The sequence below is a fragment of the Nocardiopsis alba DSM 43377 genome, assembly GCF_000341225.1.
Classification (GTDB): Bacteria; Actinomycetota; Actinomycetes; order Streptosporangiales; family Streptosporangiaceae; genus Nocardiopsis; species Nocardiopsis alba.
In genome coordinates this window covers 57,672-114,086 of the sequence record NZ_ANAC01000010.1, presented here as the reverse complement: position 1 = coordinate 114,086, position 56,415 = coordinate 57,672, and the positions used below count along the sequence as shown (strand labels likewise).

Genomic DNA, 56,415 nt, shown 5'->3' with positions numbered 1-56,415 from the left:
TTGACGTCGGAGAGCCAGTCGCGGACCTGTTCGGGCTCGGTTCCTCGGAAGGCGATGACGATCATGTCGTCGCCCGCCATGACGTAGGCCTGGGTGTCCTCCAGGACGAAGGGGCGGCTGAGCGGCACCCGGAAGGAGCGCACCCGGTCGAACCCCCAGCCCCGCGCCGTCTCCTCCACCTCGGTCTCGTCCTTGTAGGCCAGCCGCGCGGCGTGGGCCAGGCAGCGGACGTGGGGCAGTCCGTAGCCCGTGGCGGTGTGGTCGAAGGTGATCGCGGTCATGTGACGACTCCCGTGCGGATCGATGTCGTCGCCATCTGTAACATTCTTGTTCCGTTCGAAGAGCCCGGACACGGCCGTCCCGGCCGTCCTTCCGGTTCTTCGGCCGGGAGGGGCCGTCCCCTCGGCCCTGCGGGCGGGTCGCCTTCTCCCGGACCTGGACACCTGGAATTCCAGATCTCTCTCCCGAACCTTTCGTGGAACGGACCGTTTCTCCTCGTCGTCGGGCACACTCGTCGACGACGGTACGGAGACGAAGCCCGCGAGGAGCGACGATGGCGGCGACAAGAGGGGAGGCCGGGCCTCCCGGACTCGACACGATCCCCCGACGGGCCGGACCGGACGACGTTCCCACCCTCATAGAACTGCGCGTGGCGGCGGCGGAGTGGCTGCGTTCCATCGGATCGGACCAGTGGCACGACACCGCCCGCGCCATCGCGGACATCGAGGCGGGGGTCGCCTCCGGCACGACGTGGGTCGTCGATCGAGGAGGGAGGATCGACGCGACCCTCACCCTGGGAGGGCCCGACCTCGACTTCTGGAACGAGGAAGACGACCTCGCCGACGCCCTCTACCTCTACAAGTTCATGGTCCGTGCGGGAGAACGCGGCGGTGGGCTCGGAGACGCCTTCCTGGGATGGGCCTGTGCTCGGATCGCCGCTCAGGGGAGGCACTGGCTCCGCCTGGACTGTTGGCGTACCAACCACGCCCTGCACCGGTACTACCGCGAACGAGGGTTTCGGCACCTTCGCACGGTCCGGTGCCCGGGGCGGGGGAGCGGAGCGTTGTTCCAGCGGCCGGTCCTCCCGAAAGGCGAGGCGGATGTGAGGTCCGCTCGAACCTTCGAAGGGGAGGCATGAACGCGGATCCCCCGCTGTTGCCCACTGTCGACGGTGGACGAAGGGATCGGCGATGACGGACCTGGTCGAACGGAACGAGGCCACGGGAGCGGGGACGCTTCCCGCCTCGACGGACGTGGTGATCATCGGTGCGGGCCAGGCCGGTCTCTCGGCCGCCTGGCATCTACGACGCCTCGGACTGGAACCCGGGACCGACCTCGTCGTCCTGGACCGAGGGCCCGCCACCGGCGGGGCCTGGCAGTTCCGCTGGGAGTCGCTGCGCCTGGACGACGCCCACAAGGTCGACGACCTTCCCGGGATGCGCGAGATGGGTCTGAGCTTCGCGACCGCCGACGTCGAACGCCCGGCCCGGGACGTGGTGCGCGAGTACTACGACCGCTATGAGCGCTTCTTCGACCTGAGGGTGGCGCGGCCGGTCCACGTCACCGGGGTCCATGACGAGGGCGAGGGGCTGTCGGTCACGACCACCGCGGGGGACATCGAGGCCCGGGTGGTGGTGAACGCCTCCGGTACCTGGGCGCGACCGTTCCGGCCTCATATGCCGGGTATCGCCGACTTTCGAGGCCGACAGATCTCCACCCCCGAGTACAGGGAGGCGGCGGAGTTCTCCGGCCGGAGGGTACTGGTGGTGGGAGGCGGTACCTCGGCGGTCGGCTTCCTGCGCGAACTCGAAGGCGTGGCGGCCGAGACGATCTGGGTCACCCGGCGTCCGGTCACCTTCGTGAACGACCCGAAGGGCGGTGTCAAGGCGGTGCGCGCCGCCGACGAGGCGGCCCGGTCGGGGAGACCGCTGCCGAGCATCATCAGCGGAACCGGCCTGCCCGCCACCCCCGCGAACCTGGCCGCCCGCGACCGCGGACTCCTGGTGGCCCGCCCGTTGTTCTCGGTGATCGAACCCGACGGGGTCCGTTGGGAGGACGGCTCGTTCGAACGGGTGGACGCCATCATCTGGGCCACCGGCTTCCGCGCCGAACTGTCCCACCTGGCCCCGTTGCGGTTGCGCGAACCCGGAGGAGGGATGTGGGTGCGCGACGGGCGCTCGGTCCGCGACCCTCGGCTGTTCATGGCCGGATACGGGCCGCAGGCGAGCACGATCGGCGCTAACCGGGCCGGTCGGGCCGTCGCCCGCCAGGTCATGGCCGAGCTGGAGAGGAGCGGCCTCCGGACGCCGGCGGGCCGAGCCGGCTGACCCCCGTCCCGGGCGCCTCCAACGTGTGGTCCGGCCCTCGCGGTGGAACGCGAAAATCGGTGGGCGTTCTCTCGATATGTCACTAACCTTCCGAAGGTTCGACGCCTTCGACGGGAGACCCTCATGAACAGCGCAGTGACCCTCATCCGTTCCGCCGCCCTCTCCGACGCGGCCGAATACGCCTACGCGGCCACCGTCCCGGCCGGGACGCGTCTGATCTTCCCCGCCGGCGCGTGCCCGCTGGAGAAGGACGGAACCACCGCCGCGGTGGGCGACTACGCGGGCCAGGCCGCCGTGTGCGTGGCCAACCTGCGGACGGCGCTCGCCGAGGCCGGTGCCGGCCTCACCGACGTGGTGAGCACCCGGGTGCTCGTCGCCTCCTCCTCCCAGGACGACCTGGTCGCCGCCTGGGAGATGGTCCGCGACGCCTTCGGCGATCACGACGTCCCCAGCACCCTTCTGGGCGTCACCGTTCTGGGTTACGACGATCAGCTGGTGGAGATCGAGGCCGTGGCCGCCGTCCACGATCGATGAATCGCGCCCCGGCCGTCCCACGGGGGCGGCCGGATCCGCCCGGATCGAGGCTGTGGACAACCTGATGAGCCGACCCTCGCCGCCCTAGGATCGGAGGAGGACGGGTTCTCCGAGCAGGGAGGGTGCTGTATGCGGGCCAACATGCTGCCGACCGAGGATTTCGAGCGCGATCCCTCGGCTTTCACCGACCGGGTCACCTCCGATGGGCGCTACGGGCGCGTCGCCGAACCGGGCCGCTACCGTCTGGTCGTCAGCCGGGCCTGCCCATGGGCGCATCGGGTGGTCATGGTCCGGCGCATCATGGGGTTGGAAGAGGCGATCTCCCTGGCGGTCGTCGATCCCCTACAGGAGGTCATCGACGGTGAACCGCACTGGGTCTTCAGCGAGGGCAACGGAGACCGGGACGGCAAGGACCCGGTCCTGGGGATCCACGCTCTGCGCGAGGCCTATCTGGCCCGCGACCCCCACTACACCGGGGGTGTGAGCGTTCCCGCCCTGGTGGACGTGGCCACCGGGGAACTGGTCTCCAACGACTACGACATGCTCAGCGTCGATCTGGCCACCGAATGGGGCGATCTGGACAGGGAGGGCGCGCCCTCCCTCTACCCGGAGCTCCTGCGGGAGGAGATCGACACGGTGAGCGCCTGGATCCACCGCGATCTCAACCACGGGGTCTACCGGGCCGGGTTCGCCCCCGACCAGGAGGTCTACGAGGACGCCGTCTCCAACGTCTTCTCTCGGCTCGACTACCTGGAACGGCGGTTGGCCGGACACCGTTACCTGGTGAGCGATCACATCACCCTGGCGGATCTACGGCTGTGGGCCACCCTGGTCCGGTTCGACGCGGTCTACCACGGCCACTTCAAGTGCAACCGGCGCAAGCTCTCCGAGTATCCGGTGCTGTGGGCCTACGCGCGTGACCTCTACCAGACACCGGGTTTCGGAGACACCACAGATCTGCTCCACATCCGGGAGCACTACTACTACGTGCACACCGGCATCAACCCCTCCCGCATCGTGGCGGTGGGGCCCGATCCGTACGGCTGGGAGGAGCCCCACTACCGTGAGGCGCTGAACGGCGAACCCTTCCGAGGGGACACCCCTCCGGATCCGGTGCCGGAGAACGAACGGGTCACGGACCTGGAGTTCCAGGGCTGAGGGCTCCGGCGGGCGGGCTCAAGGCTTCGAGTCGCCGATGTCGGTGACGGGCCCGGGGCCCCGCCCGGCCGGGTTCCGAGGTCCGGCCGGACGGGGAGGTCTCACCGTGCCGGATGGTGCGCGGCGACCAGGAGTTCGACGTTGCGGTCGGCCTCCGAACCGAGGTTGGCGGCGTCGGCGTACAGGTCGTTGACCGACAGCTCTCGGTACAGCGACGCCAGACCGGCCTGCGAGTAGTCGCCGTGGTCCACCTGATAGGGGCTGTCGGCCTCCAACAGGGTGGTGAACAGTGACATCGTCCCGTCGGCGTTGTCCACGATCTCGATGCAGCGGGCCATCTGCGGGTGGTCGATGTGAGAGGCGGTGTTGATCTCCCAGAAACCGCGTTCGGGGCTGCTGGAGGTGTGCGCACGCACCTTGTTGTAGTGGGTGTGCCCGTTCACCCAGGCCAGCACGTTCGGGTAGCGCTTGAGCATGGTGACGAGGATGTCGCCGATGTAGCGCAGCTCGGCCGGGCGGCGACGGTCCGGGAGCGGGTTGGTCATCGTGTCGCTGGTGTGATGGCTGAACAGGACGAACAGCTCGTCGGTGACCTGCTGGGTCCGGCGCCGTCCGAGCAGGTCGTAGTAGACCGAGCTCGACGCGCGCAGGGTCCGCTCCAGCCAGTCGTACTGGGTCTTGCCGATGGACCCGTTGGCCAGGCCGGCCAGGGTGGTCGTGTCCATGCTGATCCCGGTGACGCCCTCGGCGATGGGGAAGGTGTAGAAGCAGTCGACCCCGTCGGCGTTGGCCTCGGTGAAGCCGTGCCCCACCGGCCCGGGGCCGGTGTTGGCCTCGCTCAGGTGGGCGGCGACGAACCCCTTGGTGTCGAAGGGCATGCGCCGCTCGTCGGGGGTCACGGTGGAGGTGATGGACGAGGCCTTGACCGTTCCGGGCTCCTCCAACCGCTCGACCTCGTCGGGAAGCTCGCCGACCTGGTCGGGTTCGGTCATGGCGGCCGCGGCCTGCTCGGTCACCCGGTCGTCGGCGAACATGATCTTGCGGTCGCCGATGAAGCAGTCCGTGAGGCTTCCGACGGGCAGGGTGCCGGACGGGGTGTTGTCGTGGTTGCCGATGGTGCAGTACCAGGGGACGTCCAGCCCCGGGCTGTGGAACTCGGAGGTGGCCGCGTCCAGGAAACCGGGCAGGTGGGGGAAGAAGCCTCGGGACTTGTACCGGTCGCCGCGCTCGCTGTCGGGATGCCAGTACAGGTCGGAGCCGCAGTTCTGCACGCCCTCGTAGCCGGACGGATCTCCGGTGTTGGGGGTGATCGACCCTCCGTTGAGGATCGCCATGAGCCATTCGAGCTCGATCTGCTCGTGATTGTCGGTGTTGTCGCCCGTGGTCATCATGAAGTCGAAGGGACGTCCGGTGACGGGACCGGCACGCAGGGAGTTGACCCTGGCGACCAGGGCCGAGGCGCCGAGCGGGGCGAGCGTCTCCTGGGGGCGGTGGGCACTGGATCCCAGGATCGGGTGGGTGTACTCGAAGCGCACCGGGCTCTGGGCGTCCATGATGTGCAGGTCGGTGAACTGGACGAAGGCCGCCAAGGGGGTGCGGCGGTCGTCGCGGTCGGAACGGGCCGTCACCAGGTCCTCGCGGACCTCGATGGGCCATCCGGGGCCGGAGGTCAGCAGTCGGTAGCCGTCGCCGACGGGGGTGGCGACCTCGGCGAGGGTGGTGCCCTCGGGGGCGACGACCCGGTCCAGGGTGCGGCGGAGGAGTCGGTCGTGAGTGGCGGCCGAGACGGGAGGGGCGCTCAGCCCCAGGGCCGCCAGGCCCACCGCCGAGCTCAGGAGAAATCCACGCCGGTTGAAGGAGGCCATGCGTGTGGTGTGTCCTTTCGGCCCGATGCGGGCCTTGCGGGGTGCGGGGTGGACCCTATTGAAGGTCACCGGGATCGCCGGGGCAACGGGGGAGAGGGGCATCGGTCCGGGGGCGCGGAGGGAGGGGGCGGGCCCGGGTGGGTACGATGCCGGGTTCGGCTCTTTCCGGGAACGGGGGGCCGCGGCGAGGTCGTCCCGTCGTGCCGTCGGGCCGTCCACCTGCGGGTCGACGCGGGGCCTCGGCTCGTTCTCCGGGCCCTTCCCGAGCCTTCATAAAGATGAAAAGATCTCACGTTTGGCCGGATGCGGCCATCCTCATGCCGTTCTCGGCACCCCGACCGGTAGGGGCGCTCCGGAAGCGTTCACGGCCCGAGGGGGTCACGTGTCGGGTGGGAGAGCCGGTGAACGGGGCCGGACCGTGACGTGGTCGGGCGTTCCCTGGCACACTGTTCCGGCGTTCGAACCCGGAATCGATGGACGGACGCGAAGGAGACGGGGGACAGATGAGAACGAAGACGGATACCGGACCGAACCCGGGGGCGAGAGAGTGAACGGGTACCCGCCACAGGGAGGGTGGGGCGGTCACCCCGGCCCGCGACCCCCACAGCATCCGCAGTACCCGCCACATCCTCAGCAGTCGCAGCAGCAATGGGGTCCGCCCTCGCCGGGGCCGCCGCACGGATACGCGTGGCCGCCCGGCCACGGGCAGCCGTCGTACCACGGGCGGGCGCCGCAGCACGTGGCGGTGGAAGGGCTGCCGCAGGGGTGGGATCGTGTCTCCCCCGAATGGCCTCTGCCGGGAGAGCCGGGCACACAGGCCTTCCACCCCTCAGGGGGAGCCGGTACCTATCTGCGTTACCTGTTGGCGTTCAGCCCGCTCCTGGGGGTGTTCTTCGTCGTCTTCCTGCTCCTCGGCTCGATCCTCTTCGAGACGATCGCCTCCGGGACGGGGATGACCGGCGGGATCGTCGTCGGGGCCATCGCCACCCTCTGCCTCGCGGTCACACCCGTGATCAAGACCAGGAGGATGATCCGCGGCACCACCGTCCTGACCTCCCCGGTCGGGGTGGAGCTGCGCGACCACATCGGGTTCCAGGTCCGGCTGCGCTGGCCGGACATCGTCCAGATCGATCGGACGCTCGACCGGATCTCGGCCGGCAGGGGGGTCGAGGTCGGCGGAAAGAACGTCCAGGTCAAGGACCTGGGGTCACGCGGCCTCATCGGGTGGGGAGAGCGCGTCGTGCCGGATCAGGCCGCCCGGATGCGTCAGGTGTTCGCCGCCCAGCCCCGGCACCCCCGCACCGGGGCCGAGCTGGTCGCGATCTCCTTCCAGTCCGCCGGACCGGACGGATGGGACAACCCCCTCGTGTTGGAGGCCCGCCGTCACCGCCCGGACCTGTTCGGCTAGTTTCGTCCTCGAATGTTCGGGGCGCCCCGGGATCCCTTCCCGGGGCGCCCTTTCGGGGTCTGTGCCGAACACGAACGAGATGAGAAAAGGTGAGAACGGTGACGGGTAAGGCCCGTGAGGATGGTGGAGGGCCGTTCCGGCCCGGGCCCGTGCCCGTGTGGATCGGCGCGGGGCTACTGGTCGGCGCCCTGCTATGGCTCGTGACGATGTCCGTGGTCCGGGGAGGGTGGCTCGAAGCCTCCGGCGGCTCCCTCTGGTGGACGGCCGTCCCCTTGGCGGTCCTGATCCTGAGGGGCGGGATGAGATGGAGACGCCACCACCTCTACCCTCCCTCCGTCCCCGTGTATCTCGTCTGGATGTCCCTGGCCTGCCTGCTCGCTCTCTACCTGGTGTGGAGCGCCTTCCCCGAGGGGCTCTTCAGCGGGACCACTCCGGAAGGGCGAGCGGTCCTCGCCCGGCCGGACGACGCGCACGTGTGGCTGGTGGTCTGCGCCGTGGCCCTGGGGTGTCTTCTCATGCTCGCCGGTGGTCGGCGGTTCGAGCCGAGGCCGGCCCGGAGGTTCCTGCCGATGGTCGGGATCGGGGCCGTGGCGGTCGTCCTCGTCGGGGTGTCGCTCGCCCGGTTCGTCGTCCCCTGGGTGCCGCATCGCGTCGCCGGTGACCTCGGGGAACCCGAGGCGATCCCGGCCACGGTCTCCGGCGTCGGTTGGGAGTGGCGTCCGCCCCGAGGGCAGGAGATCCGCGCCGTCGAGGTCTGGGATCACGGGCCGCTCGTTCTGTTGTCCGACGGGGTGACCGCGTTGGACGGGGCGAGCGGGGCCGAGAGGTGGTCCTATCTGCGCCCCAACGATCCGGTCGATGAAGTGTGGACACGCGATGGTCGTGTGCACGTACGCCACCTGGTGGGCGAGACCGAGGACGGCGAGGACCCGCGTGCCACGGATGTGCTGGACCCGGCCGACGGGAGGGTCGTCGAGGTGCGGGGCGACCTCGTCCCTCCTCCTCGGGAGGGGTCCTACGGGGAATGGGACCTGGAGATCCTCGCGGAGATCTCCGACCTCCCCGAAGACTGCACGGTCACCGGCGTGCTGAACCACGGACCTCTCATCATCGGGACCGTCGGTTGCCCGGACGAGGACGGGGAGCTCTTCGAGAACGCGGTCAGGGCGAACGACCCCTTCGGGTGGGAGGGGACCGGTGTGGACGCCCGGCTCGTGGCGGTCGACCGGGAGGAGGAGATCGAGCTCTGGACCCGCGAGTGGAGCGTCCCGCCCGGTGAGGAGGGTCCCCGGCAGAAGACGGTCCCGGAACCGGGAGAGGGTCACGTGGTCGTGCTGGAACGCGGCCCCGAGGGCAGGACCCTGGTGCTCGACGCGGAGACCGGTGAGGACCTCGTGGTCCTTCCCGAGGAGCACGCCTACAGCGCGGACCTCAGGGGGGTGGTGGCGGCCGACGCGAACGGGGCCGTGATCGCCCGTGAGACGGGAGAGTTGGAGACCACCTTCCACCGGATCGACCCCTCCGGAGAGGTCACGGGCACGGCCGTGGTCGAGGGGGTCTACCTCCACGACATCACCATCGGCGGGTCGTCCATCGCGGTACTGGAGGACGCCCTGGCCTTCGTCGGTGCGCGGGACTACCTGGGCGAGTCCGGTTACACCCTGGTCGCGCCCTTCGGGGAGACCGTGGGTTGGGAGAGCCCGACCATGATGTTCTCGGAAGGCCGCGCGGCCTCGGAGGCGATCGCCGTCCCGGGAGCTCTCGTGGCGGTCGCCCGGGACGGGGGGTCCGAGCGCTTGGAGGGATGGACCCCCTGATCCGGTCCCGGGCGCCGGCGCGGCCTCGCCGATGTTCGTCGGGCCCGGGAAATGCGATAGAGTCTGAGCTGTTGGTCGCGCCGGAGACGGCGGATCGGCGCACGGGACGTAGCGCAGTTTGGCAGCGCACTTGACTGGGGGTCAAGGGGTCGTGGGTTCAAATCCCGCCGTCCCGACAGAGAAGTAGCAGGTTGTAGAGAGGTCCACCATCCGGTGGGCCTCTTTCCGCGTCTCCGGGGGCATCACCCCACGTCACGCAGATTGCGTTCCTCGCGGCCACCTACCTCACGATCGCCGTGTCTGCGTCGACCGCCGCCCTGAGGACGCGTGAGCGCCCCGGCGCCACCCGCTGGAACAGCTCCCACGGCTCATCCGGAACAAGGCCTTCGACCATCGACACACGGCCAGGCCATCGAGCATCCAAATGAGATGAACTCTGAGCAGGTGGAACGAGAAATTTCGCTACAGCACGCGGAACAGTTCCAATGACGACTCTCGTCTCCCGACCCGGTGACGCGCCATCGAACAGGTTCACATCCTGAACGCGGAATCGGGCCTTGGACCCTGCATCGCCGCTTGGCTCTTCAAGGTGCTCCTGTTCGTGTGAGCATCACCGAGTCCTCGCCTGGCAAGGGGGAGATGCAATGGTAGGGGGCTCACGCCTTTTTCGGTGACTACCGGGATTGGATTGTTCGCCAGTAGTCGGACATGAGTTCCTTCGACCATTGCGGTTGGGAGACAGTGCCGCGTGGTGCGAACTCGAGCATGTAGGGCTTGATGTCCAGAACCGGGGTCCGATCGATCGCGTCGAGACCTTCGACCGTGACGCTCAGGTTCTGGACGTCGACGATTCGCACGGTGGTAACGCCGATGCGGTTGGGGCGGTTCTTGCCCCGCTGGGCGAAGATACCGACCTTCGGCCATGACTCGTTCCCCCGAGGGTGCCGGGCTCCGGTCGTGATCTTCTCAGTCGGGACGCGGTCGAACCAGTAGACGATCACCGCGTGGCTGAATGCGTCGAGGCCCTGGAGCGCCTCGGGGGAGAAGGTGTCGCCGTCGAGGTGGATGGTCGTCGCTTCCGCGTCCCAGGCGTCGTCGGTGGCATCCGTCCGTGTGCTGTGCACGAAGCCGATGGGGGTCAAGTGAATCGACATGTCTTGTCCTGCCCTTCTCTTTCGACCTTGTCAGAATATGAGCGCCAGGAGCCCTGACGTGAGTGCGGCGACGAACAAGGTGTTGAAGATCGTGGTGCCGAGTCCCCCTCGAAGACCGAAGGGGACGTCCCGGTCGTTGCAGAGGCCGCGACCGGGGAAGAAGTGCTCCGGCAGGTCCAGCGCCATCGCCCCGATGCGGTGCTCCTCGACCTCGACATGCCCGAAGGCGGGCGCCACATCGACAACGAGCTCTTCGTCCAGGTGATGACCTCATACAGCCCACTGACCGAACGCGAACACGACGTCCTCGAATGCACCCTGAAGGGGCTCACCATCGTCCAGACGAGCGAGACCCTTCACCTGCCGACCGGGGCGGTGCGGGACCACCTCTTCAGCGCCGTCCAGAAGACCGCCACGTAGACGCGTCGGGAAGGTCGCCCGCTACGCGCGCGAGAAGAATTGGATATGACGGGCGTAACTCAGGGCTCGGCAGTCTTATCCCTAGCCACGAGCTCGACTTCGAACCCGTCCGGATCCTCCAGATACGCCACATGCCGATCAGGCCCGGCCGCATGGGGGTGCCGATCGGCGAACATCAGCGTCCACCCCTGGCCGGCCGCCTTGCGTACCAGCGACTCCACCTCGTCGGCGGTGTTCACGTGAAAGGCGAGATGGTTCAACCCGGCGCGCTTGCGGTCATGCTCGCCTCGTACCGCGGGACTCGCCTCAAGCACGATGTAAGTGGCCCCGAGCCTGTAGCTGACACCCCGCCCCCAGCGCTCGTATTCCTCGTAGCCCAGAGCCGGCAGCAGCCATCCGAGGCTGTGCTCGGCGGTGTCGAGTTCGCGTACCCACAGCTCGACATGATGTAAAGCGCCGTGGCTTGCGTTCATCGGATTCCTTCCCCTGTACGCAGTAACCGGTGAACCAAGGGTTCATCTCATTCGTGGGAGCTGTTCCAGCGGGTGGCGCCGGGGCGCTCACGCGTCCTCAGGGCGGCGGTCGACGCAGACACGGCGATCGTGAGGTAGGTGGCCGCGATCGTCTTCGTGTCCACGTCCGGCCGCGCCTGGGCGCAGCTTCCGCCGGTGTTCGGTCTGTCCGGGGCCACCGCGCACCGGTGCTTCATCGAGTGGTTCCAGGCCCGGGCCCAGGCCGAGCCGCACCGGCTGGTCCTGGACGAAGTCGGTGCCCGTGGTCGGTGTGGACTGGTCTCGGTGGGTGATCGACCCGGTCAATATGCGGGCCCTCCAAGGGGGGAGTTGACAGGTCCGAATCCTGTAGACCGGGGTGAGAATGGGTCGAAGGTCCACTTGATCACCGACCGGGCCTGTATGTCCTTGTCCGTGGCGGTCTCGGGGGTCAACGTCCACGACCCGCAGCCTTTGGTTCGGGGGCCCTCCGGTCCTGCACCGCCGTGGGCCACGGCGGTGCAGGCCTTCCAAGTCGCACGGGGACAAGGACAACGAGCTCTAAAGGGGGCGCCCAGGTGAACGCCCTTCCTTCGCCTGCGTCAGGGACGCACGGTGCGCTGGGGGACGATCACCGGGGTGCCCGACACCGGGTCGGTGAGCACCGTCGCCTCCACGGAGAACACCTCGCGCAGCAGTTCCTCCGTCACCACCTCGGCCGGCGGCCCTTGGGCGACGATCCGTCCCGCCCGCATGGCCACGATGTGGTGGGCGTACCGGCAGGCCAGGTTGAGGTCGTGCAGCACCATGACCACGGTGCTGCCGCGTTCGCGGTTGAGGTTGGAGACCAGCTCCAGCACGTCCAGCTGATGCGCCATGTCCAGGTAGGTGGTGGGCTCGTCCAACAGCAGCAGGTCGGTGCGCTGGGCCACCGCCATGGCGATCCACACCCGCTGCCGCTGGCCGCCGGACAGTTCGTCCACGTCACGGTCGGCGAACCCGTCCGTTCCGGTCGCCCGGAGCGCGTCCTCCACGGCCTCGTGGTCGTCCTCGCCCCACTGGCGCCACCAGCTCTGGTGCGGGTGGCGGCCCCGGGAGACCAGGTCCCGGACGGTGATGCCCTCGGGGGCGGTGGGGGACTGGGGCAGCATCCCCAACACCCGGGCGACCTCGCGCGAGGGGGTCTTGGCCAGGTCCTTTCCGTCCAGGAGCACCGAGCCGCCCGAGGGCTCCAACAGCCGGGACAGGCCGCGTAGCAGCGTGGACTTGCCGCAGGCGTTGGCGCCCACCACGGTCGTGACCAGCCCGTCCGGGATCCGTACGGACAGCCCGGGTACGACGGGGTCACCGCCGTACCCCAAACGGACGTCACGTGCCTCCAGACGGGCGGTCCGGCTCTCGGCGTCGGTCATCGGGCGGTACCTCTCGATCCACGGCGTCGCTGCAACAGGTACAGCAGGTACGGGGCGCCGACCAGCGCGGTGAGCACGCCGACCGGAAGCTGCACGGGCAGCGCGGTGCGCGCCACGGTGTCGGCGATCAGCACCAGGGCGGCGCCGGTCGACGCGGACAGCAGGGGTGGGATGTCGGGGACGGCGGCTAGCCGTCGCGCGACCTGCCCCGATACCAGGGCGACGAAGGCCACCGGCCCGGCCGCCGAGGTCGCGAGCGCCGCCAGGCACACGGACACCAGCAGGAGCGTCGCCCGGGCCCGGCCGGTGCGCACACCCCAGCCGACGACCACGTCGTCCTCGAAGAGCAGGGCGCGGTTGGTGTGCGCCAGCACCAGAGCGGTGGGCAGTAGGACCGCCAGGCCGAGGGCGACCGGGACGGCGTCCTCCCACGAGCGGGTGTTCAGGCTGCCGGTGAGCCAGACCGCCGCGCGCTGCGCGTCGTGCACGTCCACCACGGTCAGCAGGTACTGCGTGAACCCGGTCAACGCCGCCGACAGGGCGATCCCGACCAGGAGGAGCCGCCGTCCCCGTAGGGAATCGCCTCGGGCCAGCAGGAAGATCAGCGCGGCCGCGCCCAGCCCTCCGGCCAGGGCGGCCACCGGGATCGGGACGACGCCCACGGGCCCGCCCAGCGTGCCCACGGCGATCACCCCGACGGCCGCGGTGGAGGCGCCCGCGCTGATCCCCAGGACGTCCGGGCTGGCCAGCGGGTTGCGCAGTACGCTCTGGCCGAGCCCGCCCGCCAGTCCGAAGGCCGCGCCGACCAGGATCGCCAGCGCCACACGCGGAAGCCGGACCTCCCGTACCGCGTAGACGGTGTTCTCCGCGCCTCGGCCGTGCAACGCGGCCCACAGGTCCGCGGGCGCGGTCGGTCGATCGCCCAGGCTCAGCGCCACCAGGGCGGAGAGGATCACCAGGACGGCGACGGACAGGGTCGCCACCACCACCCGGGCGCGCGGCCGGGGGCGGGGGAGCAGGTCGAGGGCGCGTGACGGACGGCCCGCGCGTACGGTGGCGGTCACAGGCCACGCTCCTTGGTACGTCGGGTCAACCAGATGAAGAAGGGCGCCCCGACCAGTGCGGTCACGACCCCCACCTGGAGTTCGCCGGGCCGGGCCACCAGCCGTCCCACGACGTCGGAGATCAGAAGGAGCAGCGGGCCGAGCAGTGCGGCGCAGGCGAGCAGTCGTCGGACGTCGCCGCCCACCAGCGCTCGGGCGATGTGCGGGATCACCAGGCCGACGAAGGCGATCGGTCCGGCCAGGGCCACGGCGGTGCCCGAGAGCAGGACCACGGCGGCTCCGGCCAGCAGTCGGGTCCGCATGACCCGGACCCCGAGGGCGGCCGCGGTGTCGTCGCCCAGGGCCATCGCGTTGAGCGAGCCGGACACCACCAGGGCCAGGACGGCGCCCGCGAGCATGAAGGGGACGCTGGGCGGGAGCACCCCGGTCCCGGGCATGGTGAGGGCCCCGACCACCCAGAACCGGTACTGGTCCATGGTCGAGGCGCTGAGCAGCACGGTCGCGGAGATCACGGCGCCGAGGAAGGCGGTGGTGGCCGCGCCGGCCAGGGTCATGTTGACGGGTGTGAGGCCTTCGGGGGAGCGCTGGGCGAACAGGTACACCGCCGCCGTGGCCAGCGCGGCGCCCAGCAGGGCGAGGAGGACCCGTGGGGCGCCCGCGCCGAGACCGAGGAAGGCGCTCCCCGCGACCACGGCGACCGCGGCTCCGGAGGAGATGCCCAGTAGCCCGGGGTCGGCGAGGGGGTTGCGGGTCACGGACTGGGCGAGCACCCCCGCCATGCCCAGGCTCGCGCCCACGAGCAGGCCCAGGAGGGTCCGGGGGAAGCGCATCTCCCAGATGACGGTGGCGGCGATGCCCTCCCGGCCGAAGATCCCTTGGAGGGTCTCGACGGGGGAGAGGACGCGCGTGCCCACGGCGAGGCTGACCAGGAAGGCCACGATCAGTAGGACGAGGGCGCCGAGGAGGACCGCGCCGGTGTGCGCGGTCCTCCTCGGCGCGAGGGATCGGGGTGTCACCGGAGGCTGTCGGCGATCTCGGTCAGATCGTCCAGAACGTGTTCGGCGCCGGTCACGCCCAGGCCCAGGTACCAGGTCTCGTCGGGGATCTCGCGGACCAGGCCGTCGTCGGCGACGGCGGGGACCCGGTCCCAGAGGGGGCCGTCCACCACGGCGGCCTGCTCGGTCGCGTCGGCCTCGCCGTAGGTGCCCCAGAGCACCCAGTCGCCTTCGGCCAGGGTGATCTCCTCGGGGGAGATCTCCAGGGCGAGGTCGTCGATGTCCTCGGCCTCGGGGCGCTTCAGGCCCACGTCCTGGAGCAGGACACCGATGAAGGAGTCGTTGCCGTACAGGCGGGTGCGGCCGGCCATGAAGCGGAGCATGGACACGGTGGGGACCTCGCCCCCGTTGGCCTCGACGATGGCGTCACCGACCTCGCCCGCGCGCTCTTCGTAGGCGTCGAGGAGTTCGCGGGCCCGCTCCTCCTCTCCCAGGGCGTCCGCGTTCAGCAGGAAGTTCTCCTTCCAGAGCACGCCGGGGCGGGGCGCGAGAACGGTCGGGGCGATCTCCTGGAGGCTCTCCTTCAGACCGTCGTCGTCGATCCGGAGCGTGGTGCCCAGGATGAGGTCGGGCTCGAGGTTCTTGATCTGTTCGAGGTCGAGAGCGTCGTAGGCGCCCAGGTCCACCGCGTCGCCGACCTCCAGGTAGTCGGGGGCGATCCCGGCGTCGGCGGGGTGGGCGATCCCGACCGGTTCGATGCCGAGGGAGAGCACGTTGTCCAGTTCACCGGTGTCGAGGACGATGACCCGCTCGGGCTTGGCCGGGATCTCCGTCGGTCCGACCTCGCCGTTGGCGACGAGGTTGTCCACGACGCGGGGGAACTCGCCGGGGGCGGCGTCCGTGCCGAGCCGTTCGGAGAGCTCGCGCACGTCCTGGAAGCCCTCCTGTCCGGTGGCCACGTTCGACCGGTTGTCCCCGGTGCCGGAGGTCTCGGTGGTGCCGCAGCCGCTGAGGAGGAGTGCTCCCGCCACGAGGACCGTGGTGGCGGTGGTGAGTCTGGACAAGGGAATCCTCTGATCGCTGATGGTGTCGCCGCGGGCGATCTCCCCGAGGGGTCGAAGGCGGGGCGTGGGCGGTGTCGGCCGCGCACGGGGCCCGTGGTGTCGGTGGTATCGGAGCGCACAGCGATGCCGAAATGCCTGAAGAACACCATTGCGCCCGATTTAGGTAAAGCTAACCTATGAGCCGCGTTCGTGGCCACTCGGGGCGCAGGTCGGAGGGGTGGGGATACGACGAGGCCCCCGGTCGGCACCGGGGGCCTCGTCGGTGTTCGGAGGCGGCTCATTCGCCGAGCACGGGCTCCGGCCGGGGCGGCGGGTGGTACTCGACCGCCCTCTCCTCGGCGAACGCGACCATCTGTCGTTGCCGGTTCCGCGCGGCCGGCCGTTCCGGCACCGGGGTGGCGCGCAGCTCCTTGACGCGTGCCCGACGACCGGCCAGGGCCATCGCGGAGGAACGTCGCATCCCCAGCTCGTCACCGGCCTCGGCCAAGGCCCGTCGGACCCGGGAACGGTAGGTGTGGCGGGCGACGAGGTAGACGGTCACGGCCGTCAGGAAGATGAGCAGCCCCTTGAACAGGATTCCCGAGACCGAACCCAGCAGCGGTGCGTCGAAGAGCCAGTGCAGGACGATCGCCAACAGCAGGAGCAGGGTCGCCTGGGCCGTCCGGCGACCTTCGGGGCGCCAGGAGGCCGCCGCGACCAACCCCACCGCGGCTCCCGCCACGGCCGTCATCGCCCAGTGCGAGCCCAGCCCGGTGAGCACCACCCGGAGGAAGAAGGACTGCACGATGGCGACGACACCGTCGATACCGCCCCTCATGACGATCATGTTCAGCGAGTAGGTGAGGTCCTCCACCAGCTGAAAGCCCAACCCGACGAGAGCGCCGACGATGAAGCCGTCGATGGGGCTGCGGATCGCCTTCGGCAGGAGGACCGCGATGAGCACGATGCCGACGACCTTGAGCAGCTCCTCGTTCAACGGCGCGGTGAGCGCCGCCCCCCACTCGCCGCCGAAGGGCAGGCCGGCGACCTTGTTCCAGATCGACAGCAGGTGGCCGTTGGCTGTCAGGGCCAGGCCGAGGGCCCCGGTCATGCCCCACAGCAGGGCCAGGATCGAGACGGCCATCGTCGGTGCCCGAACCGGTCGGATCCGTCGGAGCACCGCGAATCCCACGACTCCGACCACCGTGAGCAGGACGAACGACAGCGCGGTTTCGCCGGGGAAGACCAGCACCATGCCGAGGAAGCCGTTCACGAACATGCCGAACCCGATCAGGCATCCCAGGCCGAAGACGATCCCGGTGACGATCCTGAGGGGCCGGTGGCGGTCGGTCGCGGGTCCGCGACCGACGCGCGCGGGGCCGCCCTCCTCGTCCTCGCGGGCGGAGGGGCGTGGTCGTGGGACCCTCCCGTCCACGGTGGAGGGCACGTCGGGTTCGGGGCGCGCGTGACTCATGCCCCACCTCCGACACGGTCGAACCGGAGCGTCTGGAGCAGGCGTTCGGCCTCACCCTGACCCGCTCCGGTGGCGGTCGCCTCGATGACGAAGCCCTTGTTGGGCGAGGGGAACAGGGTGGCCGTCCCGGTGTTCCGGTTGCTGTGCATGACGCCGGTCAGCCCTTCGGCGCCCGACGCGGTGGTGACCGGTTGTGGGTCGGTCAGACTCGCGGAGGGGTCCCCGACGCGGACGATGTTGCGCATCCCCTCCCACAGTTCGATGTCCGAGGCCCTCCGCTCGGGGAGGGCCACGTTCAATCGGAGCTGGGTGGAGCCGTGGCCGAGCCGGTAGTTGTCGCCCGCGCTGCTGTCGCCGGGGAAGATCTCCCAGCCCCGGCCGAAGGTCAGCTTCGCCTCGTGCCCCTCGGCCGAGGCGATCGTCATGCTCTGCCCCGCCGCCACGGGGGTGCCGGAGGGGAGGACGGTGTTCACCAGCGCCCATCCGCCGAGCAGGACCACGACCACGGCCGTGGAGACCCCAAGGGGGACCCAGCCGCTCCGTGGCCCTCGGGGTCTGGCGTGTCTCAGTCCTTCGCTCGCCTCGACCATCGTGCCCCCTTCTGTGCGCTCAGGTCATGTCCACCGGTACCAGCGAAACACCGGTGGACCCTCCGCAACGGGAGACAAGAGGCACTTGGCGCACGTTTAAGGTGATTTCACCCAAAAAAGGGGCGATGAGTGACGAACGGTCGAAAGCGCGGCGCCTCTACAGGGTGGTGGCCATGGGGCCGCCGTTCCACGTGACCGTGTCCTGGAGCGCGCCCAACAGATCCATCGGCTCCCCGAGGAGGTCGGCCTGGGCCCGGTGGAGGTTCAACACGATCCGTTCGGCGTCCGCCCACGAGGAGAATTCGCCCAGGTCCAGACCGCGCGCGGCCTCCAGGGGGGCGAGCCCTTCACGTACGGCCTCTCCGGCGGCGTCCAGGACGAACCGGTAGTAGCGCTCGTGGGCGGAGAGGACCTTGTCCAGCTCGGAGGCGCTCAGAAGCGGGCCGTGACCGGGGACGACGTGCTCGGGGACGAAGGAGGCCACCCACTCCAACGAACGCAACGAGCCCTCGAGGGAGCCCATGAACGCCAACGGGGTCAGACCGTGGAAGATCAGATCGCCGGTGAACAACACCCGCTCCCCGGGGAGCCAGGCCACCACGTCCCCGGATGTGTGGGCCGTGTATCCCGGGTGGAGCAGGTCGATCCGGCGTCCTCCCGTGTGGAGGGTGAGCGCACGATCCAGGGTCACCCCGGGAAGCCTGCGGGTGACGTCGCCCCAATCCGGCTGCGGCGTCCACACCGGTGGAAGATGTTCGAAGAGCGGGTCGCGCGCGAGCGCCTCCCGCATGGAGGTCTGTCCGATCAGGACGGTGCTCTCGGGCAGCAGACTGTTGCCGTAGGTGTGGTCGCCATGCTGGTGGGTGTTGAGCGCCCAGCGGATCGGCGCGCCACCGGTGGCGACGTCCAGCGCGTCGAGGAACCTGCGGGTGCGGGTGGCGGTCGCGCACGTGTCGACCACCAGGACCCCCTCGTCGCCGGCGACGGCGCCCGCGTTGTTCACCCACCAGGTGCCGTCGGGCTGCTCCCAGGCGTAGACGCCCTCGACGATCTCCCGCAGTACCCCGGTGTCCGGTCCGGTCTCCGTCATCGGTCCCACCCCTGTCGTCTCCGCCCGTTCGGGCAGCAGATTAGCCCTCGGCTCCGGGGTTCCGGGGCTGTTCGGGACAATTCGTCGGTCCGCGCTCCCCGGAACGGGGCGATTCCGGGCGCACTGTTAACTTGTAGTCCGCATGGCGGACGATACGGACGAGCAGGGGCGAGTGAACGGCGAGAGCAGGGTCGAAGGCGGCCGGAACGAGTACGAGGGGGCACGGAGCCGGCCACTGGCGGACATCGCGGTCTGGACGGGCCTGGGGGTGGCCTTGGCCGGTGTCGTCATCACCCCGTTCGTCCCTCTCCTGGGCGGTGTGGCGGAGGGGCTGGGCGTCCTCTGGTTCCTGGCCCTGGGGATCGGCGCCGTCATGCTGTGGAGCGGGGCCGTGGACGCCCGCGCGAGGAACGCCGGGACGGTCGAGCGCGGACGCCCGATCGCCGGTGAGTTCCTGGCCGTGGCGGTTCTGCTCGTCGGAGCCTGCCTCCTGCTCTTCCCGGACGAGGCGGTCCTGCCCTTCGCCGACGAGGAGTGGCGGCCCTCCGCTCTGGCGGTGTTCCAGTACGCGGTTCTGGTCCTGCTCACGGTGTGTCTCCTCGTGCTGGGTCTGACCGGACGCCGGCCCGAGAGACTCTCCCGATCACGTCGGCCCCTGACGGTCGTCGCGGGGGCGTTGAGCACGGCGCTGATCGGGGTCGCGGCGGGGTACACGAGCCTGTCTCCGTTGGTCGAACACACACGTGCCGAGGCCGGAGAGTCTCTCTCGGTCCCCTCGGAGGTGTCCCAGGTGGGATGGGAGTGGACGCCGGGTGAGGAGAGACGGATCATTGGGATCTCTAGAGGGGTTCGCGGCCCGATCGTGCGGTTGAGCGACGGCTTCGTCGCCTTGGACGGTGCCACGGGTGAGGAACTGTGGACCTACCGGCGTCCGTATGAGGTCGTGTGGGGGCACCGGGTGATGGGGGAGGGTGCCCGTGCCCGCATGGTGCGGGAGTCACCGGAGGGCGAACGCTTCCTGACCGTGCTGGACACCGCGACCGGAGAGATCATCGCGGAGAGGAAGCACTCCGAGAGCGACGGCTGGGCGGAGATCGATACCTCGTGGGCCTTTGTCCGGGGTGATCTGGAGGTGGAGAGCGAGGTTCGGGAGGGGACAAGGGCCGTCCGCGTCTTGGACCCGGAGACGGCCGAGGAATCGTGGAGGGTCTCCTTGAAGGTCCGGGAGGGGGACTGCTTCCTGGAGGAGATGACCGAGTCAGTGATCCTGGTCGAGGACGTTCTCGTGGCCCCCTACGGCTGTGGGGACGACAGACACCTCCGGCACACGTGGCTGGTCATCGCCCTGGACGTGGTGTCCGGGGACGAGGTGTGGCGCCATGAGCAGGATGCCGAGACGAGCAGATCCGTGCGTGTGCGTCCCGGTGCCGGTCGGTCGCTCGGAGAGGAGACCACGGTGCTCGCGGTCGGTGACGACCTCAACGCTCCGAGAACGTATCTGGACGTCCGTACCGGGGAGGAGATGGCGCTACTCCCCGAGTCCCCGCCGATCGAGGACGAGGAGGCCCGGGAAGGCGTCGACGTCCTTCGGGCGAGCGGTGACGGGGCGATCGTCCTTCGGCCCGTGCCAGGAGGGGAACTCTCGGAAGAGGGCCGCTACGACCTGACACGGACCGACGCCTCCGGATCGGTCCTCGACACCGTGCGGGCGGGCGGTGAGCGGCGCGACCTCTCCTACGACTCCGGGTACGCGATGGCCTTGGGCGAGGACACGGTGCTGATACCCCACCGGGGCCTGGGGATGGAGAACATGGGCGAGCTCGCGTTGCTGTCGGTCCCGCTGGGCGGCGGGCCCGAGGCCGAGAAGTGGATCGAGGTGGCCGAGCCCGGAGCGGCCGGCACCGAGGAATCGAACGAGCACCGTCTGCTCGCGGTTCCGGGTGCCGTGCTCTCCTTCTCCTATCGGACCGACCGCGAGGGACGCGATCGTACCGTCCTGTACGGCCTGGTGCCTTGAGGATGAGTGACGGGCGCAGCGGGAATCGAGGAAGAGCCGTGGCCGAGCGTGGCGGGACGAGTGGAGAGGCCGAAGGCGGATGGCGTCGTGAGGACACGCTCGCCCGGGCCGCCGTCGGCGCGCTCGTGGGCGTGCTGGTGCTCAAGGTGGTCGCTTTCCTCTTTCTGGGAGGGTTCGAAGGGCCCGACGGCCTGTGGTCCGTGGCCTTTCTCATCATGGTGGCCGTGGCGTGGGGGACGGTGCGCCATGGGCGGGACACCATCGCCTCCGAGGGAAGGGATCCGCTGCTCACCCTGTGGCTGAGCGCGGCCCTGGTGTCGCTGGCGGCCCTCACGGTCGTCACCTTTCCGGCCGACGCCTTCCGGCTCATCGAGGAGAGCGGCCGGTCCTTGGCGGAGAGGGACGCGGCCCTGTGGGCGGGGACGGTGGTGTTCACGGTGATCACCGCGGCGCTCCTGGTGGTGGGACGCGCGCCTCGGGGGACGTCCGGGAGGCGCGGAGCGCTCTCGGCGGCGGCCGGCCTCCTCGCCGTGCTCCTGGGAGCCTCGGGGTCGGTGTACGTGAGCTGGTACCGGCCGACCGAGCACACCATCGCCGAACCCGGAGAGCCCGCGGGGTTCCCCGAAGGGGTGAGCCGTCTCGGCTGGAGCCGGGACCTCCCCGAAGGGGTCGAGGTCGAATGGATCGAGGCGGGCGTACGGGGCCCGATCCTGGGGCTGTCCGACGGGGTGACGGCGTTGGACGGGGCCACCGGCGAGGAGTTGTGGACCTTCCGGCGCCCCGACGACACGGGCGTTTCGACCTGGGCGTCCCTGGACGGGACGCGTGCCCACGCGGTGTGGTGGACCGGCGACGGCCGGTTCGGAGAGGAGAGGCTCACCGTCTTCGACGCGGCCACCGGAGAGAGACTCTCGGAGGAGCCGATCCGCGATCACTCCGGGGATCGGCGAGCGGACGATGAACGGTGGTGGCCCCTCTCCGACCTCGAAGCGAGCCTCGAGACGGGAAGTGATGGGGAGCCCGTACTGGAGGCCCGACGGACTGCGAACGATGAGCGGGTGTGGGATCACCCTCTGGCGGAGTCGGACTGCCGCTACGCCCCGGGCGAGGGCGGCGACCTCGTACCGGTCGGGGAGGTGTTCGCGCTCTCGCGTGTGTGCCGGGAGGGGGACGGGGGAGCCCGGGTCCGGGTGACCGCACTGGAGATGGAGACGGGGGAGGAGGCATGGCGTTGGGAGGAGCCTTACGAGGACCACTTCGATCACTCCCGCGTCGCTCTGCGGACGGGGGCGGGGAGGGTCTCCGAAGGGGAGGAGCCCGTTCTCGTCGTCGACTCCTATGGACGCCGGGATCTCCTGAACGCGGTCACCGGTGAGGAGGCGTTCGAGATCTCCGAGAGGGTCGGTCTCGAGGACCCCTCCTCCGCTCGTGTCCTGCGCGCCGACGGAGGCGGCACGATCCTCATGGAGACGGACCGCGACGTCCTGTACCGGACGGATTCTCGTGGAGAACCCGCCGCTACCGCGTGGGTGAACGACGAGGAGCGCGGCCTCCTCGCCCAGAAGCGGAGCGCGGTGGCTCTGAACGAGGAGACCGTGGTGATCCCCTTCGTGGGAGAGCCGGGCGGGGAGACGGAGGGACTCGCGGTGCTGTCGGTCCCGTTGGACGGTGGGTCCGAGGAGGCGGAGTGGATCGAGGTCGCCGGGCCCGGGGACCGGCCGGATGCGTCGGCGAGCGGATGGGATCTACTCCCGGTACCGGGCGCGGTGGTCCTGCACCCCTCCACCGGAGGAGCGGCGATGAACACCGTCTACGGACTGGTGCCCTGAACGTCGTTCCTCGGTGTTAGCGTCCCGCCATGGACACCCCCCGATACCTGACCGCGCTCCGAGAACAGGGCACCGCCCTGGCCGAGGCGGCGGAGGGCCGACTGGACGCGCGCGTGCCCGGCTGCCCGGAATGGACCATGGCCGACCTGGTGTGGCACGTCGGCGAGGTGCACCACTTCTGGCGCACGATCGCCTCCGGTGCCCTCGCCGATCCCGAAGGGTACGAGGCCCCCGAACGCCCCGACGACGACCACCTGACGGAGTGGTACCGCGACGGACTCGCCGAGACGCTCACCGTGCTCACCGCACTCGATCCGGTGGCTCCCCGGTGGACCTGGGCGCCGCGCAAGGACGGCGCGTTCATCCAGCGCAGGATGGCCCAGGAGACCGCGGTGCACGCCTGGGACGCACGGGACGCGGCGGGAGGTCGGGTCCCTCTGCCGGCGGATCTCGCGGCCGACGGGGTCGAGGAGTTCCTCTCCTACTTCCTCGACCTTCGACGGATCCTCGGGCTGCCGGACGACCCGGTGGGGCCGGTGCAGACGGTCCTGTTGATCGCGACCGACACCGGCCACGCCTGGACGGTCGACCACACCGGGTCGGGGTGGAGGTTCGAACATGGCGCCGGCCGGGCCGCTTGTGAGGTCCGAGGAGGTGCCTCCGACCTGCTGCTCGCTCTGTGGCGTCGGACCGGGACCGAGAACCTGGGGATCACCGGGGAGCCGGGCGCCTTCGCCACCCTGATCGCGGCCGCCGAGACCGAGTGAGACCGGGGCGCTCCCCCTCACTGAACGCCTGATGGTGTCCGCCCCGTGAGGGAAAGGGGCGGACACCGCAGGGAGACCCGGGACCTCGGATCGGGGCGCTGTTAACGTCGCGACCATGCGCGACCTTCCCACGGGCTTCGACGAGCGGTGGATCCCGGACGCACTGACGGCCTGGGACATCGACACCGCGACCCTGACCCACGTACCGGTGGGGTTCGGCGACCACCACTGGCGGATCACCGACACCTCGGGGCGGGGGTGGTTCGCGACCGTGGCCGACCTGGAGCACAAGACCTTCCTCGGCGCGGACCCCGAGACCGTGCTCGCCCACCTGGAAGGGGCCATGGACACCGCCGCCCGCCTGCGCGAGGACCAAGGGCTCGACTTCGTGGTCGCCCCGCTGCGCTCGGCCGACGGTTCCACGGTCCGGCCGATCGGTGGGCGTTACGCGCTCAGTGTCCTCCCCTGGGTGGAGGGGGAGTCCGGCGGGTTCGGAGACACCCTGCCCGCCGAACGTCGCGACCGGGTGCTGCTCGCGTTGGCCGAACTGCACCGGAGCGCCCGTCCACGAGAGATCCGGGAGCTTCCGGTGGGGCTGGAGGGCACCGACCTCCTGTTCGCCGCGGCGGCCGACCCGGGCGGGCTCGGCGGCCGGGGCCCCTTCTCCACCCGGGTGGGCGAACTCCTCGCCGAGTACGGGGACGTCCTCATGGAACGTCTGACCGGCTTCGAGCGCAGGGCCGCGGGGGTCGACCGCTCCCGCTCCGTGGTCACCCACGGGGAGCCGCACCCGGGCAATCTGCTCTGGTGCGATGGGCGGCCGCGCCTGATCGACTGGGACACCGTGGGTGTGGCGGTGCCCGAGCGCGACCTGTGGCCGTTCGCCGACGACCCCGAGGCCCTGACCCGCTACACGGAGGGCTCGGGGCTCGCACTCGATCGGGACCTGCTCGATCTGTACCGTCTGCGCTGGGACCTGAGGGACGTGGTGGAGTTCGTGGACCTGTTCGCGGGGCCGCACGAACACGGCCCCGACACCGAACGGGCCTACCGGGGTCTGGGCGAGGTCCTCGCCCGCCTGGAGGACGGGGACTGAGGAACGGACGGGCGGGGGCCGTCGGGTACGAACACCCGGAGCGCCGCCGGCCGTTTGCGGAACGACATGACCCGCGCCCCCTCCAGGATCTCCCCGTCCACGGCGATCAACCGGGGGGAGGAGGGGATCTCCAGGGTCAGGGTCCGATCCGTCCGCTCGACGTAGTCGCCCCCCACGGTCAGAGGGCCGGCCAGGATCTCCGACAGGGCACGGATCCTCGGGAAGGGGCGACGGGCGCACAGGAGGCGCACGTCCAGGGCCCCGTCGTCCAACCGTTCCCGGTGGACCGGCACCCGGGCCCGCGTCCGGTACCGACAGTTGCCCACGAACGCCCACCACACCCGGGCCGGCCGTCCGTCGATCAGGACCGGGGTGGGACGCACCTCCCACAGGTCCCACGTCAGGGCCAGGACGAAGGCGGGCCATTTGCCGACGCGCTTCGCCCACCGGTCACGCCGTTCCACCATCCTGGGGTAGGAACCGAAGGACGACGTGTTGAGGAAGATGTTCCCGTCCACCTCGCCCACGTCCACCCGGGCCAGGCGGCCACCGGCGTAGGCGTCCAACGCGGTGGCCGGTGAAGGGGTGCCCAGGGTCTGGGCGAAGTTGTTCAACGTGCCGGTGGGGAGCACCAGCAGAGGACGGTCGTGGGCCAGCGCCGCGGTCGCCCCGGCGTTGATGGTCCCGTCCCCACCGGCCACCGCGAGGACCGCGCAGTCGCTCGCGGCCCGGTCCAGTATCTCCGGCAGGTCCTCGTCGGGGTCGACGTGAACGATGCGCGCCCGGGGCAGCCTGTCGGCGATCTCGGTTTCGGCGTCCGGGGAGAGGACGGAGAGGGTCCCGTCGGCCGCGTGCGGGTTGAGGACGACCGTCACGCCCTCTCCTTCCGGGTCCACGTCGACGGTCTCCGTCGACGAGGTCTCCGCGCCGGGTTCCTCCTCGTCCAGGGGCGGGAGGACCATACGGGCGAGCAGGGCGGAGGCGGCGCCCACGGCCATGCCCGCCAGGACGTCGCCCGGATAGTGGACCCCGCTGTGGACCCGGGAGAAGCCCACGGCTCCGGCCAGCGCCAGGACGGGGACGGTCAGCGACGGGGGAGAGTCGGTGGAGATCCCGAGCGCGAACCCCGTCGCGGCGGCGGTGTGCCCGGAGGGGAAGGAGGAGCTGGAATAGGAGCGGTAGGGGACGCGCGCCGCGGGGACCGCGGAGGAGTCCGGGCGGCGCCTGCGGACCAGGTGCTTGATCACGGACGAACCGGCGTTGGCAGCCGCCGCGGCGAGGATCGCCCGCGCGGCGGCGCGCCTCAGCCGAGGACCTCCGGTGGCGGCGAGGGTCGCCGAGACCATGACCCAGGGGGCCATGTGGTCGGTGGCCTGGACGAACTTCGGGGCGTAGCCGTCCAACGCGGGGGCGCCCAGACGGGTCACCCGGGCGTAGGCGCGTCGGTCGAGGCGTTGGAGCCGTCGTCGGAGTCTCATGGGTACAGCCTGCTCGTCATCGGCTCCGCCGTCCACGTCCGACGTCGTGATCCTGGGCCGGATGTTCGGCCGCACCGAAACGCCCTTTCGATGGTGGACCGTTACGAGGCGCCACGTCCCCACCTGTGGCGGGACCCCCGGCCCTAGGCGGTGACCGGAACCGGCCCTGGATAAGGCGTTTGGACAGGGGCCCGGCCGAGTAAGGTTCGGTCGTTCCCCCCTAGGAAAGGCCCAGATGTCCACCAACGAGAGCCCCGAACAGACCCACGTCGTGGTCCTGCACTCCGCTCGTCCTCTTGAGGTCGACCCCTCTGACACCTACCCCGAGCACCGGATCACCGTGCTCACCGACGGACCCCCGGGCGAGGTCGCCAAGGACCTGGAACGGCCGGACACCGTCTCGATGCCACGCTCGGAGTGGCACGACCAACTCGTCCGCTGGGCGCGCGGCGGTCCCATCGAGGTGGTGACCTTCGACGAGGACTGCGCCCGGATCTGCACCGAACTGCGCGTGACCCTCGGCCTGGACGAGGGAGCCCCGACCTGACGCGAGGGGCCGGCCGAACACGGGGACGGCCGGCCGGGGAGGGGCGCCGCCCCTCCCCGGAACCCGGTGTCAGACGGAGGGGATCTGGCCGCCGTCGACCCTGACCACCGAGCCGGTCAGGTACGCGGCCTGCCGGCTCGCCAGGAAGGCCGCCACCGCGCCGTACTCCTCGGGTTCGCCGTAACGGCCCGCGGGGATCGACGCCCGCCCCTGTCGACGCACCTCGGTCAGGGGCAGTTCCTCGCGTTCGGCGCGGGCGCGGTCCAGGGACTCCACCCTCGGGGTGGCGATCCGGCCGGGAACGATGACGTTCGCGGTGACCCCGTCCGCCGCCACCTCTCCGGCGATGGTCTTGGACCAGGAGTGCAGCGAGGCGCGGAGGGTGTTGGACACGCCCAGGTTCGGGATGGGCGCGATCGGACCCGACGAGGTGCTCGTGATGATCCGACCCCAACCGCGTTCGCGCATCCCGCCGATCACGGCGTCGGTCAGTTCGATCACCGGCAGCACCATGGCGGCGTACATGTCCTCCCACAGCTTCGGGTCCTGCCCGAGGGCGGTGGTGGGGGGCGGCCCTCCGGTGTTGTTGACCAGGATCTCCACCGGGCCCAGCTCGGCGGCCACCATGGTGGCGATCTCGTGGGCGCGCCCGTGGTCGGCCAGATCCCAGACGAGACCGACGGCGTGTGCGCCGTGTTCACGGCAGGCCTCCACCGTCTCCTGGAGGCGCTCCTCGTCCCGGCCGGTCACCGCGACCCGTACTCCCTCGGCGGCCAGAGCGACCGCGATCGCCCGGCCCAGCCCCGAACTGGCGGCGGTCACCAACGCGACCTTGCCGGCGATTCCCAGATCCATCTCGCTCCTCGCTTCCACTGCGGTCTTCCGAGCATCCTGGCAGGCCCGGACCACGGCCGTGCGTTCCGCCCCCGGCTTGTCCCGTTCCCGTCGCGGTGCCGGTTCCGGTCGGTCCTACCGTTCTCCGAGTGGTCCCCTCCCGAAGCGAGGCCGATGTCCAGGGAGGAGGTCGTCTGAGAGAGGTCACGTCGTGGTTTCCTCGCGATACCACGCGTCGACGATCCGTCTTCGGTGGGCGGCCAGGCGGGAGGCCCGGTTCACGGTCAGGGCCCCGACGTTCCGCCCTCCCCGGTGGTAGGTAGCCTCCAGGCGGGAACGGACCGGGTCGTGTTCATGGACCTCGGTCCGTTCCGCGAGCATGGGCAGACCCACCGAGCGGATCCGCAGACCGAACTGGTCGGACCAGAACGAGGGGACGATCTCGTGCGCCGGATCCTCCTGCCCGAGCAGCGCCGCGGCGACCGTGTCGGCGTGATCGACCGCCGCGCTCCAGTGCCCGAGGCTCAGGTGTGCGGGGGACCCGTCGTAGGGCAGGGGGTGGGGCGGAGCCGCCACGTCACCGAGCACCACGATGTCCGAGGTCGGGCGACCGTCGGCCTGGAGGGCGTGGCCGCGGTGGTCGCAGGCGATCCCGCCGGAGGCCCCGTCGTTCAGGCGTAGGCCCGATCCGCGGAGCCAGTCGGTGTTCGGGAGCGCTCCGAGGGCGATCAGCGCGGTTCGGATCGCGACACGCGTTCCATCGGAAAGCAGAGCCTCCTTCAAGACACTTCGCCCCGGGAGGGCCGTCACCGTCGTGTCGAGTCTCAGATCGACCCCGGCCGCCCTCTGGACACCGGCGAGTACCGACCCCACCACGGGACCGACGGCCCGTTCCATGGGCTGGGACGAGGCGTCCACGAGGGTCACGGAGAGCCCCAGAGCACGAGCGGCGGAGGCGACCTCGGAACCGAGGAATCCCGCGCCGATCACCAGGAGCGGCCCACCGTCGGTCAACGCCCGACGCAGAGCCGCCGCGTCCTCCCGCCCACGTAGCGTGTGGACACCGGAGCGGGGGAGACCGCCGGGCCCGGGCCAGGGCCGGGCGGACGCGCCGGTGGCGATCACCAGACCGTCGTAGTCCAAGGTGGTCCCGTCGTCCAGGGTCAGGTGACGCCGGTTCCGTTCCAGGGAGACCGCTCGTCGTCCCAACAACCACCGGGCGTGCAGGTCGGCGGACACCGGCAGGTCCGTGTCGAGGACGGTCCGTCGATCGATCAACACCTCCTTGGACAGGCCGGGGCGGTCGTAGGGGCCGTGGGCTTCATCCCCCACGATGGTGATCTCTCCGGCGAACCCGCGTTCTCGTAGGGCGGTCGCGGAGCGCAGTCCGGCCAGGCCGGCCCCCACCACGACCACCGATTCACCGTGGCTCATCCGTGATCGCCGTCGAGTGTGATGGCACGGACCGGGCAGGAGAGGACGGCCTGTTCGACCTCCGCGCGACGATCGGCCCCGGGGGAGGGTTCGTACGTCAGTTCCTCGTCGTCGTCGAAGGAGAAGACATCGGGCGCGGCGAAGACGCACCGGCCGTGGCTCGCGCACAGCGCCATGTCGACGTGGACCTTCATCGGGGGACTCCCCTCGGTACGGCCGGGAGGACCGGCGGGTTGAATTTCGAGTAGTGGGGGACGCCCTCGGCGATCAGGCCTGCGGAGGACGTCGAGAGCACGCGATCGATGGAGAACTCGACCGTGCGGTCGCCGGGTTCCTCGCCCCAGAGGACGTGGGCGGTCCCGGTGAGCCGGAGCAGGCCGCCGCTCTCCCAGTCCGGGATCATGAGGCCCGCCCGTGGATCCAGCCACAGGTTGCCCAGGGTGGTGAACATGGCGTTGCCGACGTAGTCGGGCCAACGGAGCAGGGTCGGGGAGTGCGCGCGCAGGAACCCCGGGGATCCGCCTCGATGGTTGGCGTCGGCGTCACCGGAACCGTCGGTGGTGGCGATGAAGAAGGTGTCGGAGCGGCGGACGAGGTCCATTTGCGTGTCGGTGAGCCGGTCGTCCTCGACGGTGGTGTCGGCCTCGGCCTGGGAGGGGACGGGGGATCGTCGCTGGATGTACTTGGGGCAGTTGGCGAAGACCTGAGTGGTCTCGAGTCGTAGCCCATCGGTGTCCCCGCCCGTGAGCGGTGTGGTCGTGCCGTTGATCCGCATGCGTCGTCGGGTCCCCGGCTCGATCGCCAGGGCGCCGATCCGTGCGGGTCGGGCTCTGAGTACGTCCGCCAAGGGGTCGTCGGGGCGGGGGAGGGCGGCGATGTCGAGTGTCCGTCCGCCGTGGGGGCGCAGGAAGCCGGGCGGTCCGGTGAGCAGGGAGCACCACACGTCGCCCCGATCATCGGCCGCCCCTAGGACGAGCCACCGTTGGGCGGCGAGGAAATCCGCCGCTATGGCGGGGATCTCCTCGTGGAAGGCCCCTTCGGAGAAGGCGGCCTGGTCGGAGAGGGCGGCTCTGCGCTGGACGGCGATCTCTCCCGGATGGTAGCCGGCCATGGGGTTCTCCTTCCCGAGGCCGGGCGCGGCGCCTCGAGGTGCCGCGCCCGTTCCGAGCGGTTGTGTTCTAGAAGAAGCCGCAGGTGGGGGCCGCGGCGACGGGGGCCTCGGCCTCGTCGGCCCCGGTGGGGGCGTAGATCTCCAGACGGATGCCGTCGGGGTCGTGGAAGAAGATCCCGCCGGAGGCCGTGCCCTCACCGTGGGGGACCACGCCGTCGTAGGCGAAGTCCACCGCGATCTCCCGCAGGTCGGCCTCGGCCCGTCGGACCTCCTCGACCGTCTCCACCTGGAAGGACAGGTGGTGGAGTCCGGCGGTGTCCTTGCGGAAGGCTTCTCCGCTCTGCTTCCAGAGGGTCAGGATCAGTTGTCCTTCGCTGCCGAGGAAGGCGTGCTCGCGGCCTTCTTCCTTGCCCTCTCCCAGGACGTCGAATCCGAAGACGCGCGTGTAGAAGTCGCGCGAACGTTCGATGTCGGTGACGTTCAGGCCCACGTGTCCGGTCCGCGGGGCGATTCGTGTCATGGCGCACCTCTCCTCAGAGCAGGGGGAAACCCTGTGCTTAACCCTTCAAAGGGACTTTAGGGGTTAGTCATGGACGAGGCAACCCTTGAAATGACTTTGAGTGGTTAGTCGTTGGAGGGTTGGTAGGATCCAGGCCGGTCGACCGGGGGAAACGGGATCGAGGGGAAGACGATGGCGCAGACACCGCTCCGACGGCGTCCGCTCGTGGGAGAGCCGATCGCCATGGATCTGCTCAATACCCGGTGGGTGGAGGGAGACCAGGTCTATGACCTGCTCGACTCCCTCGAAGGGCTGGCGGACTGGTTCGAGGAGAGCGGACTGGCCGCTCGTTTCGTCGCCGACGAGGCGACCCTCGACCACCTGCTGCGCACCAGGAACGTCATCGCCCGTCTGGTGGAGGAGCCGCTGGAGGCCGAGGCCGCCGCCGAACTCAACGAGGTCCTCTCCCATGGCGGCGTGCGCCGTCTCCTGGTCGACGGGGTCGCCGCCGAGACGGTCGAGTTCGACCGTCTCTCCTGGGGGCCCTCCTGGACGGCCGCCGCCGACTACCTCGACCTGCGGGGACGCCCCGACCGTATCCGAGGCTGCGCGAACCCGGCCTGCGTCCTGCACTTCTTCGACACGTCCAAGAACGGCACCCGCCGATGGTGCTCCATGTCGGCCTGCGGCAACCGCGCCAAGGCCGCCCGGCATCACGCCAGACGTCGCTAGGGGCGGGCCCCGTTCCCGCCCCGCCCACCGGGAGACCGTTCGATCAGTGCGCGTCGGGGGTCACGACGGCACGGCCGCTGATCTCGCCCGCCTCCAGCCTCCGATAGGCCTCCAGAGCGTCGCCCATGGAGAATCGCTCGATCTCCGGGCGGATCTGCCCGGCCTTGTACATGTCCACCACCTCCCAGAGGTCCTTGACCGACCCCCAATAGGTGTTGGTCATGTACGACTCGTACGGGTTGGTGAAGAACGAGAACTCGTGCGTGCCGCCCGCGATGCCCACCACGTTGAACCGCCCGCCGGGGGCCATGCAGGCCGCCGCGGCGGCGATGGTGGGGGTCGCCCCCACGAAGTCGAAGGCGGCGTCCACCCCGCGACCGCCGGTGAGCGCCCGGATCTCCTCGACCTGCCGCTCTCCGGCGGGCACCGTGACGGCCCCGTCGGCCTCGGCCCGGCGCAAGGCGTCCTCCTTGACGTCGGTGGCGATCACCGTCGCCCCGCTCAGCGCGCGAAGGATCTGCACCCCGATGCGGCCGAGCCCGCCCAGACCGATCACCAGCGCGTACCGTCCCCCGCTGTTCAGATGCGGGAGCGTCTGCCGGATCGTGTGATACGGGGTGAGTCCCGCGTCCGCCAAGGGCGCCGCCGCCACCGGATCGGCGTCGTCCAAGGGGATGAGGTGGTGCGCGGGCACGGTCATGTACTCGGCCATGCCGCCGTCCCGCCCCAACCCGACCGCCAGGTAGGGCATGGTCGCGGCGTTCTCACAGTAGGTGTCCGAGCCCTCCGCGCAGCGACGACAGTGCCCGCAACCGATCGGCCCGTAGACCAGATAGGCGGCGCCGACCCTGATCCGATCGCTCACCCCGGGGCCCAGGGCCTCCACCCACCCGGCGTTCTCGTGGCCCAGGACGAACGGCGGTCTCTGAGCTCCCGGCTGCCCCTCCCGGAACACCCGGTAGACGCTGATGTCGGAGTGGCACGCTCCGGCCCCCGCCACCCTGAGCAGGACCTCTCCGGGGCCGGGGGTCGGCGTGGGGACCTCGGTGAGCGAGGGGAACTCCCCATAGTTCTCGAACACCACTGCGCGCATGTCGCGCTCTCCCTCCGCATGAGGAGCGACGCCCCGTTCCGGACACCGCCACGAGACGTCGCGTATCGCGCGACGTCCCGACCCTGCCCAGTCGACCACGGACGTCCGGAGGAGTCACCCAAAGAGCGTGCAGAGATTCGTCCGCATCGTTTGACCCGGTCGAGAGCGATGAGTTCCGATGGTGGGAGAGGTCGTCACGGGTGAGAGATCACGACGACGTTGGAGGAAGCATGTTCGACAGCACACGGGCCTTCGGGTCCTTCGCCGTCCCCGACACCGAGGTCGCCCTCGACTTCTACCGGAACACGCTGGGGCTGGACGTCGTACCGGTCCCGGGCATGGAGGGGTACGGCCTGATCCGGATCGAACTCGGAGCCGACCGATCGATCCTCGTCTACCCCAAGCCCGACCACGAGCCCGCGGTGTTCACCGTCCTCAACCTGGTGGTCGACGACATCGACGCCGCCGTCGACGAGCTCGGACGTCGCGGGGTCGCCATGCTGCGCTACGAGGGCTTCGACCAGGACGAGAAGGGCATCGCCCGAGGGGAGGGGCCGATGGTGGCCTGGTTCACCGACCCGGCCGGAAACGTGATCGGTCTGATCCAGGAGTGACCCGCACAGAGTGAGGAGGGGCCGCCCCGACACCGTTCGGGGCGGCCCCTCGACCGGAACGGCGCCTTCGACCGGCGCCTCCGGCCCCTCGCCGACCACCCTCCCCCTCCCGCGATGAGTTCTCGGCACGATCCGTGTCCGTACACACGAACGAATCGCTGAGGGAGGAAGAGGGAACCGATGAACACGCCCACACCGCCCATGGGCCCGCCCGCCCGGGCCGGTCGACGGGAATGGCTCGGCCTCGCCGCGCTCGCCCTGCCCACACTGCTGCTCTCCCTGGACATGAGCGTGCTCTATCTGGCGCTCCCGCACCTGGCCGCCGACCTGCGGCCCACCGGGGCCCAGACCCTGTGGATCATGGACGTGTACGGCTTCATGATCGCCGGCTTCCTCGTCACCATGGGCACCCTCGGCGACCGGATCGGACGTCGCCGGCTCCTGATGATCGGTGCCACCGCCTTCGGTCTGGCCTCGATCGCCGCGGCCTTCTCGACCAGCGCCGAGGCGCTCATCGCCACCCGTGTCCTCATGGGCATCGCCGGCGCCACCCTGATGCCCTCCACCCTGGCCCTGATCGGCAACATGTTCGTCGACCCCGCCCAGCGCGCGATGGCCATCTCGATCTGGACCGGCTGTTTCATGGGAGGCACCGCCATCGGCCCCGTCGTGGGCGGTCTGCTCCTCCAATGGTTCTGGTGGGGTTCGGTCTTCCTCCTCGGCGTTCCGGTGATGGTCCTGCTGTTGGTGTGCGCGCCCCTGCTCCTGCCCGAGTACCGGGACCCGTCGGCCGGGAGGCTCGACCTGTTCAGCGCCGTCCTGTCCCTGGCCGCGATCCTGCCGGTGGTCTTCGCGCTCAAGACGGCCGCCGAGGGAGGGACTCCGACCACGGCCCTGGCCGCCGGCCTCCTCGGTCTGGCGATGGGCGTGTGGTTCGTACGCAGACAGCGCCGCCTGGCCGACCCCCTCGTGGACCTGAGCCTGTTCCGGGAGCGCTCCTTCGGAGCGGCCCTGTTCACCATGCTGGTGGGCGCCGTGGCGATGGGCGGAACGTTCCTGCTGATCAGCCAGTATCTCCAGATGGTCGCGGGCCATTCACCCCTGGTCGCGGGGCTCTGGCTGGTGATCCCGGCGGTGGCGATGATCGGCGCCACCCTGCTCGCCGCGCCCCTGGCACAGAGGATCGGACGAGCCAAGGTCATCGGCGGGGGCATGCTCGTCGGCTCGCTGGGGTTCACGGTGCTGCTCTTCGTCCCCGCTGACGGGGGCGGAGCCATGGTGATCCTGGGGCTGCTGCTCACCTCGACCGGTGTCGGCCCCGGCGCGGCGCTCATCGCCGACATCGTCGTGGGAGCCGCGCCCCGGCACAAGGCCGGATCCGCCGAGTCCCTGTCCGAGACCAGTGGTGAGTTCGGAATCGCGATCGGCGTGGCCCTGTTGGGCAGCCTCGCCTCGGCCGTCTATCGGAATCGTTTGGAGGTCCCCGACGGTGTCGACGGCGAGGAGGCGCGGACCCTGGCCGAGGCGGTCGCCACCGCGGAGGGGCTGCCGCCGGGGCGGGCCGAACGGCTGCTCGCCGCCGCCTCGGAGGCCTTCACCGACGGACTCAACGTCACGGCCGGGCTCGGGGTCGTCGCCATGGTGGCCTGCGGTGTCCTGGCCCTGATCCTGCTCCGGGGCTCCGACCGCCCTCGAGAGGGCGACGCGGAGAGCGACGACGGGGCCGGAGCGGAATCGGATCCGGAACCGAGCGATGAGTTTCCGGCCCCGGCCGGGTCGGTACGGGTGAGGAACGACGACACCGACCCCACAGGGAGAATCCGATGAAACGCCCCGTACTCGACAGCATGCTGCTCGCCAGCACCGACCCAGACCGTCTGCGCGACTGGTACGCGGCCGCGTTGGACCCGGCGGAGAGCAGTTCCATGGACGCCTACCGGGTGCTGCGGTTCGGCACCTTCCATCTGCTGATCGATCACCGTGACGACGTCGGCCCCAAGGCCGCCGACGCCACCCGGATGATCCTCAACTTCGACGTCGGCGACGCGCGCGCCGTCGCCGCCCGCATGGACGAACTCGACACCGAGTGGGTGGCGCCGTTGGAGGACCGACAGGGCAGCCTGTTCGCCACGGCCAAGGACCCGGACGGCAACTACGTCCAGATCATCCAGCTCAGCGAGGAGCACCTGGCGGAGATGGAGAACCTCTCCTGAACGGACCGGTGACATGACCGGTCCGAGGGCGGGGCGTTCGTCCGGAGGCGATCGCCCCGCCCCCGCGTTCCCGGCGGTGGCCTCGAAGGACCATCGCCGGTGGAATGCTCGGCAAAGGAACGTCCTCGTCCATCGGTTCTGTCGTAGGGGAGGCGTAGCGTGACGATCGTGGTGGAACACACGGCAGAGACCATCGACATCGACCGGGACTTCTCCCGGCTCATCGCCCCCTACCGGCGGGAGCTCTACGCGCACTGCTACCGGATGCTCGGTTCGGCGCACGACGCGGAGGACCTGCTCCAGGAGACCTACCTGCGCGCGTGGAAGGGCTACGACCGCTTCGAGGGCCGTTCCAGCCTGCGCACCTGGCTGCACCGGATCGCCACGACCGCCTGCCTCACCGCCCTGGACAGACGCGGCCGTCGACCGCTGCCGACCGGGCTCGGCGCGCCCACCTCCGAGCCGGAGGGCCGTCTCGTCGAGAGCCCCGAGGTGCCCTGGCTCGAACCGATGCCCGATCGCCTCGGCCCGGATCTCGGCGACCCCGGAAACGTCGTGGCCGACCGGGAGAGCGTAAGGCTGGCCCTGGTCGCCGCGCTCCAGTACCTGCCGGCCAAACAGCGCGCGGTACTGATCCTGCGCGAGGTGCTCCGGTTCAGCGCCGCCGAGGTAGCGGACGTCCTGGACACCACCGTCCCCGCCGTCAACAGCCTCCTCCAGCGGGCGAGGGCGCGGATCGCCGAGATCCTGCCCGAGGAGGACGAGGTCCCCGAACCCTCGGCCGACCAGCGCAGACTCCTGGAACGTTACGTGGCCGCCTTCGAGAGCTACGACATTCCGGCGCTCACCGAACTGTTCACCGAGGAGGCCGCCTTCGAGATGCCGCCGTACGCCACCTGGGTGCGCGGTCGGGAGGCGATCGGGCGTCTGATCCGGGCCCAGTGCCCGGCCCGTGGGGCGGGGGACCTGGTACTGCTGTTGACCTCCGCCAATGGTCAGCCCGCCTTCGGCATGTACCTGCGCGGTCGTGACGGCGTCCATCGGGCCTTCGGCGTCCACGTGCTGACCCTCGTCCGAGGCGGTGTCGGACACTGCTCGGTCTTCTTCGACACCGACCTGTTCCCGCTCTTCGACCTGCCGGAGGAGCTGCCCGGGCGCTGAGGACCCACCCCTCTTTCCACGGAGACGTCCGGCCGAGATCACCGTCGCGTTCGCCCCATTCACCCCCTTGAGGGGACACAACAGGCTCCGAACCCGGCTACCGTGCTGTGGGGCCGTGAACGACACGTCGCGGCCCTTCAACCGAAGTCCTCTCGTCCGCCCAGATGGGAACCGCGTGAACAGCACCAACGACCGCCTGCCCCGTGACCTGCGTCTGATCGTCACCGGAGGGGGAACGGGTGGCCACACCTACCCCGCGCTGACCGCCGTCAACGCGCTGCGTGAGCGCCTGGAGACGACCGGAAACTCCCTGGAGGTGCTGTGGGTGGGCGCCGCGGGGAGTCTGGAGAAGCGCGTCGCCACCGCCAACGGGATCGCCTTCGAAGCGGTCGCCACGGGTAAGATCCGCCGATCGAAGAACCCGCTCAAGCTCGCCTCCCCCGCCAACGTCAAGGACATGACCAACGTGCCCCGCGGCGTCGCCCAGGCCCGCAGGCTCGTCTCCGACTTCGCCCCCGACGTCGTCCTGGCCACCGGTGGCTACGTGGCGGTCCCCGTCGGCCTGGCGGCCCGCATGTGCCGCCGCCCGCTGGTCGTCCACGAGCAGACCGTGCGCCTGGGCCTGGCCAACAAGGTCCTCGCCCGCGCGGGGGCCCGGATCGCCGTGTCCGCCGAGTCCTCCGTGGAACTGCTGCCCGAGGCCTCCCAGGCCGACGCCGTGGTCACAGGTAACCCGGTCCGGCCCGAGGTCCTGACCGGACGCCCGGAGGAGGCCGCCAAGGGGCTCGGCTTCGGCGGCCACGACCCGGCCCTGCCCACCGTCTACGTGACCGGTGGCGCCCAGGGGTCGGCGCAGATCAACAACAACGTGCGCGACATCCTGCCCTGGCTGCTGGAGCGCGCCAACGTCGTCCACCAGTGCGGCGCCGCCAACGTCGCGGCCCTGGGGGAGAGCGCACGGAACCTGCCGCCCGCCCTGGCCGGCCGCTACCACCTCACCGACTTCGTCGGCCCCGAACTCCCCGACGTGCTGGCCCTCGCCGACGTGGTGATCTCCCGGAGCGGCGCCGGCACCATCGCCGAGCTCACCGCGCTGGGCAAGGCGGCCGTGTTCATCCCGCTGGCCTCCTCCGCCGGCAACGAGCAGGCGCACAACGCCCGTCACCTCCAGGAGTCGGGCGCGGCCGTCGCGCTGTTGGGCGAGGTCACCCCGCAGACCCTTCAGGCCGCGGTCGAGCCGCTGCTGGCCGACCCGGCCGGACGCGAGGCCATCGCGGACCGGGCCCGGTCCCACGGTCGCCCCGACGCCGCCGAGCGTCTGGTGGACGTGCTGCTGGACGTCGCCGGCTGATCCTCCCGGGGCCGTCTCGATCGAGACGGCCCCGGAGTCGCCTTCCAAGGGGCGGTGGGGTTGTGGAGGCCTACTTGCTCCTGGCGTCGTGCATGCCGGTTTGCTGGGAGGGCTTGTGGATCACCCTGTCCCAACCGAAGAAGGCGGCTCCGGTAGCTCCCAGGGCGATGGCCAAGGAGCTGGCCATGTGCTCTCCGCTGAGCCACAGCAGTCCTCCTGTGAGCGCTCCGCTCAAAGCGGCCAGCAAGAGGATCAAGGTCGTGCGAACACCGAAGTGACCTTCGGGGGGCTCCGCATGGGGGGTTCGGGGGGACAAGGGTCTCCTTCTAAGGCACGTAATAGTTGGAGTAATCTTGCTGAGTGCCTCAACCTACCTCAGGATCGGCTTGAGTTGAACTGGCACGTAGTAGTTCGGCATAAAAAGTCTTGGTGTGAGCTTGTTGAGTGCTCCCCGCGCACGCGGGGTTGGCCCCTACTAGGTGCCGAGTTGAAAGTGCTCCCCGCGCACGCGGGGATGAGTCGCGCGGGGTGCTGATCTGTGATCGGTGCCCCGCGCGCTCTGTGGGGAGGGGGCGGTGGGTTTTTCGTGGGGTGAGGGTGGTCGGTGTGGAGAAACGGGACCGCGTACCACAAGGGTGTCGCTTTTGTCATGAAAACCATGACTGTGCCCTGGCCACATCAGGCCTCTGGGGAAACCCGGTTTCCCGCCTGAAGCGTCATAGGGATCCGCTTAGATGAGTCCCATGACCTCCCAGTCCCCTTCCCAGCCCTGGAGGGACGGTCTCTCTGAGGCCGCTCGTGTCGTATGGGCCAAGCACGACTTCGACTCCGACGGCTGGCTTCCGCTCTACCGCCACATGGCCGACAGTGCCTTCGTGGCCGGCCGCCTCTGGGACGAATGGATCCCTCGCCAGGTGCGTGAGCACATCGCCGCCGCGTTGCCCGGTGGCGAGGACGACGCCCGGCGGCTCCTGACCTTCGTCGCGGCCACCCACGACATCGGCAAGGCGACCCCGGCCTTTTCCTGTCAGGTCGAGCAGCTCGCCGCCCGTATGCGTGGGCAGGGTCTGGACATGCCGCTGGAGAAACAGATGGCGGATCGCCGCTTGGCCCCGCACGGTCTCGCCGGCCAACTCATCCTTCGTGACTGGCTGGTGGAGGAACACGGCTGGCGGATACCCAAGACCCACCAGCTCACGGTCATCGCCGGTGGGCACCATGGTGTCCCTCCGGCTGACTCAGCCATCCAAGCGCTGGACGGGCACCGGGATCTCCTGCGCGCTCCCGGGAGCGCGGACGCCTGGAAGCATGTCCAGACCGAGCTTCTCGACAGGGCCGCCCATTTGACCGGTGTCGACGAGCGCCTCTCGGAGTGGCGCACCCTCGCGCTTCCGCAGACGGTTCAGGTCCTGCTCACCGCGCTGGTCATCATGGCCGATTGGATCGCCAGCAACTCCGATCTCTTCCCCTACTTCCCGGGGGAGAGGAACACCGACCCGGAACGCTCCGAGACGGCCTGGCGACTGCTGGACCTACCGGCTCCGTGGGTTCCCGAAACATCCGAGGAGACGGTCACCGAACTGTTCGCCTCCCGGTTCGATCTGCCGGAGGGTGCGAGGCCACGTCCCGTCCAGGAACAGGTGGTGGAGGCCGCACGGGCCCTGGAGGGGACAGGGCTCATGATCGTCGAGGCCCCGATGGGGGAGGGCAAGACGGAGGCGGCCCTCGCCGCCGCCGAGATCCTCGCGGCTGTGACCGGGGCGGGTGGCTGTTTCGTGGCCCTACCGACCATGGCCACCGGTAACGCCATGTTCGGGCGCTTCACCTCCTGGCTGGGCCGTCTGCCCGGCATGCCGGAGGAGGCCGCGTCGATCTTCCTCGCGCACTCCAAGGCCCATCTCAACGAAGAGTTCGCCGCCTACCTCGGCGGGGGACCTCGTCTGGCGGCCGACACGGACAGGGACGCCGAGAGCGACCCCGAAGGGACCGCCCTGGTCGCGCACCGTTGGCTGCGCGGCCGGAAGAAGGGCATGTTGGCCTCCTTCTCAGTCGGAACCATCGACCAGCTCCTCTTCACCGGGCTCAAGAGCAGGCATCTGGCCCTACGTCACCTGGCGATGGCCGGCAAGGTCGTGGTCATCGACGAGGCCCATGCCTACGACACGTACATGAACACCTATCTCGACCGGGCCCTGACCTGGCTCGGTCGTTACGAGGTCCCCGTCGTGATCCTGTCCGCGACCCTTCCGGCGGCCCGCCGACGCGAGCTGGTCCAGGCTTATACCGGAGCGAGGAAGGTGGACCACCCCGAGGTCGAGGAGGCACGTGCCTACCCCCTCATCACCATGGTCGGACCGGAAAAGGCGCCTCGCCTGTACGAACCGAAGGCGTCGGGGAGGACGACGGACGTCCTCGTGGAGTCGATCGACGACGAACTCACGGTCCTGACGGAACGGTTGGACCGTGAACTGTCCGATGGCGGTTGCGCACTCGTCATCCGCAACACGGTGGCCCGGGTCCATGAGGCCGCCGACCACCTGCGTGGTCACTTCGGTGAGAAGTCGGTGACCGTCGCCCACTCGCGCTTCCTCGATCTGGACCGCGCGGAACGGGACGCCCTGCTCCTGCGCACCTATGGCCCTCCCGCGAAGGTCGACGAACTCGGAGGGCGCCGCCCCGAGCGACACATCGTGGTGGCCAGTCAGGTCGTCGAACAATCCCTGGACGTCGACTTCGACCTGCTCGTCACCGATCTGGCCCCCGTCGACCTGGTGCTCCAGAGGATGGGCCGTCTGCATCGTCATCCTCGAGGCGAGGGGCAGAGCGAACGCCCGACGTCACTGCGTACGGCTCGTTGCCTGATCACCGGGGTGGATTGGACGAAGAACCCTCCCGAACCCGTTCGAGGGTCGCGCACGGTCTACGGCGAGTACCCGCTGCTCCGGTCCCTCGCGGTCCTGCTCCCGTACCTGGAGGCGGAGGACGACACGGGGCGCACGGTACGGCTTCCCGACCACATCAGCCCTTTGGTCCAGGACGCCTACCGGGAGACCGGGGACCACGAGGCCCTCACGCCGGACGGTTGGGCCCGGGCTCTGAAGGACGCCGGTGAGGCGGATGAGGCCCATCGATCGAACAAGGCTGAGAAAGCCGGTGACTTCCTGCTCGGTCCGGTGGCCCGAGACGGTCGGGCGATCATCGGCTGGGTGGAGGCCGGGGTCGGTGAGGCCGACGACGACCGGCGTGGGCGGGCCCAGGTCCGCGACACCGGAGAGAGTCTGGAGGTCCTGGTGGCCCGCGGGTACGCCGACGGGACGGTGACCACCGTGCCCTGGCTGGAAGGGGAACGAGGCGGGCTTTCGCTGCCGACCGACTCCGTGCCCACGCCCGAGGCCGTTCGTGCCCTGGCGGCCAGTGGGCTGCGCCTGCCCTACCAGTTCACTCTCGATGGTCAGGTACTCGACCAGGCGATCGCCGAGCTGGAGAACGGCGTGGTCGAGGCCTGGCAGGCCAAGGAGGCCCATTGGATCGCCGGTGAGCTGATCCTGTTCCTGGACGAGGACGACAGGGCCGAGCTGGCCGGACATCGTCTCCACTACACCGAATCCGATGGCCTGGAGGTCACCCGTGCCGAGTGAGACGCTCGCCCCCACAGACACAGAGACATCCCCCGCCACAGCGATCGGGTTCGACCTCACCCGGCGGCCCTGGATCCCGGTGCTGCGAGACGACGGCGTGGAGATCGAACTCTCCCTGACCGAGGTGTTCGAGCAGGCCGAGAGGGTACGCCGGCTCGTCGGAGACGTCCCCACCCAGGACTTCGCCCTGCTCCGTCTGCTCCTGGCCATCCTCCACGATGTCCTGGACGGTCCGAGGGAGATCGAGGACTGGGCGGAACTGTGGGACGACGGGCTGCCTTTGGACGAGGTGCGCTCCTACCTCGACACCCACGCCGAGCGTTTCGACCTGCTGCATCCGAGCACCCCCTTTCTCCAGGTCGCGGATCTGCGTACCAAGAAGGGCGAGTACTCGGCCCTGGACCGGATGGTCGCCGACGTTCCCAATGGGGCTCGGTTCTTCACCATGCGCGCGCACGGCGCCGAGCGGCTCGGGTACGCCGAGGCCGCCCGCTGGGTGGTGCATGCCCACGCCTACGACCCCTCGGGGATCAAGTCCGGTGCCGAGGGCGACCCCCGGGTGAAGGGCGGCAAGGGCTATCCGCAGGGCGTGGGGTGGGCGGGCAACCTCGGCGGCGTGTACGTGGAGGGGGCCGATCTGCGAGAGACGCTGCTGCTCAACCTCATCGCCTTCGATACCCCACAACTGAAAGTCGACCCGGAACTGGACCGGCCGGCCTGGGCTCACCCTCCGCTCTTCGCCGCGCCCCTGGGCAAGGTCGAGGCGGCCTCTCGACCCCATGGTCCGCGCGACCTGTACACCTGGCAGAGCCGCCGTCTGCGTCTGCACCATGACGAGGAGGGGGTCTACGGCGTCCTGCTCGCCTACGGGGACCCCCTCAGCCCGCGCAATATGCAGCTCCGTGAGCCCATGTCCTCCTGGCGGCGCAGCCCGGCCCAGGAGAAGAAGCTCCGTGAGGGCACCATCTACCTTCCCAGAGAGCATGACCCCGCTCGTGCCGCCTGGCGCGGACTGGGCGCACTGGTCACCGGGAAGATGAGGGGCGCCGAACAACGGCAGGAAGCGGCCGAACAGGTACGCCCCCGCGTACTGGAGTGGAACGCTCGTCTGGCCAACGACGGGTACGTGCCCACGGGCGGTGTCGTTCGGGTCCGCTTGGTCGGCGCGGTCTACGGAACCCAGCAGTCGGTCATCGACGAGATCGTCGACGACGCGGTCGCCATGCCGGTGCTTCTGCTCCGTGACGAGAGCCGAGAACTGGCGGTGACGGCGGTCGACGCGGTCAACGACGCCGAGGACGCCGTCACCGCTCTGGGCGACCTGGCCACCGGTTTGGCGCAGGCGGCGGGGGCCGATGGGGAAGGGCCGCGCGCGACCGCGCGCGATCGCGGTTTCGGAGCCTTGGACCACCCCTTCCGAAGTTGGCTGCGTGGGCTGGCGGCAGAGAAGGCTCTCGACGACCCCCTGTATCCGACCCACCGGCGCCGGGAATGGCAGCGCGAACTCCGGGAGATCGTCGTCCGGCTCGGAGAGGAGCTCATCGAGTCGGCGAGCGACGCCTCCTGGGAGGGACGCGTCATCGAGACGAAGGGCGGTGCGTTCTGGCTCAACGCCTCCAGCGTCGACCTGCGCTTCCGGAGGGCGTTGAACAAGTGCCTGCCCCTGGCCGTCTCCGACACCACCCCCGAGACCGACTCCGATGACAGCACGGAGGAAGAACAGTGACCACGACGAGCCGCACCCCCTACGTCCACGAACTCGGAGAGGTGGGGCAGGCGGTCGACGAACGGATCCGCCGCCTGCAGTCCGGCTATCTCAGAGACCATTCCGAAGCGGTGGCGACCCTGGCCAAACTGCGTCGTGGGGCGGGCAAGACCATCGAAGAGGTACCGGAGCTGGTCGGGCTCACCATCGACCACCGTTTCTATGACGTCTTCGACGTACGCGATCCGCACACACCCGACGCCGAGGCGGCCGTCCACGAGGCGCTCACCCTCTACGCCCTGCACCAGCAGTCCAAACGCGACAGGGGCATGCACCGCCGTGGCCGAGAGTTCGGCGACGCGGTGCGCCGACTCATGCCGATGGGAGACATCGACGAACCCCTGCGTAAACGGTTCGTTCAGGCCCAGAGCGCGGGGAACCACGGCACCCGTCTGGACCGGCTACGAGGGATCGTGCAGCGCCTACGGTCCGAGGACATCCCGCTCGACTACGGGTTGTTGGCCGACCAGCTCTATGACGCCCGCACTCCCAAGGGCGCCGAACGGGTGCGCCGCGCGTGGGGCCGAAGCTTCCAGGCCCACCGGCCGTCCAAGAGGCCTTCGGGCGAGGGAACCGAGCAGAACGGTTCCGACACCGAAGCGTGATCCGCACTTCGGGTACCCGATCGGTGATCGAGCGGGCCGGAGCGTCCTTGCTCCTGAAGCGGGACTCGGTGGGACATCGCCGAAGAGCCGGGGCCTCGAGCCCGCCGCACCAGCACTTCACAGACATCCGATAGAGAAGATGAGGACACCCCCATGAGCCGCACCATCCTCGACGTGCACGTGTTGCAGACCGTTCCGCCCAGCAACCTCAACCGTGATGACACAGGGACCCCCAAGACCGCCGTCTACGGTGGAGCTCGCCGTTCCAGGGTCTCCAGTCAGGCCTGGAAGCGCGCCACCCGGACCGCCTTCGGCTCCTTGCTCGACCCTCGTGAACTGGGTACGCGTACCAAGCGTGTCGCCGAACTCGTCTCCTCCCGTATCCGGGAGATCGAACCCTCCATCGAGGAGGCCGAGGCGCTCGCCCTCGCGGCGGAGACCATCCAGGTGGCCACCGGCTCCAAGATCGAGCCCCCCAAACGCAAGGTCGACGCCGCCAAGAAGAACGGCGACCCCGCGCCCGCGCCCGAGTCCGCCTACCTCATGTTCCTCAGCGCCCGCCAGCGCGAAGGCCTCGCGGAACTCGCGGTGGAGGGGCGTGAGGACATCAAGGCCTTCCTGAAGGAGAAGGAGAACAAGGCCCGGGCGAAGTCCATCGCCGACACCCACCACTCCGTCGACATCGCCCTGTTCGGTCGGATGGTCGCCGACGGGGCCGACATCAACGTCGACGCCGCGGCCCAGGTGGCGCACGCCATCAGCGTGCACGCGGTGGAGAACGAATCGGACTACTACACGGCGGTCGACGACAAGAATCCGGAGGAGGAGACCGGCGCCGGCATGATCGGCACCGTCGAGTTCAACTCCTCGACCTTGTACCGGTACGCGGCCGTGGACGTGGACCTGCTCCGTAGGAACCTGGGTGAGGGGCTGCGTGAGGACGAGCCGATCACCGAGCCGCTGCGCCGTGCCGTCGAGGCGTTCGTTCGTGGTTTCGTGGAATCGCTGCCCACCGGCAAGATCAACACCTTCGGTCATCACACCCTGCCCGACGCGGTCGTCGTGAAGCTGCGCGGTGCCCGCCCGATCAGCTTCGTGGGGGCCTTCGAGGAGCCGGTCGAGGCCGAGGCCGGTCACGTCGCCCAGGCCTGTGAACGCCTCGCCGAGTACGTGCCCCAGGTGGAGAAGGCGTTCGGGGCGAGCGACGACGTCGACACCTGGGTGGTCCGGGTCGGAGAGCGCACCGCCGAGCTCGCCGGGCTGGGCGAGGACGTCACCCTGCCGGAACTGGTCGAGCGGGTCGGCGCGGCCGTCGCGGGTCGACAGGCGTCGGCGGAATGAGTGCCACGCACACCCTGCCCCTGGTCCTGGCGGGGCCGCTCCAAGCGTGGGGATCCTCCTCTCGGTTCTCCCGGCGGGGTACGGAGAACTCCCCGACCAAGAGCGGTGTGATCGGGCTGCTCGCCGCGGCCTTGGGCAGAGAACGTGTAGCGGACCTGTCCGATCTGGTGGCGCTGCGCTACGGCGTCCGTGTGGATCAGCCTGGTGTGCGTGTACGCGACTACCAGACCGCCCATCACCAGGTCACCGGTGTCTCCATGCCGATCTCCGAGCGCTTCTACCAGGCCGACGCGGTGTACGTCGTCGCGCTGGAAGGGAACCCGGAACTGATCGGGGCGCTGTACTCCGCGGTGCGAAGCCCCGTCTACCTTCCCTACCTGGGACGGCGTTCCTGCCCGCCCTCACGCCCCCTCGACCTGTGCGAACCGGTCGCCGGAAGCGTCGAGGACGTGCTGCGCGACCAGCCGTGGCAGGCCTCGCAGTGGTATCGGTCGCGGCGTGCGGGGAGGGGGACGGTCGAGGTCGAGTTGGGCGTTCTGGTCGACGCCGAGCCCGGTGACGGTGGTGCCGACACCCTGCGCGATCTTCCGATCAGTTTCGATCCGAGGCACCGACGCTACGGTCTGCGGGCGGTCCGCTCCGGAGCGGTCACGGTGCCCGTCCCTCACGCGCACAGCCGAACGGCCCCCGATCACGACCCCCTTTCGGCCCTGGGAGCCAACTGATGTACCTGACCCGATTCCGTCTCAACACCCATCGTTCCGGCTCGCGCAGGCTGCTCTCCTCCCCACAGGCCATGCACGCGGCCGTACTGGGGGGTTTCCCCGGCCTGCTGCCGACCTCCCCGGTTCCCTCCGGTGCGGCGGCCGAGCCCGGTGGCCCCCGGGTTTTGTGGCGCGTGGACCGTAACGCCAAGGCCGAGGTCTTTCTATACATGGTGAGCCCGAGCCGCCCCGAGCTGACCCACATGGTGGAACAGGCGGGCTGGCCCAGGTCAGATCCGGAGACCTGGTGGAGCACACACGACTACACCGGGTTCCTGTCCCGGTTGGAGGCCGGGCAGACCTGGGGTTTTCGGCTCACCGCCAACCCCGTGCACAGTATTCGTCGCAAGGACGGTGAGGAGACCAAGCGCACCGCGCACGTGACCCCTCGCCACCAGGCCGGATGGTTGCTCAAACAGCAGGCGGGCCGGGGGTTCGAGGTGCTGCGTCGTGAGGGGACGGAACCGGCCCTGCCGGAGATCGACGGTTACGATCTGCTGGTGCATGGGCGCGACGACTCGGGGTTCGATAAGCCCGACCCGCGCCCGCACAGGAAGGGAGCACGCATGCGGGTCCCCGTGGTCACCGCCACCTTCGATGGGAGGCTGACCGTCACCGACCCCGAGGCCCTGCGGAGGGCTCTGTGCGCGGGGATCGGTCGGGCGAAGGCCTATGGGTGTGGTCTGATGACCCTGGCCCCGGTGAGGTGACGATGGCGACGGTGGGTAGACGTGCCGCGCTGAATCCGCGTGAACTGACCAGAGCGGAGGACCGGAGTTCCTTCGTCTACCTCGAGAGATGCGTGATCCATCGAGAGGACAACGCGATCACCGCGGAGGACGGCGAAGGCGTTCGCTACATTCCCGGCGCGACCATCGGAACCCTTCTCCTGGGGCCGGGGACACGGGTCACGCATCAGGCGATGGCGCTCTTGGGCGACAGCGGAGCGGGGGTCGTGTGGGTCGGTGAGAACGGGGTGCGCTACTACTCCGGAGGACGTTCCCTGACCCGTAGCTCGGCCTTGGTGGAGGCTCAGGCCAGGCTGTGGGCCAACAAGAGGAGTCGGCTCGACGTGGCGCGGGCGATGTACCTGAAGCGGTTCCCCGGGGAGAACGTGGAGGGACGGAGCCGCCGGGAGTTGCTGGGGATGGAGGGCGACCGGGTCAAAGCGGCCTACCGGGAACACTCCGCCCGGACCGGGGTCGAATGGAAAGGGAGAAGATACGTCCCCGGAAGATTCGACGAGGGGGACGCTCCGAACCAGGCGATCACCGCCGCGGCGCAGTGTTTCTACGGTGTGGCCCAGTCCGTGGTCGCGGCCCTGGGTTGCTGCCCGGGGCTGGGCTTCGTGCATTCGGGACACGAACAGTCGTTCGTGCTCGACGTGGCCGATCTGTACCGGGTCGAAGTGGCCGTACCGGTCGCCTTCGACGTGGCGGCGGAAGGGGATGAGGAGGTTGGAGCACGAACGCGGCGTGCCCTCCGCGACCGTATCCATGAGGAGGGGCTACTCGAGCGGTGTGTCGGGGACATCAAGGAGCTGCTGCTGCAGGGGAAGAAGGTCGAGGAGACGGACCGTGTGGGTCTCCGGACCGACCAGGGGCCGGACATCGAGTCGGGTAGGAACCTCGGGGTGATCTGGTGACGGTCATCATCCTCACGAACTGTCCGGCAGGACTGCGCGGCCATCTCACGAGATGGTTGTTGCAGATCGCCCCGAACGTGTTCATCGGCAAGCCCTCCGCGCGGGTCCGGGAGGTCTTGTGGGAGGAGGTCCGGCAGTACGCCGGCAATGGCAGGGCGCTGCTCGTGCATGCGACCGACAACGAGCAGGGGTTCGCCTTCGAGACCTTTGAACACAAGTGGAGGCCGGTGGATCACGAGGGAATGACCCTGATCCAGCGTCCCAAGGAGGGCGGGGGAGCTGCGACCGCCCCGGTTCCGGTGAAGAAGGGCTGGAGTAAGGCCTCGAAGAGGCGCCGGTTCGGCAGGTGAGGAGTGTGGGTGAATTGGTTCGTGTGTCTGAATTTCCACAACGTGCGGATTCGGGCCTATCCGGCTGATGAACGTGCAGGTCAACGAGGCTGCTCCCCACGCACGCGGGGGTGATCCCTCAACTGGCATGCCCCCAGAAGGTAGAACCCTCTGCTCCCCACGCACGCGGGGGTGATCCCAACCGCCTGGAGGAGACGAACACGCGCCTCCGCTGCTCCCCACGCACGCGGGGGTGATCCCTGCGACCCAACGATGAGAAGGAGCCCTGCGTGCTGCTCCCCACGCACGCGGGGGTGATCCCTGAGTCAGAGCACGCGGGGCCGTACGGCGGGCCTGCTCCCCACGCACGCGGGGGTGATCCCGGTACGGGGTGACGCCCCGTACCGCCTAAGCGCTGCTCCCCACGCACGCGGGGGTGATCCCGCCATCCCCGCCAAGGGAAGCGAGGTGTTCTACTGCTCCCCGCGCACGCGGGGGTGATCCCTCGGCGTAGAACTTCAGGTGCTCTGGATCGCGCTGCTCCCCGCGCACGCGGGGGTGATCCCGCGACTGGTGGCGCAACCGCGCGGCGGCTCTGCTGCTCCCCGCGCACGCGGGGGTGATCCCGCCTCCAGCGCACTGGTGAGCATGGCTCCGTCCTGCTCCCCGCGTACGCGGGGATGGCTCCCTGCTGTACGAGATGAGCGGTTCCGGGCCCGGTTGTCCTCCGTGTGCGGGAGTGTCCGGTCTTCCGCCGTGAAGTCGTGTCTCCAGCGTCCTTACGGTCCCCCGCGTACGCGGGGATGTCTCCAGGTGACATGCGAGATCGCGTGAGACCTGAGTGCTGTTCTCCGTCCGCGCGGAGATGGGATGGGCCTGTCCTAGGGGCGCGTGCGGGGCTTTGGCACAATGACGGGGTTCGGGGTGTCCGGAGGTCGTCGCGCTCCTTGATCGTGCCTCCTCCGCGGTGAAGGGGTGGGTCGAGGCATGGTTCGGGGTCGCGGGCGCGTCGCGGTGGTGTTCGGGGCGGTCGTCCTGGCGCTCTCGGGTGTGGGGTGCGCCCCCGAACGGGCGGTGGAGCTTCCTCCCGAAGGCGGCTTCGACTACCAATTGGGCGGCGCCTATCCGCCGCCCGAAGGGGTCACCACGGTGGTGCGCGACAGCACCGCCGAGCCCGCCCCCGGCCTGTACTCGGTCTGTTACGTCAACGGCTTCCAGACCCAGCCGGACGAGCTCGACCGCTGGCTCGAGGAGGATCCCGACCTGGTGCTCAGGGGTGAGGACGGCGAGCCGGTGGTGGACCCGGGCTGGCCGGACGAACGGATCCTGGACACCTCCACCGGCGAGCGCCGGGAGCGGATCGCCGAGATCCTCACCGAGACCATCGATCGATGCGCGGACGCCGGGTTCGACGCCGTCGAGTTCGACAACCTCGACTCGTATCTGCGTTCGGGTGAGGCTCTGACGGTCGACGACAACCTGGCTCTGGCCTCGGTCCTGGTCGGTGTCGCCCACGGGCGTGGTCTGGCCGCGGCGCAGAAGAACACGGCGGAGGAGACCGGTCGCGGCCATGACGAGGTGGGGTTCGACCTCGCCGTCACCGAGTCCTGCGCCGCGTGGCACGAGTGCGGCGCCTACACCAGGGTCTACGGTTCGGGGAACGTGCTCGCGGTGGAGTACCCCGAGGAGCTGGCGGAGGCCGCTCTCGACTTCGATGTGGTGTGCGCTGATCCCGAACGTCCGGATCGTGTGCTGTTGAGGGACGCGGCGCTGGTCCCCTCCTCCGACCCGGAGCATCTCTTCGAGGCCTGCTGAGAGCCGTGTGAACACGTTCTCCCCGAGGCTCGGCCCTCGGGTGGCGGGGGTCACTCGTCCCTTAAATCGAGTTTTCCTACCTGTATGATATGTTTTTGTCCGGTCAAGAGCTCCCGCCGTCTGGCTCGGCAGGCGGGACAGCAACCCTCGTACGGCGGTGGGGTGCTCCCGAGCAAGACCAGGCGCCCGCGACCGTCGGGCGCAAGTGCTATCCGACGCGGCGGGGACGTCCCCGCGAGAACCCGTGACTCCAACGGGCCCGCATCCCGGCCGTCGGTTTCGAGAGGAAGAACGTGTCCCACGCTCCCATCCCGTCACGTGCCCTGCTTCTGCCGACCGCGGCCGTACTCGCCCTTCTCACGGCCTGCGGATCCCCGGCCTCCTCCGGGGCCGGAGCCGACGGTGAACCCGTCCAGGGCGGCTCCCTCGTCTACCTGGAGTACCAGCCCCACGACAGCCTCTATCCGCCCGAGGCGGGCTTCTACCCCAACGGCGGACTGGTCAACAACATCGCCGACCGACTCGTCCACCAGGACCCCGAGACCCTGGAGTTCGAGCCCTGGATCGCCACCGATTGGGAGGTCGACGAGGACGCCACCGAGTACACCTTCACCCTGCGCGGCGACGTCACCTTCTCGGACGGCTCTCCGCTGGATGCGGAGGTCGTCGCCGCCAACTTCGACCTCTACGGGCTGGGCGATCAGGATCGCGCCCTCATCGTCTCCGAGGCGATCAACAACTACGAGAGCAGCGAGGTCCTGGACGAGAACACCGTCCGCTTCCACTTCGACGCCCCCTCGCCCGGGTTCCTCCAGGCCACCTCCACCATCAACTCCGGCCTGCTCTCCGCCGAGACCCTCGAACTGGCCCAGGAGGGCTTCAGCCCCGGCAACGCGACCGAGGTGATCGGCTCCGGCCCGTTCGTCGTCTCCGACGAGGAACTGGGCACCGGTCTCACCCTCACCGCCCGCGAGGACTACGCCTGGGCACCGGAGAGCTGGGAGAACCAGGGACGTCCCTACCTGGACGAGGTCCGGATCAACGTCACCCCCGAGGACAGTGTCCGAGTGGGGGCCCTGACCTCAGGACAGGCGCACGTCGCCCGTTACGTCCAGGCCCAGGACGAGGAGCGGGTCGAGGCGGCCGGTATCGAGATCCTCGCGCCGCAGACCAACGGGGTGAACAACAGTCTCAGCCTGCGGTTCGGCAACGAGATCCTCTCCGACCTGAAGGTGCGCCGGGCGCTGGTGGCCGGGATCGACCGCCAAGAGGTCGTGGACACGATCTACACGGACCACTACCCGCCGGCGACCTCCACGCTCAGTAGCACCGCCCAGGGCTACGCGGACCAGTCCGAGTACCTGGAGTACGACCCCGAACGCGCCGAGGAGCTCTTGGAGGAGGCCGGCTGGACCGTCGGATCCGACGGGATCCGGGAGAAGGACGGGGAACGGCTCTCCCTGGTGGTCAACGAGGCCGCCCCGCAGCCGCGCTCCTTCGAGACCCTGACGTTGGTCGGCCGGCAGCTGGCCGGGATCGGGGTCGATCTCCAGATCCTGGCGGCCGACGCGGGCACCTACACCGAGGCGATCAACGACCCCGACCAGGTGCAGCTCTACCACTCGATGGTGGGCCGGGCCGACCACGACGTCATCAAGAGCCAGTACCACTCCCGGAACCGCAACACCCTGCTCAACCGTGACCCCAAGGGCGACTCCGTCGAGGACGAGAGGCTGGAGGAGCTGCTGGAGGCGGTGGCCTCCACCGCCGACCCCGAGGAGCGCGACGAGGCGAGCGCGGAGGCGCAGCGCTACCTCTCGGAGCAGGCCTACGTCATCCCGCTGTTCGAGGAGCCGCAGGTCTACGGCGTGGCCCCGAGCGTGCACGGGATCGGTTTCGAATCCGTCGCCCGCCCCTCCTTCCAGGGCGTCTGGCTGAGTGAGTAACGGTCCCCGGACTCAGTGAGGAGGAGCTCGTATGCGTTACGTACTCCGACGGGTCGGACAGGCCGTGGTGGTGCTGTTCGCCGCGTTCACCGCGGCGTTCGTCCTCCTCCAGGCCATGCCCGGCGACGCCGTCATGATCAGGTTCGAGAACCCCGAACTGGGGCTGTCTCCGGAACAGATCGCCGCCCTGCGCGAGGCCTACGGTGTGGACGTCCCCGCCCACCGACAGTTCCTCCACACCCTCCTGGGCTTTCTGAGGGGGGACTTCGGCTACTCGGTCCAGAGCGGTACGCCGGTGAGCCGGATGATCGCCGAGGCCCTGCCGGGCACGCTCCTGCTGGCCTCGCTGGGGTTCGTCGTGGCGGTGATCCTCGCCGTGGGGATCGCCTTCCTGTCGACCTATCCGCGGCTCTCCTGGATCCGCGGCGCCCTGCGGGCCCTGCCGTCGCTGTTCGTCTCGGTCCCGGTGTTCTGGCTCGGCATCCTGTTGGTCCAGGTGTTCTCCTTCCGGCTCGGCCTGGTGTCGGTGATCGCGCCGGGGCCGGTGGAGGGGCTGATCCTGCCGGTCCTGACCCTGGCGGTCCCGATCTCGGCGCCCCTGGCCCAGATCCTCGTGCGGAGCATCGACGAGGTGTACACCCGGCCCTTCGTCACCGTGGTGCGGTCCCGAGGAGCGGGCCACCACCGGGTGTTGTGGCGCGATGTCGCCGGGAACGCCCTGCTGCCCGCGTTGACCATGGCGGGCGTGCTGTTCGGTGAGCTGATCGGCGGCGCCGTGGTCACCGAGACCGTGTTCGGTCGGGCCGGTCTCGGCCGGCTCACCGAACAGGCGGTCGGCAACCAGGACGTGGCGGTCCTCCAGGCCGTCGTCCTGCTCACCGCCACCGTGTTCGTCCTGATCAACCTGTGCGTGGACCTGCTCTACCCCCTGCTGGATCCGCGCTTGAGAACGAAGGCGGGTGCGGCCGCGTGAACCCGAACACCTCGACCCGATCCGCGACGGTCACGGGATCGGTCCCGGCCCGCCCGAGCGCCCTCGAACGGCTGCGGCGGGTGGACGTGGGCACCGCCCTGGCCTGGCTGGTCGTCCTCGTGGCGGTGGCCTGGGCCTTGGCCCCGGGCCTGTTCACCTCCGCCGACCCGGTCGCCGGGGTCGCGGCCGACGCCCTGCGCCCTCCGGACGCCGAGTACCCGTTCGGTACCGACGCCACCGGCCGTGACGTGTTCGCCCGGGTGGTGTACGGCTCGGTCCACTCGCTCTCCGGGGCCCTGATCGCGGTCACCGTCGGGTTGGTGGCGGGCACGCTGATCGGCGCCGTCGCCGGGACCGTGGGCGGTCTGGTGGAGGACGTCCTGATGCGGGTGGTCGACGTCCTGTTGGCCGTTCCCTCGCTGCTGCTGTCGCTGAGCGTGGTGATCGTGTTGGGCTTCGGCACCGCCCAGATCGCCTTCGCGGTGGGCGTGGCGGGTGTCGCCGCCTTCGCCCGGCTGGCCCGTTCCGAGGTGGTGCGGGTGCGCGCCACCGACTACGTGGAGGCCGCCTACGCCGGCGGGGGCCGTTTCCTCACGGTGTTGTGGCGGCACGTGCTGCCCAACTCCCTGACCGCGGTGGCGGCCCTGGCGGCGCTCCAGTTCGGCACCGCGATCCTGGCCATCTCCACCCTCGGATTCCTGGGCTACGGCGCCCCGCCGCCCACCCCCGAGTGGGGGCTGATGATCGCCGAGGGGCGCGACTACGTGGCCACCTCCTGGTGGCTCACCACCCTTCCCGGCCTGGTCGTCGTCGCGGTCGTGTTGTCCGCGAACCGGATCAGCGCCTCGATCGCACGACGGGGGAGAGCATGACCCGCAACCGATCCGACGTCTCCGACCCGGACGGCACCACACCGGTGCTGGAGGTCGAGGACCTCACCGTCGCCTACACCTCTCGCCACGTGGAGACCCCGGTCCTGCACGGCGTCTCCCTGACCGTCCATCCCGGCGAGGTGGTCGCGGTGGTCGGCGAGTCCGGTTCCGGAAAGAGCACCACCGCGCAGGCCGTCATCGGTCTCCTGCCCGACAACGGACGGGTGACCGGTGGCCGGATCCGCCTCAACGGCACCGACATCACCTCGTGGAGCGACAGGCGGATGGAGTCGGTGCGGGGGAGAAGGGTGGGACTCGTCCCGCAGGACCCCGGCACCTCACTCAACCCCGTCAAGCGGATCGGGGACGCGATCGCCGAGGTCATGCGGATCCACCGATGGGCCGACGAACGGCGGATCCGCGCCCGGGTGCTCGAACTCCTGGAACGCGTGGGCATCCCCGATCCGGAACGTCGGGCCCGCCAGTACCCGCACGAACTCTCCGGGGGCATGCGTCAACGCGTCCTCATCGCCGCGGCGATCGCCCTGCGCCCGGAGCTGATCATCGCCGACGAGGCCACCAGCGCCCTCGACGTCACCGTGCAGCGGACCGTCCTCGACCTGATCGACGAACTCAGAACGGAGGACGGCACGTCGGTCCTGTTCATCACCCACGACCTCGCGGTGGCCTCCGACCGGGCGGACCGGGTGGTGGTGCTCGAAGGCGGTCGCGTCCGGGAGGCCGGCGACACGGCGACGGTGCTGTCCACACCGGGCCACGCCTACACCCGGCGGCTGGTCGCCGACGCCCCCGCCCTGAACGGCGCGGGGCACCGCACCGCCGAACGGACCGCCGCCCTGCTCGCCGAACGGGCCGACCTGCCACCGGCGATCGCCGTCACGGACCTGGTGCAGGAGTTCGGAACCCGCCGGGACCGGTTCCGCGCCGTGGACGGGGTCTCCTTCACGGTGACGCCGGGCACCACCCACGCGATCGTGGGGGAGTCCGGCTCGGGCAAGACCACCACCGCCCGCGCCGTCATGGGCTTTCGCCGCCCCACCTCCGGCGAGGTGTCGGTCGGGGGAACGGAGATCGGCCCGCTCCGGGGCAGGGGCCTGCGCGACCTGCGCCGTCGGCTCCAGATGGTCTACCAGAACCCCTACGGCTCGCTCGATCCCCGGCGGACGGTCGGCTCCATCGTCGCCGAACCCCTGGTCAACTACCGGATCGGTGACAGAGCCGAACGCGCGCGCACGGTCGCCGAGTTCCTGGAGCGGGTCGCGCTCCCGACGCACCTGAGCGACCGTCGACCCCGGGAACTCTCCGGCGGCCAGCGCCAACGCGTGGCCATCGCCCGAGCCCTGGTGCTGCGACCCGAGGTCGTGGTCCTGGACGAACCCGTCTCGGCGCTCGACGTCACCGTCCAGGCGCAGATCCTCGACCTGCTCGAACGACTCCAGGAGGATCTGGGACTGACCTACCTGTTCATCTCGCACGACCTCGCGGTGGTGCGGCGCCTCTCGCACACCCTGTCGGTGATGCGCGGCGGTCGGGTGGTGGAGTCCGGCGTGACCGAGAAGGTCTTCGCCGATCCCCGCCACGAGTACACGCGCGGCCTCATCGAGGCCATCCCCGGCCGTCGGGAGCCCGCGCTCCCGGCCCGCCCCTGAACCATCCGCGACGACATCACAAGGAGCACGGCCATGCCCGAACAGCTCGGTTTCTTCACCCGGGTGCTGGACGACGCGCCCCCGGCGGAACGCTACCGTCTGGCCCTCGAACAGATCCGGCACGCCGAGGCCCTCGGCTACGACAGCGCCTGGGTCGCCCAGCACCACTTCGACGGGGACGAGGGCGGCCTGCCCTCGCCCCTGGTGTTCCTGGCCCGGGCCGCGGCCCGGACCGAACGGATCCGGTTGGGGACCGGCGTGGTCACCCTGCCACTGGAGGACCCGATCCGGGTGGCCGAGGACGCCTCCGTCCTGGATCTGCTCAGCGAGGGACGCCTGGAGGTGGGGATCGGCTCCGGAGGGACCCCCTCCACCTTCCCCAGCTTCGGGGTGGAGTTCACCGAACGGCGCGAGGTGTTCGCCCGCAAACGCGAGGCGCTCCTCGCGGCGCTGGCGGGGGAGGCCTTCGACGGCACCTCGAACCGGCTCCATCCGGCCCGGCCCGAGCTCCTGGAACGGCTCTGGTTCGCCACCTTCTCCAGCCCGCTCGCGGTGACGGCCGCCGAACGCGGCGACGGGTTGATGCTCTCGCGCACCCAGCCCCGCCCGGCCGAGGCGCCCGAGACCACGCTGTGGGACATCCAGAACCCCATCATCGACGCCTACCTGGACCATCTGGCGCCGGGGGCGGCTCCCCGGATCAGCGTGGCCCGGACCCTGTTCGTCGCCGACGACCGACAGGAGGCGCTCCGTCTGGCCGAACACGGCTACCGCAACACCCGCTTCGCCCGCTCCACCCTCGGCGACGAGGTCGACCGGCTGCCGGTGGAAGAGCTCCTGGCCCGGCTGGACGCCCACGTCGGTACCCCGGAGGACGTCCTGGAGTCGCTCTCCCGGGACACCGCGCTCCGGCGCGCCACCCACCTGTCCTTCCAGGTCCACTCGGTGGATCCGCCGCACGAGTACGTGCTGCGCTCCATGGAGCTCATCGCCACCCGGGTCGCCCCCGAGCTCGGCTGGACCCGGAACGACATCGATCTCGGCGCCTGACCCGCCGACGAACCCATTCCTCGAAGGAGGCCACATGACGGACGATCTCGTCGACCGTCTGCTCGACATCACGCCCGGAAGTCCCCTGGACCGTGTGCGGGCCGCCCGGCCCGAGGCCCGGGCCAACGCCCGGCTCAGCCACCGGGCCCTGATCGAACCCGCCGACCCGGGCGGCGTCCCTCACGCGACACGCGCGCTCATCGCCGTCTTCGTGGCGACCCTGCACGAGGCCTCCCGGCTCGGTGACCACTATGAAGGCCTGGCCCGGGAACGGGCCGGAGACGACGCCGCGAACACGGTCGTCGCCCTGGGGGAGTGGGCGCGGGCCCACGGACCCGCCGGTCGCCACCGCGAGGACGGCCTGGTGGACGAGTCCACCGACGG

Annotated in this window: 53 protein-coding genes, 1 tRNA gene, 2 pseudogenes, 1 CRISPR repeat array and 1 riboswitch (2 of these 58 running past the window's edge); of the genes and pseudogenes, 35 read left to right on the top strand and 21 right to left on the bottom strand. The window is 69.9% G+C overall.

Annotated features, from left to right (window positions below; genetic code table 11):
* A protein-coding gene (locus D451_RS0107790) for a lipase family protein (RefSeq protein ID WP_017534014.1) crosses the window boundary here: on the bottom strand, positions 1 to 281 show its beginning. 538 nt of this gene lie to the left of the window's left edge; the window shows 281 of its 819 coding nt (coding positions 1-281); its start codon is at positions 279 to 281; its stop codon lies beyond the left edge, outside the window.
* Between the two features lie 272 nt (positions 282 to 553).
* Between D451_RS0107790 and D451_RS0107785 the strand changes: the two genes are divergently transcribed.
* From D451_RS0107785 to D451_RS0107770, 4 genes are all read left to right on the top strand, one after another.
* Positions 554 to 1,138 carry a GNAT family N-acetyltransferase gene (locus D451_RS0107785; protein WP_017534013.1) on the top strand — a complete coding sequence of 195 codons (585 nt, stop codon included), beginning with the start codon at positions 554 to 556 and terminating at the stop codon, positions 1,136 to 1,138.
* Positions 1,139 to 1,190: 52 nt separating this feature from the next.
* On the top strand, positions 1,191 to 2,327 hold the full coding sequence (locus D451_RS0107780) for an FAD-dependent oxidoreductase (RefSeq protein ID WP_017534012.1): 1,137 nt from the start codon (positions 1,191 to 1,193) through the stop codon (positions 2,325 to 2,327).
* A 123-nt stretch (positions 2,328 to 2,450) separates the two neighbouring features.
* Positions 2,451 to 2,861: a RidA family protein gene (locus D451_RS0107775; protein ID WP_026124901.1), complete on the top strand. Its 411-nt coding sequence runs from the start codon at positions 2,451 to 2,453 to the stop codon at positions 2,859 to 2,861.
* A 129-nt stretch (positions 2,862 to 2,990) separates the two neighbouring features.
* On the top strand, positions 2,991 to 4,019 hold the full coding sequence (locus tag D451_RS0107770; protein WP_017534010.1) for a glutathione S-transferase family protein: 1,029 nt from the start codon (positions 2,991 to 2,993) through the stop codon (positions 4,017 to 4,019).
* Positions 4,020 to 4,120: 101 nt separating this feature from the next.
* On the opposite strand, the gene D451_RS0107765 is transcribed toward D451_RS0107770, so the two are convergent.
* Positions 4,121 to 5,884 (bottom strand): TIGR03767 family metallophosphoesterase, encoded by a 1,764-nt coding sequence (locus tag D451_RS0107765; protein ID WP_017534009.1) that lies wholly within the window; start codon positions 5,882 to 5,884, stop codon positions 4,121 to 4,123.
* 745 nt (positions 5,885 to 6,629) lie between these two features.
* Here D451_RS0107765 and D451_RS0107760 point away from each other — a divergent pair.
* From D451_RS0107760 to D451_RS0107750, 3 genes are all read left to right on the top strand, one after another.
* A complete protein-coding gene (locus tag D451_RS0107760; protein ID WP_152472816.1) occupies positions 6,630 to 7,292 on the top strand; it encodes a hypothetical protein in 663 nt (220 codons plus the stop codon).
* Positions 7,293 to 7,390: 98 nt separating this feature from the next.
* A complete protein-coding gene (locus D451_RS0107755; protein ID WP_026124900.1) occupies positions 7,391 to 9,109 on the top strand; it encodes a hypothetical protein in 1,719 nt (572 codons plus the stop codon).
* Between the two features lie 102 nt (positions 9,110 to 9,211).
* Positions 9,212 to 9,285: transfer RNA gene (locus D451_RS0107750), tRNA-Pro, on the top strand.
* 105 nt (positions 9,286 to 9,390) lie between these two features.
* On the opposite strand, the pseudogene D451_RS28395 reads toward D451_RS0107750, so the two are convergent.
* From D451_RS28395 to D451_RS28060, 3 genes and pseudogenes are all read right to left on the bottom strand, one after another.
* Positions 9,391 to 9,509, bottom strand: a pseudogene (locus tag D451_RS28395) (IS5/IS1182 family transposase); the annotation flags it as partial.
* Positions 9,510 to 9,783: 274 nt separating this feature from the next.
* Positions 9,784 to 10,251, bottom strand: coding sequence for an SAM-dependent methyltransferase (locus D451_RS0107740; protein WP_241463298.1), 468 nt, complete (start codon positions 10,249 to 10,251; stop codon positions 9,784 to 9,786).
* A 42-nt stretch (positions 10,252 to 10,293) separates the two neighbouring features.
* Entirely contained in the window at positions 10,294 to 10,500 is a 207-nt protein-coding gene (locus D451_RS28060; RefSeq protein WP_017534005.1) for a hypothetical protein, read from the bottom strand.
* Between the two features lie 27 nt (positions 10,501 to 10,527).
* Between D451_RS28060 and D451_RS0107730 the strand changes: the two genes are divergently transcribed.
* Positions 10,528 to 10,683, top strand: a complete 156-nt coding sequence (locus tag D451_RS0107730; RefSeq protein WP_234305717.1) for a LuxR C-terminal-related transcriptional regulator — start codon at positions 10,528 to 10,530, stop codon at positions 10,681 to 10,683.
* 59 nt (positions 10,684 to 10,742) lie between these two features.
* On the opposite strand, the gene D451_RS0107725 is transcribed toward D451_RS0107730, so the two are convergent.
* The gene (locus tag D451_RS0107725) at positions 10,743 to 11,156 is read right to left on the bottom strand and encodes a VOC family protein (RefSeq protein WP_017534003.1); all 414 of its coding nucleotides are present in this window, start codon (positions 11,154 to 11,156) and stop codon (positions 10,743 to 10,745) included.
* Positions 11,157 to 11,216: 60 nt separating this feature from the next.
* Between D451_RS0107725 and D451_RS28390 the strand changes: the two are divergent.
* Positions 11,217 to 11,724: pseudogene (locus D451_RS28390) on the top strand (transposase); the annotation flags it as partial.
* Between the two features lie 52 nt (positions 11,725 to 11,776).
* On the opposite strand, the gene D451_RS0107715 reads toward D451_RS28390, so the two are convergent.
* The 7 genes from D451_RS0107715 to D451_RS0107685 form a co-directional block, all read right to left on the bottom strand.
* Complete coding sequence (locus tag D451_RS0107715) at positions 11,777 to 12,586, bottom strand: ABC transporter ATP-binding protein (RefSeq protein WP_017534001.1); 810 nt, start codon at positions 12,584 to 12,586, stop codon at positions 11,777 to 11,779.
* Positions 12,583 to 13,650 (bottom strand): FecCD family ABC transporter permease, encoded by a 1,068-nt coding sequence (locus tag D451_RS0107710; RefSeq protein WP_017534000.1) that lies wholly within the window; start codon positions 13,648 to 13,650, stop codon positions 12,583 to 12,585. The genes D451_RS0107715 and D451_RS0107710 overlap by 4 nt, the downstream gene beginning before the upstream one ends.
* Positions 13,647 to 14,666 (bottom strand): FecCD family ABC transporter permease, encoded by a 1,020-nt coding sequence (locus tag D451_RS0107705; RefSeq protein WP_017533999.1) that lies wholly within the window; start codon positions 14,664 to 14,666, stop codon positions 13,647 to 13,649. The genes D451_RS0107710 and D451_RS0107705 overlap by 4 nt, the downstream gene beginning before the upstream one ends.
* Positions 14,663 to 15,709 (bottom strand): ABC transporter substrate-binding protein, encoded by a 1,047-nt coding sequence (locus D451_RS0107700; RefSeq protein WP_017533998.1) that lies wholly within the window; start codon positions 15,707 to 15,709, stop codon positions 14,663 to 14,665. The genes D451_RS0107705 and D451_RS0107700 overlap by 4 nt, the downstream gene beginning before the upstream one ends.
* Before the next feature lie 277 nt (positions 15,710 to 15,986).
* Entirely contained in the window at positions 15,987 to 17,162 is a 1,176-nt protein-coding gene (locus D451_RS0107695; protein ID WP_017533997.1) for a PrsW family intramembrane metalloprotease, read from the bottom strand.
* Complete coding sequence (locus D451_RS0107690) at positions 17,159 to 17,752, bottom strand: hypothetical protein (RefSeq protein ID WP_026124899.1); 594 nt, start codon at positions 17,750 to 17,752, stop codon at positions 17,159 to 17,161. The genes D451_RS0107695 and D451_RS0107690 overlap by 4 nt, the downstream gene beginning before the upstream one ends.
* A gap of 157 nt (positions 17,753 to 17,909) precedes the next feature.
* Complete coding sequence (locus tag D451_RS0107685) at positions 17,910 to 18,842, bottom strand: MBL fold metallo-hydrolase (RefSeq protein ID WP_193789601.1); 933 nt, start codon at positions 18,840 to 18,842, stop codon at positions 17,910 to 17,912.
* 142 nt (positions 18,843 to 18,984) lie between these two features.
* Between D451_RS0107685 and D451_RS0107680 the strand changes: the two genes are divergently transcribed.
* The 4 genes from D451_RS0107680 (at position 18,985) to D451_RS0107665 (ending at position 24,551) form a co-directional block, all read left to right on the top strand.
* On the top strand, positions 18,985 to 20,859 hold the full coding sequence (locus D451_RS0107680; RefSeq protein ID WP_234305716.1) for a PQQ-binding-like beta-propeller repeat protein: 1,875 nt from the start codon (positions 18,985 to 18,987) through the stop codon (positions 20,857 to 20,859).
* Between the two features lie 38 nt (positions 20,860 to 20,897).
* Entirely contained in the window at positions 20,898 to 22,688 is a 1,791-nt protein-coding gene (locus tag D451_RS0107675) for a hypothetical protein (protein WP_017533993.1), read from the top strand.
* A gap of 29 nt (positions 22,689 to 22,717) precedes the next feature.
* Positions 22,718 to 23,455, top strand: coding sequence for a maleylpyruvate isomerase family mycothiol-dependent enzyme (locus tag D451_RS0107670; protein ID WP_017533992.1), 738 nt, complete (start codon positions 22,718 to 22,720; stop codon positions 23,453 to 23,455).
* 115 nt (positions 23,456 to 23,570) lie between these two features.
* Positions 23,571 to 24,551: a phosphotransferase enzyme family protein gene (locus tag D451_RS0107665; protein WP_017533991.1), complete on the top strand. Its 981-nt coding sequence runs from the start codon at positions 23,571 to 23,573 to the stop codon at positions 24,549 to 24,551.
* Here D451_RS0107665 and D451_RS26335 read toward each other — a convergent pair.
* Positions 24,503 to 26,029 (bottom strand): phosphatase PAP2 family protein, encoded by a 1,527-nt coding sequence (locus D451_RS26335; RefSeq protein WP_081616059.1) that lies wholly within the window; start codon positions 26,027 to 26,029, stop codon positions 24,503 to 24,505. The genes D451_RS0107665 and D451_RS26335 overlap by 49 nt on opposite strands.
* 235 nt (positions 26,030 to 26,264) lie before the next feature.
* Here D451_RS26335 and D451_RS0107655 point away from each other — a divergent pair, with 235 nt between their 5' ends.
* On the top strand, positions 26,265 to 26,576 hold the full coding sequence (locus D451_RS0107655; protein ID WP_017533990.1) for a hypothetical protein: 312 nt from the start codon (positions 26,265 to 26,267) through the stop codon (positions 26,574 to 26,576).
* 69 nt (positions 26,577 to 26,645) lie between these two features.
* Here D451_RS0107655 and D451_RS0107650 read toward each other — a convergent pair whose 3' ends face one another.
* The 5 genes from D451_RS0107650 to D451_RS0107630 form a co-directional block, all read right to left on the bottom strand.
* Positions 26,646 to 27,431: an SDR family oxidoreductase gene (locus tag D451_RS0107650; RefSeq protein WP_017533989.1), complete on the bottom strand. Its 786-nt coding sequence runs from the start codon at positions 27,429 to 27,431 to the stop codon at positions 26,646 to 26,648.
* A 183-nt stretch (positions 27,432 to 27,614) separates the two neighbouring features.
* Positions 27,615 to 28,844, bottom strand: a complete 1,230-nt coding sequence (locus D451_RS0107645) for an NAD(P)/FAD-dependent oxidoreductase (RefSeq protein ID WP_017533988.1) — start codon at positions 28,842 to 28,844, stop codon at positions 27,615 to 27,617.
* The gene (locus D451_RS0107640) at positions 28,841 to 29,038 is read right to left on the bottom strand and encodes a ferredoxin (RefSeq protein WP_017533987.1); all 198 of its coding nucleotides are present in this window, start codon (positions 29,036 to 29,038) and stop codon (positions 28,841 to 28,843) included. The genes D451_RS0107645 and D451_RS0107640 overlap by 4 nt, the downstream gene beginning before the upstream one ends.
* On the bottom strand, positions 29,035 to 29,955 hold the full coding sequence (locus D451_RS0107635; RefSeq protein ID WP_017533986.1) for a pyridoxamine 5'-phosphate oxidase family protein: 921 nt from the start codon (positions 29,953 to 29,955) through the stop codon (positions 29,035 to 29,037). The genes D451_RS0107640 and D451_RS0107635 overlap by 4 nt, the downstream gene beginning before the upstream one ends.
* 67 nt (positions 29,956 to 30,022) lie before the next feature.
* Entirely contained in the window at positions 30,023 to 30,475 is a 453-nt protein-coding gene (locus tag D451_RS0107630; protein WP_017533985.1) for a VOC family protein, read from the bottom strand.
* 171 nt (positions 30,476 to 30,646) lie between these two features.
* Between D451_RS0107630 and D451_RS0107625 the strand changes: the two genes are divergently transcribed.
* The gene (locus tag D451_RS0107625) at positions 30,647 to 31,186 is read left to right on the top strand and encodes a CGNR zinc finger domain-containing protein (protein ID WP_017533984.1); all 540 of its coding nucleotides are present in this window, start codon (positions 30,647 to 30,649) and stop codon (positions 31,184 to 31,186) included.
* Between the two features lie 43 nt (positions 31,187 to 31,229).
* On the opposite strand, the gene D451_RS0107620 is transcribed toward D451_RS0107625, so the two are convergent.
* The gene (locus D451_RS0107620) at positions 31,230 to 32,279 is read right to left on the bottom strand and encodes an NAD(P)-dependent alcohol dehydrogenase (RefSeq protein ID WP_017533983.1); all 1,050 of its coding nucleotides are present in this window, start codon (positions 32,277 to 32,279) and stop codon (positions 31,230 to 31,232) included.
* 230 nt (positions 32,280 to 32,509) lie between these two features.
* On the opposite strand from D451_RS0107620, the gene D451_RS0107615 reads away from it, so the two are divergent.
* The 5 genes from D451_RS0107615 (at position 32,510) to D451_RS0107595 (ending at position 37,618) form a co-directional block, all read left to right on the top strand.
* Positions 32,510 to 32,893, top strand: coding sequence for a VOC family protein (locus D451_RS0107615; protein ID WP_026124898.1), 384 nt, complete (start codon positions 32,510 to 32,512; stop codon positions 32,891 to 32,893).
* A 180-nt stretch (positions 32,894 to 33,073) separates the two neighbouring features.
* Complete coding sequence (locus D451_RS0107610; protein ID WP_026124897.1) at positions 33,074 to 34,720, top strand: MFS transporter; 1,647 nt, start codon at positions 33,074 to 33,076, stop codon at positions 34,718 to 34,720.
* Positions 34,717 to 35,106, top strand: a complete 390-nt coding sequence (locus D451_RS0107605; RefSeq protein WP_017533981.1) for a VOC family protein — start codon at positions 34,717 to 34,719, stop codon at positions 35,104 to 35,106. The genes D451_RS0107610 and D451_RS0107605 overlap by 4 nt, the downstream gene beginning before the upstream one ends.
* 159 nt (positions 35,107 to 35,265) lie before the next feature.
* Positions 35,266 to 36,267: a sigma-70 family RNA polymerase sigma factor gene (locus tag D451_RS0107600; RefSeq protein ID WP_017533980.1), complete on the top strand. Its 1,002-nt coding sequence runs from the start codon at positions 35,266 to 35,268 to the stop codon at positions 36,265 to 36,267.
* A 175-nt stretch (positions 36,268 to 36,442) separates the two neighbouring features.
* A complete protein-coding gene (locus D451_RS0107595; RefSeq protein WP_017533979.1) occupies positions 36,443 to 37,618 on the top strand; it encodes a UDP-N-acetylglucosamine--N-acetylmuramyl-(pentapeptide) pyrophosphoryl-undecaprenol N-acetylglucosamine transferase in 1,176 nt (391 codons plus the stop codon).
* Positions 37,619 to 37,688: 70 nt separating this feature from the next.
* Here D451_RS0107595 and D451_RS27820 read toward each other — a convergent pair whose 3' ends face one another.
* Positions 37,689 to 37,934: a hypothetical protein gene (locus D451_RS27820; protein ID WP_152472814.1), complete on the bottom strand. Its 246-nt coding sequence runs from the start codon at positions 37,932 to 37,934 to the stop codon at positions 37,689 to 37,691.
* 427 nt (positions 37,935 to 38,361) lie between these two features.
* Between D451_RS27820 and D451_RS0107585 the strand changes: the two genes are divergently transcribed.
* From D451_RS0107585 to D451_RS0107515, 15 genes are all read left to right on the top strand, one after another.
* Positions 38,362 to 41,256 carry a CRISPR-associated helicase/endonuclease Cas3 gene (locus tag D451_RS0107585; protein ID WP_017533977.1) on the top strand — a complete coding sequence of 965 codons (2,895 nt, stop codon included), beginning with the start codon at positions 38,362 to 38,364 and terminating at the stop codon, positions 41,254 to 41,256.
* Positions 41,246 to 42,982 (top strand): type I-E CRISPR-associated protein Cse1/CasA, encoded by a 1,737-nt coding sequence (casA, locus tag D451_RS0107580; RefSeq protein ID WP_017533976.1) that lies wholly within the window; start codon positions 41,246 to 41,248, stop codon positions 42,980 to 42,982. The genes D451_RS0107585 and casA overlap by 11 nt, the downstream gene beginning before the upstream one ends.
* Positions 42,979 to 43,626, top strand: coding sequence for a type I-E CRISPR-associated protein Cse2/CasB (gene casB, locus D451_RS0107575; protein ID WP_017533975.1), 648 nt, complete (start codon positions 42,979 to 42,981; stop codon positions 43,624 to 43,626). Before casA ends, casB begins: the two co-directional genes overlap by 4 nt.
* A 153-nt stretch (positions 43,627 to 43,779) precedes the next feature.
* Positions 43,780 to 44,967, top strand: a complete 1,188-nt coding sequence (gene cas7e / locus D451_RS0107570; protein WP_017533974.1) for a type I-E CRISPR-associated protein Cas7/Cse4/CasC — start codon at positions 43,780 to 43,782, stop codon at positions 44,965 to 44,967.
* Positions 44,964 to 45,692, top strand: a complete 729-nt coding sequence (cas5e, locus tag D451_RS0107565) for a type I-E CRISPR-associated protein Cas5/CasD (RefSeq protein WP_017533973.1) — start codon at positions 44,964 to 44,966, stop codon at positions 45,690 to 45,692. Before cas7e ends, cas5e begins: the two co-directional genes overlap by 4 nt.
* Entirely contained in the window at positions 45,692 to 46,441 is a 750-nt protein-coding gene (gene cas6e, locus D451_RS0107560) for a type I-E CRISPR-associated protein Cas6/Cse3/CasE (RefSeq protein WP_017533972.1), read from the top strand. Before cas5e ends, cas6e begins: the two co-directional genes overlap by 1 nt.
* 2 nt (positions 46,442 to 46,443) lie before the next feature.
* The gene (gene cas1e, locus D451_RS0107555) at positions 46,444 to 47,376 is read left to right on the top strand and encodes a type I-E CRISPR-associated endonuclease Cas1e (protein WP_017533971.1); all 933 of its coding nucleotides are present in this window, start codon (positions 46,444 to 46,446) and stop codon (positions 47,374 to 47,376) included.
* A complete protein-coding gene (gene cas2e, locus D451_RS0107550; RefSeq protein ID WP_017533970.1) occupies positions 47,373 to 47,726 on the top strand; it encodes a type I-E CRISPR-associated endoribonuclease Cas2e in 354 nt (117 codons plus the stop codon). The genes cas1e and cas2e overlap by 4 nt, the downstream gene beginning before the upstream one ends.
* Before the next feature lie 89 nt (positions 47,727 to 47,815).
* Positions 47,816 to 48,332: direct repeats of the CRISPR family, unit length 29 nt; unit sequence CTGCTCCCCACGCACGCGGGGGTGATCCC.
* A gap of 360 nt (positions 48,333 to 48,692) precedes the next feature.
* Positions 48,693 to 49,520 carry an endo alpha-1,4 polygalactosaminidase gene (locus tag D451_RS0107545; RefSeq protein WP_017533969.1) on the top strand — a complete coding sequence of 276 codons (828 nt, stop codon included), beginning with the start codon at positions 48,693 to 48,695 and terminating at the stop codon, positions 49,518 to 49,520.
* A gap of 101 nt (positions 49,521 to 49,621) precedes the next feature.
* A riboswitch (SAM riboswitch) is annotated at positions 49,622 to 49,734 on the top strand.
* Positions 49,735 to 49,813: 79 nt separating this feature from the next.
* Positions 49,814 to 51,466, top strand: coding sequence for a TIGR04028 family ABC transporter substrate-binding protein (locus tag D451_RS0107540; RefSeq protein ID WP_017533968.1), 1,653 nt, complete (start codon positions 49,814 to 49,816; stop codon positions 51,464 to 51,466).
* A gap of 31 nt (positions 51,467 to 51,497) precedes the next feature.
* Positions 51,498 to 52,439, top strand: a complete 942-nt coding sequence (locus tag D451_RS0107535) for an ABC transporter permease (RefSeq protein WP_017533967.1) — start codon at positions 51,498 to 51,500, stop codon at positions 52,437 to 52,439.
* Positions 52,436 to 53,311 (top strand): ABC transporter permease, encoded by an 876-nt coding sequence (locus D451_RS0107530; protein WP_017533966.1) that lies wholly within the window; start codon positions 52,436 to 52,438, stop codon positions 53,309 to 53,311. Before D451_RS0107535 ends, D451_RS0107530 begins: the two co-directional genes overlap by 4 nt.
* Positions 53,308 to 54,981, top strand: a complete 1,674-nt coding sequence (locus D451_RS0107525; RefSeq protein WP_017533965.1) for a dipeptide ABC transporter ATP-binding protein — start codon at positions 53,308 to 53,310, stop codon at positions 54,979 to 54,981. The genes D451_RS0107530 and D451_RS0107525 overlap by 4 nt, the downstream gene beginning before the upstream one ends.
* 33 nt (positions 54,982 to 55,014) lie before the next feature.
* Complete coding sequence (locus D451_RS0107520; protein ID WP_017533964.1) at positions 55,015 to 56,031, top strand: putative FMN-dependent luciferase-like monooxygenase; 1,017 nt, start codon at positions 55,015 to 55,017, stop codon at positions 56,029 to 56,031.
* A gap of 34 nt (positions 56,032 to 56,065) precedes the next feature.
* A protein-coding gene (locus tag D451_RS0107515) for a CMD domain protein (protein ID WP_017533963.1) crosses the window boundary here: on the top strand, positions 56,066 to 56,415 show its 5' portion. 256 nt of this gene lie beyond the right edge of the window; only the first 350 of its 606 coding nucleotides appear in the window; it begins with the start codon at positions 56,066 to 56,068; its stop codon lies off the right edge, out of view.

Coding starts and splice junctions, on each gene's coding strand:
- D451_RS0107785 (WP_017534013.1), top strand. CDS start 554: ATGGCGGCGACAAGAGGGGAGGCCGGGCCTCCCGGACTCGACACGATC.
- D451_RS0107780 (WP_017534012.1), top strand. CDS start 1,191: ATGACGGACCTGGTCGAACGGAACGAGGCCACGGGAGCGGGGACGCTT.
- D451_RS0107775 (WP_026124901.1), top strand. CDS start 2,451: ATGAACAGCGCAGTGACCCTCATCCGTTCCGCCGCCCTCTCCGACGCG.
- D451_RS0107770 (WP_017534010.1), top strand. CDS start 2,991: ATGCGGGCCAACATGCTGCCGACCGAGGATTTCGAGCGCGATCCCTCG.
- D451_RS0107765 (WP_017534009.1), bottom strand. CDS start 5,884: ATGGCCTCCTTCAACCGGCGTGGATTTCTCCTGAGCTCGGCGGTGGGC.
- D451_RS0107730 (WP_234305717.1), top strand. CDS start 10,528: ATGACCTCATACAGCCCACTGACCGAACGCGAACACGACGTCCTCGAA.
- D451_RS0107725 (WP_017534003.1), bottom strand. CDS start 11,156: ATGAACGCAAGCCACGGCGCTTTACATCATGTCGAGCTGTGGGTACGC.
- D451_RS0107715 (WP_017534001.1), bottom strand. CDS start 12,586: ATGACCGACGCCGAGAGCCGGACCGCCCGTCTGGAGGCACGTGACGTC.
- D451_RS0107695 (WP_017533997.1), bottom strand. CDS start 17,162: ATGAGTCACGCGCGCCCCGAACCCGACGTGCCCTCCACCGTGGACGGG.
- D451_RS0107690 (WP_026124899.1), bottom strand. CDS start 17,752: ATGGTCGAGGCGAGCGAAGGACTGAGACACGCCAGACCCCGAGGGCCA.
- D451_RS0107685 (WP_193789601.1), bottom strand. CDS start 18,842: ATGACGGAGACCGGACCGGACACCGGGGTACTGCGGGAGATCGTCGAG.
- D451_RS0107680 (WP_234305716.1), top strand. CDS start 18,985: ATGGCGGACGATACGGACGAGCAGGGGCGAGTGAACGGCGAGAGCAGG.
- D451_RS0107670 (WP_017533992.1), top strand. CDS start 22,718: ATGGACACCCCCCGATACCTGACCGCGCTCCGAGAACAGGGCACCGCC.
- D451_RS0107665 (WP_017533991.1), top strand. CDS start 23,571: ATGCGCGACCTTCCCACGGGCTTCGACGAGCGGTGGATCCCGGACGCA.
- D451_RS26335 (WP_081616059.1), bottom strand. CDS start 26,029: ATGAGACTCCGACGACGGCTCCAACGCCTCGACCGACGCGCCTACGCC.
- D451_RS0107655 (WP_017533990.1), top strand. CDS start 26,265: ATGTCCACCAACGAGAGCCCCGAACAGACCCACGTCGTGGTCCTGCAC.
- D451_RS0107650 (WP_017533989.1), bottom strand. CDS start 27,431: ATGGATCTGGGAATCGCCGGCAAGGTCGCGTTGGTGACCGCCGCCAGT.
- D451_RS0107645 (WP_017533988.1), bottom strand. CDS start 28,844: ATGAGCCACGGTGAATCGGTGGTCGTGGTGGGGGCCGGCCTGGCCGGA.
- D451_RS0107640 (WP_017533987.1), bottom strand. CDS start 29,038: ATGAAGGTCCACGTCGACATGGCGCTGTGCGCGAGCCACGGCCGGTGC.
- D451_RS0107635 (WP_017533986.1), bottom strand. CDS start 29,955: ATGGCCGGCTACCATCCGGGAGAGATCGCCGTCCAGCGCAGAGCCGCC.
- D451_RS0107630 (WP_017533985.1), bottom strand. CDS start 30,475: ATGACACGAATCGCCCCGCGGACCGGACACGTGGGCCTGAACGTCACC.
- D451_RS0107625 (WP_017533984.1), top strand. CDS start 30,647: ATGGCGCAGACACCGCTCCGACGGCGTCCGCTCGTGGGAGAGCCGATC.
- D451_RS0107620 (WP_017533983.1), bottom strand. CDS start 32,279: ATGCGCGCAGTGGTGTTCGAGAACTATGGGGAGTTCCCCTCGCTCACC.
- D451_RS0107615 (WP_026124898.1), top strand. CDS start 32,510: ATGTTCGACAGCACACGGGCCTTCGGGTCCTTCGCCGTCCCCGACACC.
- D451_RS0107610 (WP_026124897.1), top strand. CDS start 33,074: ATGAACACGCCCACACCGCCCATGGGCCCGCCCGCCCGGGCCGGTCGA.
- D451_RS0107605 (WP_017533981.1), top strand. CDS start 34,717: ATGAAACGCCCCGTACTCGACAGCATGCTGCTCGCCAGCACCGACCCA.
- D451_RS0107585 (WP_017533977.1), top strand. CDS start 38,362: ATGACCTCCCAGTCCCCTTCCCAGCCCTGGAGGGACGGTCTCTCTGAG.
- cas7e (WP_017533974.1), top strand. CDS start 43,780: ATGAGCCGCACCATCCTCGACGTGCACGTGTTGCAGACCGTTCCGCCC.
- cas5e (WP_017533973.1), top strand. CDS start 44,964: ATGAGTGCCACGCACACCCTGCCCCTGGTCCTGGCGGGGCCGCTCCAA.
- cas6e (WP_017533972.1), top strand. CDS start 45,692: ATGTACCTGACCCGATTCCGTCTCAACACCCATCGTTCCGGCTCGCGC.
- cas1e (WP_017533971.1), top strand. CDS start 46,444: ATGGCGACGGTGGGTAGACGTGCCGCGCTGAATCCGCGTGAACTGACC.
- D451_RS0107545 (WP_017533969.1), top strand. CDS start 48,693: ATGGTTCGGGGTCGCGGGCGCGTCGCGGTGGTGTTCGGGGCGGTCGTC.
- D451_RS0107535 (WP_017533967.1), top strand. CDS start 51,498: ATGCGTTACGTACTCCGACGGGTCGGACAGGCCGTGGTGGTGCTGTTC.
- D451_RS0107525 (WP_017533965.1), top strand. CDS start 53,308: ATGACCCGCAACCGATCCGACGTCTCCGACCCGGACGGCACCACACCG.
- D451_RS0107520 (WP_017533964.1), top strand. CDS start 55,015: ATGCCCGAACAGCTCGGTTTCTTCACCCGGGTGCTGGACGACGCGCCC.